Source organism: Alkalibacterium gilvum (assembly GCF_900109085.1).
In the GTDB taxonomy this organism is placed as follows: domain Bacteria; phylum Bacillota; class Bacilli; order Lactobacillales; family Carnobacteriaceae_A; genus Alkalibacterium; species Alkalibacterium gilvum.
The window spans coordinates 1-41,813 of the sequence record NZ_FNYW01000014.1 but is presented as its reverse complement, the minus strand read 5'-3'; the positions used below and the strand labels follow the sequence as shown (position 1 = coordinate 41,813).

The 41,813-nt window shown below is 36.6% G+C and carries 35 protein-coding genes, 1 other RNA gene and 2 pseudogenes; 34 read left to right on the top strand and 4 right to left on the bottom strand.

Features of this window, described 5'->3' with window-relative positions; all coding sequences use genetic code 11:
• Positions 1-25: 25 nt before the first annotated feature.
• The 28 genes and pseudogenes from BMX83_RS05175 to BMX83_RS11180 all read left to right on the top strand — a co-directional run bounded on the left by BMX83_RS05175 (position 26) and on the right by BMX83_RS11180 (position 33,326).
• Positions 26-1,366, top strand: a complete 1,341-nt coding sequence (locus tag BMX83_RS05175; protein ID WP_218141924.1) for a cryptochrome/photolyase family protein — start codon at positions 26-28, stop codon at positions 1,364-1,366.
• Between the two features lie 122 nt (positions 1,367-1,488).
• On the top strand, positions 1,489-2,085 hold the full coding sequence (gene clpP / locus BMX83_RS05170) for an ATP-dependent Clp endopeptidase proteolytic subunit ClpP (protein WP_091634291.1): 597 nt from the start codon (positions 1,489-1,491) through the stop codon (positions 2,083-2,085).
• A gap of 213 nt (positions 2,086-2,298) precedes the next feature.
• Entirely contained in the window at positions 2,299-2,826 is a 528-nt protein-coding gene (locus tag BMX83_RS05165; RefSeq protein WP_091634288.1) for a thioredoxin domain-containing protein, read from the top strand.
• Positions 2,827-3,006: 180 nt separating this feature from the next.
• The gene (locus BMX83_RS05160) at positions 3,007-4,026 is read left to right on the top strand and encodes a sugar-binding transcriptional regulator (protein WP_091634286.1); all 1,020 of its coding nucleotides are present in this window, start codon (positions 3,007-3,009) and stop codon (positions 4,024-4,026) included.
• A gap of 60 nt (positions 4,027-4,086) precedes the next feature.
• Positions 4,087-5,079 carry a type I glyceraldehyde-3-phosphate dehydrogenase gene (gene gap, locus BMX83_RS05155; RefSeq protein WP_091634283.1) on the top strand — a complete coding sequence of 331 codons (993 nt, stop codon included), beginning with the start codon at positions 4,087-4,089 and terminating at the stop codon, positions 5,077-5,079.
• A 78-nt stretch (positions 5,080-5,157) separates the two neighbouring features.
• Positions 5,158-6,150 carry a type I glyceraldehyde-3-phosphate dehydrogenase gene (gene gap / locus BMX83_RS05150; protein ID WP_091634281.1) on the top strand — a complete coding sequence of 331 codons (993 nt, stop codon included), beginning with the start codon at positions 5,158-5,160 and terminating at the stop codon, positions 6,148-6,150.
• A gap of 218 nt (positions 6,151-6,368) precedes the next feature.
• On the top strand, positions 6,369-7,556 hold the full coding sequence (locus tag BMX83_RS05145; protein ID WP_091634278.1) for a phosphoglycerate kinase: 1,188 nt from the start codon (positions 6,369-6,371) through the stop codon (positions 7,554-7,556).
• 302 nt (positions 7,557-7,858) lie between these two features.
• Complete coding sequence (tpiA, locus tag BMX83_RS05140; RefSeq protein WP_091634275.1) at positions 7,859-8,614, top strand: triose-phosphate isomerase; 756 nt, start codon at positions 7,859-7,861, stop codon at positions 8,612-8,614.
• The gene (gene gpmI / locus BMX83_RS05135) at positions 8,615-10,147 is read left to right on the top strand and encodes a 2,3-bisphosphoglycerate-independent phosphoglycerate mutase (protein WP_091634272.1); all 1,533 of its coding nucleotides are present in this window, start codon (positions 8,615-8,617) and stop codon (positions 10,145-10,147) included.
• Between the two features lie 107 nt (positions 10,148-10,254).
• Positions 10,255-11,562, top strand: a complete 1,308-nt coding sequence (eno, locus tag BMX83_RS05130) for a phosphopyruvate hydratase (protein ID WP_091634269.1) — start codon at positions 10,255-10,257, stop codon at positions 11,560-11,562.
• A 401-nt stretch (positions 11,563-11,963) separates the two neighbouring features.
• Positions 11,964-12,194, top strand: coding sequence for a preprotein translocase subunit SecG (secG, locus tag BMX83_RS05125; protein ID WP_091634266.1), 231 nt, complete (start codon positions 11,964-11,966; stop codon positions 12,192-12,194).
• Positions 12,195-12,811: 617 nt separating this feature from the next.
• Positions 12,812-13,564 (top strand): alpha/beta hydrolase, encoded by a 753-nt coding sequence (locus tag BMX83_RS05120; RefSeq protein WP_091634262.1) that lies wholly within the window; start codon positions 12,812-12,814, stop codon positions 13,562-13,564.
• A complete protein-coding gene (rnr, locus tag BMX83_RS05115; protein ID WP_245746634.1) occupies positions 13,561-15,939 on the top strand; it encodes a ribonuclease R in 2,379 nt (792 codons plus the stop codon). Before BMX83_RS05120 ends, rnr begins: the two co-directional genes overlap by 4 nt.
• Before the next feature lie 17 nt (positions 15,940-15,956).
• Positions 15,957-16,418, top strand: coding sequence for an SsrA-binding protein SmpB (smpB, locus tag BMX83_RS05110; protein WP_091634259.1), 462 nt, complete (start codon positions 15,957-15,959; stop codon positions 16,416-16,418).
• A 31-nt stretch (positions 16,419-16,449) separates the two neighbouring features.
• Positions 16,450-17,250 (top strand): TspO/MBR family protein, encoded by an 801-nt coding sequence (locus BMX83_RS05105; RefSeq protein ID WP_091634256.1) that lies wholly within the window; start codon positions 16,450-16,452, stop codon positions 17,248-17,250.
• Between the two features lie 165 nt (positions 17,251-17,415).
• Positions 17,416-18,096, top strand: coding sequence for a histidine phosphatase family protein (locus BMX83_RS05100; protein WP_091634253.1), 681 nt, complete (start codon positions 17,416-17,418; stop codon positions 18,094-18,096).
• Positions 18,097-18,363: 267 nt separating this feature from the next.
• Positions 18,364-19,410, top strand: a complete 1,047-nt coding sequence (locus BMX83_RS05095; RefSeq protein WP_091634250.1) for a PTS sugar transporter subunit IIC — start codon at positions 18,364-18,366, stop codon at positions 19,408-19,410.
• Positions 19,411-19,430: 20 nt separating this feature from the next.
• A complete protein-coding gene (locus BMX83_RS05090) occupies positions 19,431-20,372 on the top strand; it encodes a 2-dehydropantoate 2-reductase (protein ID WP_091634247.1) in 942 nt (313 codons plus the stop codon).
• Positions 20,373-20,620: 248 nt separating this feature from the next.
• Positions 20,621-20,989, top strand: a transfer-messenger RNA (tmRNA) gene (gene ssrA, locus BMX83_RS05085).
• Positions 20,990-21,349: 360 nt separating this feature from the next.
• A pseudogene (locus tag BMX83_RS11190) lies at positions 21,350-22,159 on the top strand (ATP-binding cassette domain-containing protein); the annotation flags it as partial.
• Positions 22,160-22,177: 18 nt separating this feature from the next.
• Positions 22,178-23,074 carry an ABC transporter ATP-binding protein gene (locus BMX83_RS11185; RefSeq protein WP_425425831.1) on the top strand — a complete coding sequence of 299 codons (897 nt, stop codon included), beginning with the start codon at positions 22,178-22,180 and terminating at the stop codon, positions 23,072-23,074.
• Between the two features lie 221 nt (positions 23,075-23,295).
• Entirely contained in the window at positions 23,296-24,735 is a 1,440-nt protein-coding gene (locus BMX83_RS05075; RefSeq protein ID WP_091634239.1) for an ABC transporter permease, read from the top strand.
• A gap of 21 nt (positions 24,736-24,756) precedes the next feature.
• Complete coding sequence (locus BMX83_RS05070) at positions 24,757-26,220, top strand: ABC transporter permease (RefSeq protein ID WP_091634237.1); 1,464 nt, start codon at positions 24,757-24,759, stop codon at positions 26,218-26,220.
• 25 nt (positions 26,221-26,245) lie between these two features.
• A complete protein-coding gene (locus BMX83_RS05065; protein WP_091634234.1) occupies positions 26,246-28,066 on the top strand; it encodes an ABC transporter substrate-binding protein in 1,821 nt (606 codons plus the stop codon).
• Positions 28,067-28,314: 248 nt separating this feature from the next.
• Complete coding sequence (locus BMX83_RS05060; RefSeq protein ID WP_091634232.1) at positions 28,315-29,340, top strand: LacI family DNA-binding transcriptional regulator; 1,026 nt, start codon at positions 28,315-28,317, stop codon at positions 29,338-29,340.
• Positions 29,341-29,390: 50 nt separating this feature from the next.
• Positions 29,391-29,591 (top strand): hypothetical protein, encoded by a 201-nt coding sequence (locus BMX83_RS10980; protein ID WP_218141923.1) that lies wholly within the window; start codon positions 29,391-29,393, stop codon positions 29,589-29,591.
• 15 nt (positions 29,592-29,606) lie between these two features.
• Positions 29,607-31,088, top strand: a complete 1,482-nt coding sequence (locus BMX83_RS05055) for a solute:sodium symporter family transporter (RefSeq protein ID WP_218141922.1) — start codon at positions 29,607-29,609, stop codon at positions 31,086-31,088.
• A gap of 1 nt (position 31,089) precedes the next feature.
• A pseudogene (locus BMX83_RS11180) lies at positions 31,090-33,326 on the top strand (alpha-galactosidase).
• A 174-nt stretch (positions 33,327-33,500) separates the two neighbouring features.
• On the opposite strand, the gene BMX83_RS05045 reads toward BMX83_RS11180, so the two are convergent.
• Positions 33,501-34,157 (bottom strand): alpha/beta hydrolase, encoded by a 657-nt coding sequence (locus BMX83_RS05045; RefSeq protein WP_091634229.1) that lies wholly within the window; start codon positions 34,155-34,157, stop codon positions 33,501-33,503.
• A 223-nt stretch (positions 34,158-34,380) separates the two neighbouring features.
• On the opposite strand from BMX83_RS05045, the gene BMX83_RS05040 reads away from it, so the two are divergent.
• The gene (locus BMX83_RS05040) at positions 34,381-34,749 is read left to right on the top strand and encodes an ACT domain-containing protein (RefSeq protein ID WP_091634300.1); all 369 of its coding nucleotides are present in this window, start codon (positions 34,381-34,383) and stop codon (positions 34,747-34,749) included.
• 179 nt (positions 34,750-34,928) lie between these two features.
• Here the strand turns inward: BMX83_RS05040 and BMX83_RS05035 are convergent, their stop codons facing one another.
• Entirely contained in the window at positions 34,929-35,831 is a 903-nt protein-coding gene (locus BMX83_RS05035) for a diacylglycerol/lipid kinase family protein (protein ID WP_091634225.1), read from the bottom strand.
• Positions 35,832-36,098: 267 nt separating this feature from the next.
• Between BMX83_RS05035 and BMX83_RS10735 the strand changes: the two genes are divergently transcribed.
• From BMX83_RS10735 to BMX83_RS05020, 4 genes are all read left to right on the top strand, one after another.
• Positions 36,099-36,644: a hypothetical protein gene (locus tag BMX83_RS10735; RefSeq protein WP_177170505.1), complete on the top strand. Its 546-nt coding sequence runs from the start codon at positions 36,099-36,101 to the stop codon at positions 36,642-36,644.
• Positions 36,551-37,105: a collagenase gene (locus BMX83_RS05030; protein WP_091634222.1), complete on the top strand. Its 555-nt coding sequence runs from the start codon at positions 36,551-36,553 to the stop codon at positions 37,103-37,105. The genes BMX83_RS10735 and BMX83_RS05030 overlap by 94 nt, the downstream gene beginning before the upstream one ends.
• On the top strand, positions 37,074-37,625 hold the full coding sequence (locus BMX83_RS05025) for a hypothetical protein (protein ID WP_091634220.1): 552 nt from the start codon (positions 37,074-37,076) through the stop codon (positions 37,623-37,625). Before BMX83_RS05030 ends, BMX83_RS05025 begins: the two co-directional genes overlap by 32 nt.
• A gap of 82 nt (positions 37,626-37,707) precedes the next feature.
• On the top strand, positions 37,708-38,487 hold the full coding sequence (locus BMX83_RS05020; RefSeq protein ID WP_091634218.1) for a Cof-type HAD-IIB family hydrolase: 780 nt from the start codon (positions 37,708-37,710) through the stop codon (positions 38,485-38,487).
• A gap of 381 nt (positions 38,488-38,868) precedes the next feature.
• On the opposite strand, the gene BMX83_RS05015 is transcribed toward BMX83_RS05020, so the two are convergent.
• A complete protein-coding gene (locus BMX83_RS05015; protein WP_091634216.1) occupies positions 38,869-39,108 on the bottom strand; it encodes a hypothetical protein in 240 nt (79 codons plus the stop codon).
• Between the two features lie 647 nt (positions 39,109-39,755).
• Between BMX83_RS05015 and BMX83_RS05010 the strand changes: the two genes are divergently transcribed.
• Complete coding sequence (locus BMX83_RS05010) at positions 39,756-41,450, top strand: Na/Pi cotransporter family protein (RefSeq protein ID WP_425425830.1); 1,695 nt, start codon at positions 39,756-39,758, stop codon at positions 41,448-41,450.
• 82 nt (positions 41,451-41,532) lie between these two features.
• Here the strand turns inward: BMX83_RS05010 and BMX83_RS05005 are convergent.
• The coding region (locus BMX83_RS05005; RefSeq protein WP_143059486.1) for an IS3 family transposase at positions 41,533-41,813 on the bottom strand (281 nt) is incomplete at its 5' end.

The window sequence follows — 41,813 nt, the reverse complement described above, 5'->3', positions numbered from 1 at the left end:
AAAGTACGATAAAAAATAAAAAGTAATTTTTTTATTATTTCACGTAAATCCGGAGCAATTTTTAAATACAGACGCCTTGAATATGTCTGCTTTTTTTAAAAGTGTGGAAACATTCCAAAAGGAAGTATCAAATGAAGGGGCTCGGTTACAAATAGCATATGGAGACCTACAAGATATTTTCAAAAAATTAAAAGACGAAGTCCCTGAATGGACAGATATTTATGTTAACAGAGATGAAAGTAGCTTTGGTCTAGAACGAGATAAAGAAGCTGGAAAGATTTTTCAGGAACTTGGTATTACCGCACACGGTTTCCATGACCACTATATGCATTCTGCTCAGGAAATCAAAACGAATGGAGGAACGGCTTATAAAGTCTTTACGCCTTACTATAATAAATGGATTGAGCGTCAAAAATCTGATCCTGTTCGAGTAGATTTCAGCAGCGACACTATTTTAAAAGAACAATTATTTCTAAAAGATAATGACAAATTTCAAAACTTTTTAAATGAGCTTGCGCCGATACCAGTTACTGAATTCGGAACAAAAGAAGCGCACAGGCTACTAGATAGTTTTATTGAAAACGACTTGAAAGCATATAAAGAAGCACGGGATTTTCCATTAAAGGATGCAACGAGCCGCCTATCTAAACATTTAAGAACGGGAGAAATATCTATCCGAACAGTCTTCAATAAAGTTATGAGCCAAGAAGAAACGAAGGGAAGAACTACCTTTATTCAAGAACTAGCCTGGCGAGATTTTTACAATATGATTTACGCCTCGCATCCTGACCAGAAAGATGCCCCTATTAAAAAGGCATTTACAAAAGTTGAATGGGACAATAACGAGGAAAATTTTAAAGCTTGGAAAGAGGGGGAAACCGGCTTTCCTATTGTTGATGCAGCTATGCGTCAGCTTAATGAAACAGGGTGGATGCATAATCGTCTCCGTATGATAACGGCCTCTTTTTTGACCAAAGACTTACTTATAGATTGGCGATGGGGAGAAAAATATTTTCAAGAAAAACTGATAGACTATGATCCCGCGAGTAACATTGGTGGTTGGCAATGGGCAGCTTCAACTGGAACGGATGGTGTCCCTTATTTCAGAATATTCAATCCCACAACTCAATCAGAAAGATTTGATAAACAGGGAGACTTTATCAGAAAATTTGTACCAGAATTAAATAAAGTCACAGATAAAAAAATACATCAACCTGAAAAACTTACTGAGAAAGAACAAAAAGAATACAAAGTAATCATTGGTAAAGATTACCCGGAACCAATCGTATCACATAAGAATAAAAGAAAGCTCGCTATAGCCGCTTATGAAAAAAGTAAAAAAGCAATGGAAGAGGAAAAAAGTTAGCATGTCATAAAGAATCTTAATTATTTGACCTATATTGACCAAAGGTGTATAATCATTTTAGATTCAATTGAAAGACTAATTATGCTACACTAATTTAGACATATATATTAGGAGGAAGTTACATGAATTTAGTACCAACAGTTATTGAACAATCTCCACGTGGTGAACGTGCTTATGATATCTATTCACGTTTGTTGAAAGACCGCATCATCATGTTAGGTGGACCTATTGATGATCAAGTAGCTAACTCGGTTATTGCCCAGTTGCTATTTTTAGACGCACAAGATCCGGAGAAAGATATTTATCTTTATATAAACTCTCCAGGTGGAAGTGTCACAGCAGGCTTGGCTATATTTGACACAATGAAATTTATTAAAGCAGATGTTCAAACGATTGCTATTGGACTAGCAGCTTCAATGGGAAGTTTCTTACTTGCCGCGGGTGTTAAAGGCAAACGTTTTGCTTTACCAAATTCAGAAATCATGATTCACCAACCATTAGGTGGCGCTCAAGGACAAGCGACAGAAATTGAAATTGCTGCTAAGCACATCTTAAGAACAAGAGATCGCTTGAACAGTATTTTGGTTGAACGTACCGGACAATCTAAAGAAGTTATTGAACGCGATACTGATCGTGATTTCTTTATGACAGCAGAAGAAGCAAAAGAATATGGGTTAGTGGATGAGATCATGGATACATCTGCAGACTTGAATAAATAAACGTAATAGATCAAAGATCTGTTATATTTAAATAGACACCTCTTGAGGTCGTTGCTAAAAAAGCACACGATATTAAGGGGTGTTTTTTTGTTCGCGCATTTAATTTTAAAGAAAATATAAAACACTGTATTATAAGGCGTTTTACTGGTCAAAGATTTGTGTCAGGGGTATACTTAGGAGAGTAGAGAAATAAAGAAAGGAGCTTGTTAAGAATTGGATACATCAGGAATTGAAAGTGAAAAAGTCACGACAAAAGGTGGAATAGCTATTGGAAGTGATACAGCACCTGTCAAAATTATTGAATTTATCAATCTGAGATGTCCATATTCCAAGCAATGGTTTGAGAAATCTCTTCCTATGTTAGATGCTTACGTAAAAGAGAATAAAGTACAGCGTATAATAAAACACTTTGATAAGGAAAAACCTGGCTTGAAAAAAGGGAATGTGCTTCATCGTTACTTGAATCACAGTAATCCAGAACAAGCAAAAGATGATATTGCCTTTTACTACGCTCATCTTGATGAATGGGGCGATTTATCTGAAGAGGAAATTGCTAATTATGCAAAAGAAAAAAGAAAGGCTACCTTGCATGATAACAAAGAACATGTAGAAGCCATCTTAGAAGAAACAAGAGAAGCTAATGTAACAACAGTTCCGACTGTGTTTATAAACGATGCTATTTTTGATCAGAAAATAGCAGAAAAAGAGTTAGAGGAATTAATAGAAGAAGGATTAGCTTAAGATATATACGATAAATAAAATGTTGGGCAACGCTGGACGTTGATGGTCCCGACAAATGAAGCTGGCGGGTTGAATAATGGCCCGTATCCTGTTATAATTTTAGTTGGATGCAAAACAGGTAAGAATGGGTTGCATTATTGAAGTATGACAAGTGTTTTCAAGAAAGGTGCGCATGTAAGTATGCTATCAGTAATAGAAAAAGTTGCGCCAGGAACACTGTATATTTTAAAGCAAAGATACTATATTTTGAATCAAATTCAAAAAGTAGGCCCCATAGGACGTCGGTCACTTGCTGATCGTCTTGGGTACACTGAACGACTTTTGAGAAAAGAAGTAGATGTCCTGCGAAATCAAGGGCTGATAAAATCTTCATCTCGAGGTATGGAGTGCACACCAATTGGTATAACAATTTTTCATCAACTAGATGAATTGATGGGACAGCATGTTCAGTCGCAAGAAAAAGAATCCAAACTAGCTAATAAGCTAGGGATTCATCATTGCACTATAGTTATTGGTAACACAGATACAGACACGTCAAGTGTTGATGATATGGCACGGGCGACGACTGAAGTATTAGACTTCCTTTTGCCTGATGGCGAGGCAACGATTGCCGTCATGGGGGGGGCCACGATGGTACGTGTAGCCGGAGCGATGGACCATAAAATTAGGTTAAATCGTAAGATGCTCTTTGTGCCAGCCCGAGGGGGATTAGGTGAATCGGTTGATATTCAGGCAAATGCCATTGCTGAAAAGATGGCAAAACGAACGGGTGGTAAAAGTCGAGCGCTTTATGCACCGGAACATGTTCGTACTGAAACCTATTCACTACTTTCTGAAGAGCCAGATATCAAAGAAACGCTTGATTTAGTAGAGAATGCGTCACTGGTTATTTACAGTATAGGTAATGCCATTAAAATGGCCGAACGTAGAGGGATGGATAAAGAAATACTCCAGCAGTTAAAAGAAAAAAATGCAGTTGCTGAAGCGTTCGGAGAATTTATTGATCCGCAAGGTGAAATCGTTTATAAGCTTTCACGGATAGGACTTAGATCGTCAAAGTTACCAAGTATTCCACATGTGGTTGCTGTTGCTGGAGGAAGAAATAAAGCCGAAGCAATTAAAGCACACATAAAAAATGTCCCTCCTCACACATGGTTAGTGACGGATGAGGCAGCCGCGAATGAGATTTTAAAAGAGTAAAACTCTTTAAAATGATTTAGTTATTAAATGAAAGAAATTTTCTAAGGAGGAAATTAACACATGGCAATAAAAGTAGCGATTAATGGTTTTGGACGTATTGGACGTCTAGCACTTCGACGTATCTTGGAATTAGATACAGATATGGAAGTAGTAGCAATAAATGATTTAACAGATAAGGACGACTTAGCTTATCTATTGAAATATGATACTGCACAAGGCCGTTTCCCTGAAGAAGTCGAAGTTAAAGGAGACTCTCTTTATGTAGCAGGCAAAGAAATTAAAGCCTACGCTGAAAAAGATGCTAGCAACCTACCTTGGGGCGAATTAGGTATTGATATCGTTCTTGAATCAACAGGATTCTACGTATCAAAAGAAGCTTCACAAGCTCACTTAGACGCAGGAGCAAAACGTGTTCTGATTTCAGCACCAGCTAAAGGCGATCTAAAAACAATCGTTTATGGTGTTAACCATGAAGATATCGAAGCAAACGATACAATCGTATCTGCTGCATCATGTACTACAAACTGCTTAGCACCAATGGTTAACGTATTGAATAAAGAATTCGGTATGAACAGTGGTTTAATGAGCACAATTCACGCTTACACGTCAACACAAGCTTTACAAGACTCACCAGGTGGACGTAAGAGCCGTGCAGCAGCACAAAACGCAATTCCAGCTTCAACAGGTGCAGCAAAAGCTGTGGGTAAAGTAATCCCAGAAGTAGATGGTAAAATCGACGGGACTGCTGTTCGTATACCAACAGTAACAGGTTCTATGACAGAACTATATTCTGTACTAGACAAAAAAGTTACAGAAGAAGAAGTTAACGAAATGATGAAAAAATACTCAAGCGACGCATTCGTATACAATGAAGACGAAATCGTATCTTCAGACATTATCGGTGTACCAGCTGGATCAGTATTTGATTCAACATTAACAAAAGTTATCGACGGAGAAAACGGTCAGTTAGTTAAGACAGTTTCTTGGTATGACAACGAATATGGCTTCACTGGTAACATGGTAAGAACTTTAACTCACATGGCAAATCTTTAAGATCTAGCCTGGCTTGAAGTTATTAAATTTAGTTGATAAAATAAAAAAAGATAATTTTCTTAAGGAGGAAATTAGATTATGTCAGTAAAAGTAGCAATTAACGGTTTTGGACGTATTGGACGTTTAGCACTACGTCGTATTTTAGAAAGTGGTTCAGATTTAGAGGTTGTAGCTGTTAATGATTTAACAGACAACGAAGACTTAGCTTATCTATTCAAGTATGATACAGCTCAAGGTACTTTCCCATATGACGTGAAAGCAAAAGGTGATTCACTTGTCATTAAAGGAAAAGAAATTAAAGCCTATGCAGAAAAAGATGCTAGCAAACTTCCGTGGAGCGACTTAGGTATTGATATCGTTCTTGAATCAACAGGATTCTACGTATCAAAAGAAGCTTCACAAGCTCACTTAGATGCAGGAGCAAAACGTGTTCTAATTTCAGCACCAGCTAAAGGCGATCTAAAAACAATCGTTTATGGTGTTAACCATGAAGATATCGAAGCAAACGATACAATAGTATCTGCTGCATCATGTACTACAAACTGTTTAGCACCAATGGTTAATGTACTAAACAAAGAATTCGGGATTGACAGTGGTTTAATGAGCACAATTCACGCTTATACGTCAACACAATCTTTACAAGACTCACCAGGTGGACGTAAGAGCCGTGCAGCAGCACAAAATGCAATTCCAGCTTCAACAGGTGCAGCTAAAGCAGTAGGGAAAGTAATCCCAGAAGTAGACGGTAAAATCGACGGGACTGCTGTTCGTATACCAACTGTTACGGGTTCTATGACAGAATTATATTCTGTATTAGACAAAAAAGTTACAGAAGAAGAAGTTAACGAAATGATGAAAAAATACTCAAGCGATGCATTCGTTTATAATGAAGATGAAATCGTATCTTCAGACATTATTGGTATGCCAGCTGGATCAGTATTTGATTCAACATTAACAAAAGTTATCGACGGAGAAAACGGTCAGTTAGTTAAGACAGTAGCTTGGTATGATAACGAATACGGCTTTACTGGTAACATGGTTCGTACATTAGAATACTTCGCTGGATTATAATCACCAGAAACTTCTAATTTTATAGAAAATAAAACCAAACAGAGTTTAATAAGCGGGGGAGCATATACTCTATAATGAAGAGAACAAAATGTTTAGTGCATCAGCAACTAAAACTTGAATGTTCAATTTAATATAGGGGATCGCGCTTCCCCCTTTTTTTGTGAAAATTATGGTTTTTACAAAAAAAGAGCTTATATAAGAGAGGAATGATTCGACTAATGGCAAAGAAAACTGTTAAAGATTTAGATCTTAAGGGTAAAAAAGTATTAGTTCGTGCTGACTTTAACGTTCCAATGAAAGATGGCGAAATAACTAACGATAACCGTATTCAAGCAGCATTACCAACCTTGGAATATGTGTTAAATCAGGGCGGAAAAGCTATCGTGTTTTCTCATTTAGGACGTATAAAATCAGATGAAGACAAAGCTGGCTTATCAATGCAGCCAATTTCTGAGCGTTTAAGTGAACTGCTTGGTAAAAAAGTAACTTTTGTTGCTGAAACACGTGGCGAAGCATTAGAAAATGCTGTAAGCGAACTAGACAATGGTGAAATACTAATGTTTGAAAACACACGTTTTGAAGATGCTGACGGTAAAAAAGAAAGCAAAAACGATACTGAATTAGGTAAGTATTGGGCTAGCTTAGGCGACGTCTTTGTAAATGATGCTTTTGGAACAGCACACCGTTCACACGCATCAAACGTAGGTATTGCTTCCAATGTTGAATCAGCAGCAGGCTTCTTAGTTGAAAAAGAAATCAACTTTATCGGTGGAGCAGTTGACGAACCTAAACATCCTTTCGTGGCTATTTTAGGTGGCGCAAAAGTTTCAGATAAAATCGGTGTTATAGAAAATCTTATATCAAAAGCTGACAAAGTAATTATTGGTGGCGGAATGACATATACGTTCTATAAAGCACTAGGAAAAGATATTGGTGACTCACTATTAGAAGAGGACAAAGTGGCTTTAGCTAAAGAACTAATGGATAAAGCAGGAGACAAACTTGTTTTACCAGTAGATTTCGTTGTTGCCTCTGAATTTTCTAATGACGTACCAACAGAAACAATCGAAGGGGAAATACCAGACGGAAAAATGGCGCTGGATATTGGTCCTAAATCAATAGAAAACTTTAAAAAAGAACTAAAAGGTGCAAAAACAGTCGTATGGAATGGCCCAATGGGTGTATTCGAAATGTCTAACTTTGCTAAAGGAACAGCAGCAGTATGTGAAATACTAGCTAACCTTGACGATGCCACAACCATTATCGGTGGCGGTGACTCAGCAACAGCAGCACAAGACCTAGGCTACGCTGACGACTTCAGCCACATCTCAACAGGCGGCGGAGCATCACTAGAATACCTTGAAGGAAAAGAACTACCCGGAATCGCAGTAATCTCAGACAAATAAGAAAAGCAATATAAGCCGCTATGATTCCTGTGAAAAAAAGGAACTATAGCCCGAATGAGCATACTGCGCAATGGCTATAGTTATCTTTTTTCACTGAGAATCAGGCTTAGATTGCTAGACAATAGAAAAGCAAGACAAGCCGTTCTGATTCCTGTGTGAAATTGCTGAGCCACTTGCATTTCAATGCTTAGTGGCTCAGTACCAGAGGAGCGGAAGCGACTGTGGTTTCAATTTAAAAAAGGGTTAAATAATTGATTTAAAACAATTCAAAGAAATAAAAACAACGAAAGAGGGATAAAAGAATGCGTAAACCTATTATTGCAGGAAACTGGAAAATGAACAAAACCTCTAAAGAAGCAGCATCATTTATTGAACAAGTACAAGGAAAAGTGCCTTCCAACGATAAAGTTGATGCTATTATTGGTGCACCAAGTATTTATCTTCAAAGTTTAGTGGATTTAACTGCAAATTCTGATTTGAAAATTGCAGCTCAAAATAGCTACTATGAAGACGAAGGTGCTTTCACAGGAGAAAACAGTCCTAAAGCACTTGCAGGTATAGGTGTCGAGTACGTTATTATTGGACACTCTGAGCGTCGTGAAATCTTCCACGAAACAGATGAAATGATCAACAAAAAAGCACATGCAGTGTTTAATAATGGTATGATCCCAATTATTTGTGTGGGAGAAACACTTGAACAAAAAGAAGCTGGACAAACGAATGATTTAGTAGCTGGACAAGTCAAAGCTGCTTTATCAGGCTTATCAGCTGAACAAGTAAAAGAAACAGTTATTGCTTATGAGCCTATCTGGGCTATTGGTACAGGTAAAACAGCAACAGCTGATGATGCTAATGCAACAATCTCTGTTGTACGTCAAACAGTTGCTAAGTTATACTCACAAGATGTAGCTGACGCTGTACGCATGCAATATGGTGGATCTGTTAAACCTGCTAACATTAAAGAACTTATGTCTCAACCAGATATTGATGGCGCACTCGTTGGAGGCGCAAGCTTAGAAGCAGATTCATTCTTGCAATTATTGGAGGCGGCTGAATAAATGAGTAAAGCTCCAGTAGCAATCATTATTCTAGATGGCTTTGGCTGGCGTAAAGAAGAATACGGTAATGCCGTTGTACAAGCTAATAAGCCAAACTTCGATCGCCTCTGGAATGAATACCCGCACAATACAATGCTCGCTTCTGGTTTAGCTGTTGGATTACCAGAAGGTCAAATGGGGAATTCTGAAGTTGGCCACACCAATATCGGTGCTGGACGCGTTGTTTATCAAAGCATTACACGAATTGATAAAGCAATCGAAGACAAAGAATTTGCCACAAATGATAAGTTAAACAATGCAATTAAGCATGTTAATGATAATGATTCTGCCTTACATCTGTTTGGACTCGTGTCAAACGGAGGCGTGCACAGTCATCAGCGACACTTAAATGCCATTGTTGAAGCAGCCAAAAATAAAGGTGTTAAAAATGTTTACATTCATGCATTTACTGATGGACGTGACGTAGCACCAGACTCAGGTATTAAGTTTATTAAAAAACTTCAAGAAGATATTAAAAAACTTGGTCTTGGAGAAATTGCTACGATTTCAGGTCGTTTCTACGCAATGGATAGAGATAATCGCTGGCCACGTATCAAACGTGCCTACGATGCAATCTTCCACGGCGAAGGGAATAAAGCAAGCGATCCTGTACAAGCAATGGAAGAAAGTTATAAAAATAAAAAAATGGATGAATTCGTTGAACCTGTTGTTATCGAAAAAGAGGGGCAACCTGTTGCAACAGTTAAAGACAATGATGCCGTTTTATTCTTCAACTTCCGTCCTGACCGTGCGATTGAACTATCTCGTGCGCTGACTGAAGATAACTTTGATGGGTTTGACAGAGGAACACGCCCTGAAAATGTTAAATTTGTTACATTTACTCAGTATACAGCTGACATGGATGCGGAAGTTATGTTCCCGCCTATCTTCCTTAAAAATGTGCTTGGACAAGTATTAGCTGATAATAACTTGACTCAACTTCGCATAGCTGAAACTGAAAAATATCCACACGTTACATTCTTTATGAACGGTGGAACAAATGACGAATTCCCTGGAGAAAATCGTATTCTTATCCCTTCACCTAAAGTAGAAACCTATGACTTGAAGCCTGAAATGAGTGCATACGAAGTTACAGATGCTTTACTTGAAGATGTTAAGAATGATAAACACGATGCAATTATCTTGAATTACGCAAATCCAGATATGGTTGGACACTCAGGGATGCTTGAGCCAACAATTAAAGCCATCGAAGCAGTAGACGAAAATCTAGGGCGTTTTGTAGATCTCGTTCATGAAAAAGGTGGATCAGCAATCATATTTGCGGACCATGGTAATGCTGATACAGAACTGACACCAGAAGGCGAGCCACATACAGCACATACAACAGTACCCGTGCCAGTTATAGTGACTAAAAAAGGTGTAACTTTACGCGGCGATGGTAAACTTGCTGACGTAGCACCTACAATGCTTGATTTATTGGGTGTTAAAAAGCCTGAAGAAATGACAGGCGAAAGTTTAATCAAGAAAGACTAATTTAACTGATTTTAATTTTATTCTTTCTAACCAAAGAATAAGTAAAATAAAACCAAACTGTTGTTAACTTTATGTTGATAACAAAAAACCAAAGGAGAGAATTATCAATGCCATTTATTTCAGATGTTATTGCACGCGAAGTACTAGATTCACGAGGAAACCCAACAATCGAAGTTGAAGTTTATACAGAAACAGGTGCTTTCGGGCGCGGAATGGTTCCTTCAGGAGCATCTACTGGTGAACACGAAGCAGTAGAATTACGTGACGGCGACAAAGACCGTTATTTAGGTAAAGGCGTAACTAAAGCAGTTGATAATGTTAACAACACAATTGCTGACGCTATTATTGGTATGGATGTTCGCGACCAAATGGGACTTGACCATGCATTAATCGACCTTGATGGTACACCAAACAAAGGTAAATTAGGTGCAAATGCAATCTTAGGCGTATCTATCGCTGTTGCACGTGCAGCTGCTGACTATCTAGACTTACCATTGTACCGTTACCTTGGTGGAACAAACACGAAAGTATTACCAACACCAATGATGAACATCGTTAATGGTGGATCACACTCAGATGCTCCAATTGCATTCCAAGAGTTCATGATCTTACCTGTTGGTGCACCAACATTTAAAGAAGCTTTACGCTGGGGTGCTGAAATCTTCCACGCACTTAAAGCAATCTTGAAAGACCGCGGACTAGAAACATCTGTTGGTGACGAAGGTGGATTTGCTCCACGTTTCAAAGGAACTGAAGATGGCGTAGAAACAATTCTAGAAGCAATCAAAAAAGTAGGTTTAGAACCGGGTAAAGATGTTTATCTTGGATTTGACTGTGCTGCTTCTGAATTCTACGATGCTGCTAACAGTGTTTATGACTACACTAAATTCGAAGGTGAAAACGGCGTTAAGCGTAATGCTAAAGAGCAAGTTGACTACCTTGAAGAATTAGTGAACAAGTACCCAATCATCTCTATTGAAGACGGTATGGACGAAAACGACTGGGATGGCTTCAAACTATTAACTGATCGCCTAGGCGACAAAGTTCAATTAGTAGGTGACGACTTATTCGTTACAAATACTGAAATGCTAAACCGTGGTATTAAAGAAGGAAACAGTAACTCAATCTTAATCAAAGTTAACCAAATCGGTACATTGACAGAAACATTTAATGCAATCGAAATGGCTAAAAAAGCTGGTTATACTGCAGTTGTTTCTCACCGTTCTGGTGAAACAGAAGATTCAACAATTTCTGATATCGCTGTTGCAACAAATGCAGGACAAATCAAAACAGGTTCATTAAGCCGTACTGACCGTATTGCTAAATACAACCAGTTACTAAGAATCGAACACCAATTAGGTGACTTAGCTGTTTATGAAGGTTTACAAGCTTTCTATAACTTAGCTAACAAATAATTCTTAAAAATCTTAGCTAAACTTGGAAGTTTTACAAACAGGTTAATAGTATAGAGCAAATAGCCCCTTATTCTACTTCACAGTAGGATAAAGGGGTTATTTGTATATTTAAAAAAGATTATAGCTTATATACTAGGTCAGCCAGCTAAGAAACAGCTAAAAAATTGTAGGCTTAGTATGTCAGAAAAAGGGGATGAGTGAGTCAATCACACCATTAGTAAAGATTAGATTGGTTACGAATAGCGTATGTAAAGGGGGCAATAAAAACATCAGATATACCCAAGATTTTCATCGCTATGTGAAGTGGAAATAGCTAAATGAAATGAATAATCAGTTGGAAACCCACTTGATTTTGTGCTATATTATAAAGTAGGAGACTTGTCAAAAGGAGGTCATGTTTTATGTACGATATTTTACTTACAATCATGCTTATTTTATCAGTATTCATTATTATAGTTATTGCTATGCAACCTACAAAAACTCAAAGTGCATCAAATGCATTTATGGGTGGCGCAAGCCAATTATTTGGAAAACAAAAAGCACGCGGATTTGAAGCCGTACTTATTAAAACAACGGTCGTGAGTTTAATCATCTTTTTCGGATTAGCATTCACTCTAAGTCAAATTCTTTAAATAGTAATCATTTGCACGATACTCTTGTGACTCCTTAACTTCTACGAGCGAAAGCTTTTAAAGTTAGAGAAACAAGAGTATTTTTTTATGGCTACGTAGGTATGACATTAGCTAACTCAAATGGAAAAGCCTACGGGTATGTTGAAGTAGGGCGTATATCGGCTAACTCAAACGAGAAAATATTTGAGTAGGTTGAAGTAGGGCGTATATCAGCTAACTCAAATGAGAAAATATTTGAGTAAGTTGAAGTAGGGCGTATATCAGCTAACTCAAAAAAGAAACTCATTGAGTATGTTGAAGTAGGGCGTATATCGGCTAACTCAAACGAGAAAATATTTGAGTAAGTTGAAGTAGGGCGTATATCAGCTAACTCAAACGAGAAAACATTTGAGTATGTTGAAGCAGGCCTCACATCGGTTAACTCAAAAAAGAAACTCATTGAGTAGGTTGAAGCGAAGCACACATCAGCTAGCTCATACGAAAAACAATATGAATAAACTGACGCCCCTCATAAAACAACGAGCAGAATAAGAAAGATTGAGATGACGATTGTATTTCGGTATAAAAATAGTACGATTTAAGGTAAAATGGAAGAGAGTCTGAAGGAGGATTTTTAAATGAATAATCAATCATTGTTTTATGAAAGTGGCGAACGCGCTGTACTATTGTTTCACGCCTTTACAAGCACACCAAGGGATGTAATTAGCTTAGCTAGAGCTTTAGAACGTGCTAATTACACCGTTTATGCCCCAGTCTTTTCTGGACATGGGACAAGTAATTTGGATGATCTTTTTAATTATTCCATTGAAGATTGGATAAAAGATGGAGAGGAAGCTCTCGCATTCTTGAAAGATAAAGGCTATGAGGAAATCGCAGTCTTTGGTTTATCACTTGGTGGAGTTGTCGCGACGCATCTCCTATTAAATGAAGAAGCAGCAATTGGCGGTGGGACATTTTCTGCTCCAGTCACAACCACGTACGATCATCACGTAACCGAAAACTTTCTTTCATGGTACAAAACGGTTAAACGTACAAAGGGGTACGAAAGAGATGAACTAGCAGGGTTAATGTCTAAAGCTGAAATCGAACTAAAAGAGATGTTTGCTAACCTTAAAACCTTTGTTTCTAAAATGGAAGAAGAATACCCAACACTTGATAAAAAGATATTTATTGGTCAAGGTGAAAAAGACGAACTTATCGAACCTGATACTGCAAGGATATTTAGAGAATCATTATCCCAAGCTGAAGTATCAATTAAATTATATGAAGATGGCGAGCACGTCATCACAACAGGAAGCGTAGGAAAAGAATTACAGACACACGTTTTAACTTTCTTATCAACGCTTAACTGGGACGGAGGAGACAATTGAGTAAAGAAAATAAACTATCGAATGAAGGAAAAGAACGTAAAGAATTAAAGAAAAATATCGTTGAATTTATGAAGGAAAAGAACGAAGAGGCACTGGAAGTTAACAAAATCAGTGAAGGACTTAACCGCTCAGGAGCAAATGATTTCAAGAAAATTGTGAAAGCAATTGCGGAACTTGAAAGAGAAAATAAAATCGTACTTTTACAAAATGGAAAATTCAAATTAAAAAATGGAACAACTGGAATGACAGGTCGATTCAGTGGAAATGACCGTGGATTTGGTTTCGTAACGATTGAAGAATACGAACAGGATATATTCATCCCACCCACTGAAACAAAATCAGCCCTGAACGGGGATCTGGTTAAAGTAAAAGTAACGCAAGAAGCTTTACCGCATAAGGATAAGGGGCCAGCGGGAGAAGTGGTTGAAATCATTGAACGTGGGATTGAACATGTTTTTGGAGAGTTTAATCCATACCCTGAAAATGAAGTTAAAAAGAACGGTCTCTACGGATATGTGAAGCCAAAAAATCAGAAGATGCCGGATTTAGTTGTAGAAATAGAAACAAAAGGTATTCGACCAGTGGATGGCAGTATCGTTCAAATTGAGGTAACAGACTTTGCTTTTAATGGTGAAACAAATCATTTAGCTGGTATTGTTACAAAAACACTTGGACATAAAGATGAGCCGGGAATCGAAATTTTAACTGTTGTTCATAAGCATGGAATCCCAAGTGAATTTCCAGAAGAAGTTATCGAAGAAGCTAAAAATGTTCCCGATAGTATCTCTGAGAAAGATCTCAAGGGGCGTAAAGATTTACGTGATGAAGTTATTATTACAATAGATGGTGCGGATGCCAAAGACTTAGACGATGCGATTCAAGTCAAACGTCTAGACAATGGCAACTACTATTTAGGTGTGCATATCGCAGATGTCAGTCATTACGTCACTGAGAATAGCGCAATGGATAGCGAAGCGTTTGAACGTGGAACAAGTGTCTATTTAACAGACCGTGTGATTCCAATGTTACCGCAACGTTTATCAAACGGAATATGTTCTCTTCATCCTCATGTTGACCGTTTAACACTTAGCTGTGAAATGGAAATCAATAAATCAGGACAAGTCGTAGACTATGATGTTTCAAAAAGTGTAATCAACAATCACCACCGTATGACATATCAGGCAGTAAACGAAATCTTGGAAGAAGACAATGCTGAGCGTAAAGCAGAGTATGAAGGTATTGTCGACATGTTAAAAGACATGGAGTCACTGCATAATATTCTTGAAGAAAAACGTGTTAACCGTGGTTCAATAGACTTTGATACGCATGAAGCAAAAATACAAGTTGACGAAACAGGCTTTCCTGTGGACATTATCCTTCGTGAACGAGGCGTTGGGGAACGGTTAATCGAGTCCTTTATGCTTTCAGCGAACGAAACTGTTTCTGAACACTTTGCAAAACAGGATTTACCCATTTTATACCGTATTCATGATAAGCCTGATGAAGGGAAAATGCAGCGTTTCATTGAATTTGTCAGTGGATTTGGGATTAATGTTAAAGGACTAAAAGAATCTATCAGTCCTAAGAAGCTTCAAAATATTCTAGACAAAGTAGCTGACACTCCAGAAGAAGGCGTTATTAAGATGCTCCTACTTCGTTCAATGCAGCAAGCAAAATACGATGTGGTACCCATCGGTCACTACGGTTTGGCAGCTGAATATTATTCTCACTTTACCTCGCCCATTAGACGTTACCCAGACTTAATTCTTCATCGCTTGATTCACTATTATGATGAAGTCGGGAAAGGACAAAAGGCTAAAAGCTATTGGAATGGTAAACTACCAGAAATTGCTGAGCACAGTTCCACGACAGAACGACGAGCCGTGGATGCAGAACGTGAAACAGATGAAATGAAAAAGGCAGAGTATATGTCCACCAAAATTGGCGAACAATTCGAGGGCGTTATCACATCTGTTACGAATTTTGGTTTATTTGTTCAACTACCCAACTCGGTTGAAGGACTTATTCACATTTCAAATATGAATGACGACTACTATGAGTTCAATGATCGCGAGCTTCTGCTCATTGGTCAGCAAACAGGAAATGTTTACCGAATTGGTCAATCCGTACAAGTAGAGGTAACTAAGGCAGATAAAGAATCACATGAAATCGACTTTGAACTAGTTGAGGATGAAGAAACAAAAGCCAAATGTATTAAAAATAAAAAAGCTGCAAGCAAAGGGAATAAAGGTAATAATCGTAAAAAAGGAAATAAAAAGAATCAGAATAGAAACCATACATCACAAAAGAATACGGATAAAACAGGTTCAAACAAGCGTAAACAAAGACGTAAAACAAAAAAACCTAAAAAATAAAGAAAAGGGGGACTCACATGCCGAAAGGACAAGGTAATTTAATAGCCCAAAATAGAAAAGCCCGGTATGAATATTCTATCCTAGATACAATAGAAGCAGGCATTGTGCTTCATGGAACCGAAATCAAGTCAATTCGTGCTGGGAGGATTAACCTTAAAGACGGCTATGCAAGTATTCGTAGAGGCGAAATTTGGCTATACAATGTGCATATCGCTCCATTTGAAAAAGGAAATCAATTCAATCACGATCCAGTTAGAACACGAAAACTGTTAATGAAAAAAAAGCAAATCGATAAATTAATTGGAGAAACGAAACAAGGTGGCGTGACACTCATTCCACTAAAAGTTTATATCAAGAACGGTGTTGCAAAAGTTTTAATTGGTTTAGCCAAAGGTAAGAGGCAGTATGATAAGCGAGAAACAATCAAGAGACGTGATCAAGATCGTCAGCTTAGACGAGCAGTGAAAGATAATTATTAAACAAATCTAAAGTAAAGGAGTATGATTAATAATGACACATAATCATGCTGTTAAAGCAAGAAACTGGTCGATAGCTAATTTAGTTGCTTACTTTCTAGTGCTAGGTATCAACTATTTAGGCTCTTCTGGCTTTTTTAACGACACCAGTCAGGTAGATGTATCAGATAAATATACAACGCTCATTACACCAGCGGGCTTCGCATTTTCCATTTGGGGAGTTATCTATATACTGCTATTAGCTACATTAGGTTATTTTTTAGTTAAACGGAAAGACAAAGCAATCAGTGATATCATTATAGATGTCTCACCGTTATTTATTATCAGTTCCTTATTTAATATAGCTTGGATTATTGCTTTCTCATACCTACGCATAGGGCTATCGACGTTATTTATTTTAGGTCTTCTTTTTAGTTTGCTTTTTATAGTAGAAAAACTTTATAAAAAGCGATCAAACTTTTCGTTTACTTTAGCGGGGACAGCTTTCTCACTTTATAGTGCATGGGTATTTATTGCGACCATCGTTAATGTATCAGTCTATCTGGTTCAATTGGGATGGAGTGGGTTCGGTATCTCAGAATCTATCTGGACGGTACTCATCTTGCTCGTTGCAATTGGCTTTGCTATCTTTTATTTGAGTCAATTTAAAAACGCAGTATTTCCATTACCGTTGGCCTGGGCCTTTATAGGCATTTATGGCTCGTATATGAGCGGAAGACTAACACCCGATATGGCCGGAATCATTCAAATTTTATTACTTGTTGGGATAGTAATTTTACTTTCCTTGAGTGGCGTGGTTTTCTTTAAAAACAACAAAGCAATTTTTCCAAAATAAAAAGATTTAAAATGATCCTATTTTGTCTCGATACGAATACCGTGTTGAGGTGATTTAGGGTCATTTTTTAATAGTGAGACTCAAAAAAAGAAATGACTCTCTTTTATCGCAATATTGAGAAGGTTTTGATAGAATAGAAATAGAGCTATAGAGGAGTGGAGAAGAATGACAAATAAAGGTGTTAAAATATATTTTGTCCGTCATGGAGAAACGTACTTCAATTACTATGGACGAATGCAGGGTTGGAGCAATATGCCTTTAACTGAAAAAGGTAAAAAAGACGTGAGAAGATGTGGACGAGGACTGGCTGATGAAAAGTTTAATGCAGTTTATACCAGTGATTTACAACGTACACAGGACACAGCCAAAATTATTTTAGAAGAAAATGGTCAGATTGAAACAATGAATATGATACAAATGCCTGAGTTTAGAGAAGTTTTCTTTGGCTCAATGGAAGGGATGTACGGTTCTGAAGCCTATGATAAAGTAAGAGAGCACCTTGGCTACGAAACACAAAAAGAGCTATTCAAAAATACAAGTGTCCCTGAAAGAATGGATGCATTTAGAGCCATAGATCCAGAAAAACATGCAGAAGATTTCAAAATGTTCTGGTCACGTGTAGAAAAAGGATTAATTAAACTTATGGATCGTCACAAATACACAGGTGAAAAAATCTTACTTGTTGCTCACGGAGGAACGATCCGTTATATTTTACAAAATATTATCCCAAATCTTAACGATACAGAAAGCTTATTAAACGCCAGTGTATCTGTTGTCAACTATGAAGATGGGCTATTTCATTTAGATCGTTATAATGATGTCTCACACTTTCAAGATGCTGAATAAAAAATAATTAAAACCTTGCATTCTATTGTCTTCAAACTCTTATTCATTTAAGACTGAAGCCATAGTGCAAGGTTTTTAACTTTATTAAGGTTTTTAAACAAAATAACGTTCGAAAAATGTTAGAAAATAATGAGTTCGAAACTTTTGATTATTAAATATCTTTTACTGAATTATCATAACACTTTCTGAAAGAATGAAAGGTATTGTGATAAAATGAACTTACATTATAAAAAAAGAAATAAAACATTATAGATAAGGGGTATTGGAATGTTAAAAGAAGAACAATTGACGTTTAAAAACTATACTAATAAAGTGTTAGCGGGGACTGCAAGTGGGATTGTTATTGGCTTAATTGCGAATGCTATTTTGGGAGGGATTTTTAAAGCACTCATTCCCTATGGAGCTATTTTTGAAACATTGGCAATGATTGTGTCTACTATGCAATTTCTAACACCAGCTTTGATAGGTGTGCTCGTTGGAATGCAATTCAAACTAAATCCTATGCAGAGTGTTATTATAGGTGCAGCAGCATTCTTAGGATCTGGCGCTTATGCTGTGACAGATGCAGGCATAGTTTTAGTTGGTATTGGGGACCTGGTCAATGTTATGATTATCTCAGGCCTAGCCGTTTTTGTTACACGCTTATTGGAAGGAAAGCTAGGGTCTCTGACTTTGATTTTACTTCCTATAATTGTTGGAGCAGGTGTGGGAACAATTGGTATACTGATGCTGCCTTATGTCAGTCTAGTAACGACAACGATTGGTAATGGAATAAATACATTCACACAACTCCAGCCACTCGCTATGGCCATTTTAATTTCCGTCGCCTTTTCTATTCTTATCATTTCACCAATTTCTACAGTAGCCATTGGTATAGCTATTGGGATATCAGGATTAGGTGCAGGTGCTGCAGCAGTTGGAATCACAGCATGTACTGCCATTTTAGTAATCGGTTCTCAAAGAGTTAACCAAAGTGGTACAACATTAGCTATACTATTAGGTGCGATGAAGATGATGATGCCAAACCTTGTGAAACATCCAAGAATTGTCATCCCTATTGTTGTAAATGCTGTTCTTTCAGGTGTTGGCGCTTATGTGTTTAGTATGCATGGTATCCCAGAAACAGCAGGATTTGGAATAGTAGGCTTAGTTGGTCCAATACAAGCCGTTAATATGGGATCAGAACTTTGGATGGTAATTATGGCATATTTCGTTATTCCATTTGGAGGCGCAGTAATTGTTGATATATTATTTAATAAAGTTCTAAAAATATATGAACATGAAATATTTAAATTTGTCCCCGCAACAAACTAATACTAAAGGAGAATGAATTTATGAAAATAGCAATTGCAGGATCGGGCGCACTTGGGTGTGGCTTTGGTTACCACTTACAAAAAGGTGGCGCTGACGTCACATTACTGGATAACTGGGAACAGCACATTAATACAATAAAAGAAGAAGGCCTAACCATTTCGGTTAATGGCGATAAAGATAACCAGAAAATGACTATATGTAAACCACATGAGTTGAAAGAGAAAATGGATGTTATCTTTGTATTCACTAAATCAATGGGACTCAATGCAATGATGGAAAGTATTGAACATATCATTGGCCCGAATACTAAGGTAGTCTGTTTACTGAATGGTTTAGGACACTTAAAAACACTGGAAAAATATATAGACAGAAAAAATATTATAATGGGGACAACCGTTTGGACAGCAGGCATCGATGCTCCTGGGCACACGCACTTTAATGGTCAAGGGCCTGTTGAAATACAAAATAGTGATCCAAGCGAAAAAGAAGCAACTCTGGAAATCGTTGAGATGCTTCAAAAGAGTGGACTAAATGGTGTTTACAGTGAAAATGTAAACTATACTACTTGGCGTAAAGCTTGTGTGAATGGGACAATGAATGCCTTATGTACCTTGTTGGACGCAAATATCGAGGAAGTTTTCCAAACATCTGAAATTGATTCTATGTTGACACGTATTATTAAAGAGTTTGCAATAGTAGCTAAGCATCAGGATAATGTGATATTGGATGTTGATGAAACCATTACGTACCTCAAAGGAGTCGCCGCTAAAGTGGGCGCCCATTACCCATCCATGCATCAAGATTTAAAAAATAATCGTCCCACTGAGATTGATTATTTAAATGGTGAAGTAGCTGAAGCTTCTAAAAAATTAGGACTTGAAGCACCCTATTGCCAGCAAATCACAGATTTAATCCATGCCAAAGAAACAATCTTAGGTATTACAACGGCAAAAGCTAAATAAGTCATAAACTAGTATTGAACCTGCATCAGTATAATCTGGTGCGGGTTTAATTCTTTTATGAGGCAGAAAAGGAAATAGTGCATTGCTGTCTAATACCATAGAATAAATGATTGAGGGCAAAAGTAAATGAATGGATAGAGAGAGAACGCATTTATTTAAACTTACTATTAATAAGCTATAAGCCTTTACTTTTCATACAGATATGCTATAATATGTATAGAGTCAATGAAGACTCAACCTATTATGTCGGGGTTGTTACGGATTCGACAGGCGTAGATTGAGCTTGGGTTGCGTTCCGCAGGTGACGAGACTGCGTATCAACGTCACAGTTAAATATAACTGCAAACAATAATAACAATAACTACGCTTTAGCTGCGTAATAACAGCTTAGCGTGATCCGACCGGCATCGCCCATGTGCTCGGTATCGGGTCCTATAATAAGTGGGATACGCTTAGTCTTTCCGTCTGTAAGACTAAGAAGAGATCATCAGACTAGCAACGCATGATGCCCGTTTTACGGCTGATGCTGAGCGAAACTTTAAATAGTAAAACTATGAACGTAGATACTTGAGTGTCGATATGTCTGGACAGGGGTTCAACTCCCCTCAACTCCATTATAGCTTTACTAAGGTTTCCTAACAGCTTCTAAACGCTGGTAGGAAGCCTTTTTTATTTCTAAAAATTATAATTTAAAATTATGGTAGTACAAGAATATCAACTTTAACAAGTGCTAACTAAAAATTGAAATTTCGAAAAAAAATTACATAAAATGATTTTATAAAGAAAAAACTATATATTGAAAAGAACTATATTTATATTGAAAAGTCATCACAAGATTAAACTCTGTGTTAAATGACGCTCTCAGATATCTTCGAAATTCGATAAACTTATTTTTTTGTAAGGAAGTTTACTTTCATTTCGTGTAAAAAAATGATATTCTTTGAAAGATAAAGTAAATTGTGAGAAAGGAAGAAACAATGGAGAATTTACTAACAGTCAATAATTTATCTGTCTCTTTTTCAACTGAATTAGATGAGCAACAAGTTGTATCTGACCTATCCTTTTCTATTAAAAAAGGTGAGACACTTGGACTGGTCGGGGAGTCAGGAAGTGGCAAGAGCGTAACGGCTCGCTCTATTATGCAACTCCTCTCTTCTAACGCCTATATTCATCCTGAATCTAGTATTACTTATGAAGGAACGGAATTACTCAACTTAACTCAAAAAGAATTACGTTCTATACGAGGAAAAGACATTTCTATGATTTTTCAAGATCCAATGACGTCACTAAATCCAACAATGTCTATCGGCAAACAAATTGTAGAAATTTTGCGCCTCCATGAAAAAATTTCAAAAAAGGATGCAGAAAGACGAACAAAAGAAATCATGACAGATGTTGGGATAAGCAATGTTGACTTCCGCTTTACCCAATATGCACATGAGTTTTCTGGTGGAATGCGTCAACGAATGATGATTGCGATGGCACTGGCCTGCAGTCCGTCTATTATTATTGCAGATGAACCAACCACTGCTTTAGATGTAACAATACAGGCACAAATCTTGGAATTACTTAAAGATATTCAAAAGAAATATGGCACGGCTATTATATTAATCACGCATGATTTTGGTGTTGTTGCTAATATGTGTGACCGTGTAATGGTGATGCGTCACGGGGAACTTGTCGAAAGCGGTGAGACAACAGAGATTTTTGAGAATCCTCAACATGACTACACCAAAATGCTTTTAAATGCCATACCAAACCTATATAAAGATAAAACAGAGAAAGAAAAAGAAAAATTAAAGGAAATTCATAGTGGAGAACGAGACGCTCTCGTCCGAGTATCGCAGCTAGAAAAAAAGTTCCCATATGGACGGGGTGAAACGATAAAAGCAGTTAATAATTTGAACTTTGATATTTATCGTGGGGAAACATTAGGACTTGTTGGTGAATCGGGTTCAGGAAAAACAACCACTGGTCGCACTCTCTTACGCTTACATGAAGCTTCTGCTGGAGAAATAGTCTATGAAGGGTTTGACTTAAATCATTTAAATAAAAATGAATTAAAATCCATGCGTAAACATATACAGATGATTTTTCAAGATCCTTATGCTTCGTTGAATCCGCGAATGAAAGTAATAGATCTCATTGGTGAAGCGCTGGATACCCATGGTTTAGTAAAAAATAAAAAAGAACGCACCGATCGTGTATTGGAGTTACTCGATTTAGTTGGCTTAGACGCCTCTTTCGTTGAGCGCTTCCCTCATGAATTTTCAGGTGGACAACGTCAGCGTATTGGTATCGCTCGTGCATTAGCAGTAAACCCAGAGTTTATTGTGTTAGATGAGCCGCTTTCATCTCTTGATGCTTCTATTCAAGCGCAAATAGTTGAGTTGCTAGAGTCTCTTCAAGAAAAACTGAAGTTAACTTATTTATTTATCGCTCATGACTTAGCTATGGTTAAGCAAATTTCCGACCGTGTTGCCGTGATGCACGAGGGTCGAATTGTTGAACTTGCTGATTCTGAAGAACTCTTTTCAAACCCAATTCATCCCTATACAAAGAAACTATTATCGGCTATTCCAATACCTGACCCATCAATAGAGGCCATGAAAAAGAATAAAAAAGATACCGAAGAAGAACTTCAAAACTATCAAGGAACAGAATTTAAAGAAGTAGAGCCTCACCATTGGGTTTCGTGTTAATTTTTAAGAGGGTATTCTTTTTACATTATTCTATGATGAGATCGCTCTTGTTTTTCTCATTTTGAAGAATTTATCATTCCCAGTACGGAAGTTTTGACTAGCTATATCACATTTGCTATATTAGGTTTTATCTAAAAGAGGAACAGATATTTACTATGACTTTTTTTAAGTAAAGAATCTTTCTGGTAGTAATATTTAAATTGCGTAAAGAGGTGATCAAAATGGTATCGAAGAAAAATTGGATCGATCGATGGACAGATAACATCCAATATCACTATAAAAAAGCATATCAGAATAAATCATGGCGAATGGGCCTGTTTATTTTTGGGATGTTATTCCAATTAATTATTTTCATATCATATTTAATTCGACAGAAAAAATCTGGAGAAAAAAATATAAGAGATAAAATGGAGAAACAATTCAATGAGAGTGGAAGGGCAGAGGCTCTAAGGAGTCAATTAGAAAATCAAGAAAAACAAAAGATAAAATTCTTGAACCTAAACGTCTCCTCGTCGCAGAACCAAAGACGAGTAGAGAAACTGTACAAAGAGGAATCAAATAGAGAAATAAGCGAAAGGGTAGAAGCTTACTATGAGAATGATGAAACGGGCGCTCAAAGTTACCTCCAGACAACGTTGGACTGGTTATCAACGACTGGCGGACTCGTCCTTTCTTTATTCCTAGCTTGGCCAATGTATTTATTTTTAATTGTTGTTTCCTTACCTAGTCTGCATTATTTGATACAACGTCTATTAATGATGTTCTTTGTTATTATTGGAGTAACCGTTATTGTCTTTACTCTATTATATTTTTCACCTTCTGATCCGGCGACAAATATCCTCGGAAACCAGGCCACACCGGAGCAAGTAGAGAATTTCCGTCAATTGCATGGTTTGAATGATTCTTATTTTGTTCAACTAGGAGAAACCATTAAAGGGATCTTTACCTTTGATTTAGGAAATGCTTATGCTGGGAATGAACGTGTTGTGACAACGATTTTACGTCGTTTCCCAATCACATTGAAGATAACCCTGTATGCATTGGGATTATCAGTAGCAGTAGCTCTGCCAGCCGGTATCTATGCAGCAGTTAAAACAAATACTACATTCGATCAGTTATTTATGTTAATTGCTTTACTTGGAATTTCTATTCCTAGCTTCTGGCAAGGCTTAATATTTATTTTAACTTTTTCAATTAATTTGGGCTGGCTACCAGCGACTTATAGTTCGACGAATGCAATGTCACTAATAATGCCGACCGTTGTTTTAGGAACGGGATTGATGGCTTCAGTTGCACGAATGACGCGTTCTTCTACCTTAGAAGTGATTAATGAAGATTACATTCTTACGGCAAGGGCGAAAGGACTTTCTGAAGCGAAAGTTATCTTGCGTCATGCAGTACCCAATGCATTAATTCCAATTATCACGATCATTGGTCTTCAGTTTGGTGGAATGCTGGGCGGTGCATCTGTAACGGAAAAAGTATTTTCAATTAACGGAATCGGTAGTTATATAGTAGATAAGCAATTTATTCCAGATATTCCAAGTGTAATGGCTGGTGTTATTTATATAGCGATTGTTTTATCTATTGTGAATGTTTTTGTCGATTTATTATATAGTTTTCTTGATCCACGAATTCGTTCTCGAGTCAAGAACGGTTGATGAGAGAGGTGAGGAGATAAAATGAAGAGTTATCAAACGAGGCAAACAGTTAATCAAGTTCGCTTTAACAATGGCTTAACATGGGCTTGGTCAGCATTGTTCTTGCTTTTAAGTATCCAATGGCAACCCGTTTCTTTAAAAATGCCTTTATTCTACATGTTTATAGCACAATTTGTTTTTAGTATTTTACATCAAACTTTATTGAAAAGTGTAAGTGTGAAAGGTTATCATTCCGAAAAAAAGAACAAGAAGGTTAAACTTCTTTCAATTATCCTTTTATTCGGGATTTTTTCGGGAAATATTTTTACCTTCATCTCTGGACTTGTTACATTGAAAAAATCAAAAAGCACAGCTTTTATTTATTCGATCTACATGGTTCTAGTTGATGTTTTGGTTATCAGTGTAACAGCAATGAACGTTTTTAAACCCTTTGTTGCAGAAAGTTTTTTAACAATAATGTATGTGTTAATTTCTTTGCTTTTATTCCATAGCTTTATCTTAGTTTTTGGAGATAAGTGGCATGGGTGGCATAATAATATAAAAAGAATAGTCTTGGTTTTATTGGCACTCTCTTCTTTAATTGGGAACGTTTTGACTTTATTTGTTGCGGTTTCTCTCTATAAAGAGGGTATTGCAGGTCAAAAAGGAAAGAGAAAGACGAGTATTCGAGAGAAGTTAGTTCGAAACCAAGCCGCACTGTTAGGTTTGTTATTCATTACGTTTTTAATTACAATTTCTGTTACGAGCAATTTTTCATTTAGTCAGTCATTTTCAGAAAGTAACAACTATAATATCATTTTACAAGAGCCGTCTTTGATATATCCTTTTGGAACAGATAATTTTGGAAGGGACGTATTTTCTAGAATTATTTTCGGAGCCCAGATCTCTTTATCTGTTGGTTTGTTATCAACTGTGATTCCTCTAATGATTGGAGGAACATTAGGAGCGATTTCAGCTTATTATGGTTCGCGTACAGATAATATTATTATGCGGTTGTTAGATGTTTTGTACGCCATCCCGGGTATGTTACTTGCTATCACGATAGTAGCTGCTTTTGGCGCTTCAACGACTAATTTGATCATTGCTTTGAGTTTAGGAGCCATTCCTTCCTATGCGAGAACGATGAGAGCGAATGTACTGCAAGTCGTAAACTATGAGTATGTAGAAGCTGCTCATGCACTGGGGCAGGGGAATTGGTGGATTATAAGAAAACATGTCGTGCCTAATGCCTTAGCGCCGATGATTGTCCGAGCAACATTAACTATTGGTATCGCAGTTATTTCTACTAGTAGCTTGAGTTATTTAGGTTTAGGAGTAGAGGCGCATGTTCCTGAATGGGGGAATATTCTCCGAATAGGTAGTAAGTATTTAGAAACCAATCCATATTTAGCTATTTACCCCGGACTTGCGATTATCTTACTCGTGTTGTCATTTAACTTTTTAGGTGATGGTATAAGAGATGCAAATGATCCACATGTTAATTGATTGATATAATTAGGAGGAGATTTAAATGAATAAAAAAATACTCAGCTTTATAATGGCTTCTTCAGCGCTTGTCTTAGGCGCATGTTCTGTACAGACAGAGGATGAAGTAAATGATTCAGGAACAGACACGAATCAAAATGTAGAAACGACTGAAAAAGTAAGTTTGGAAATATTAGGAATGGGTTCAAATGAAACAGATATGAATATTGTTCGAGATCAATTGATTAAACATGGGTTTGATGTCGAGTTAAATACACAACCAGATTATGCCAGCTATAATTCTCAAAAAGAAGCTGGAAATTATGACCTCGTGATGAATTCATGGACAACTGTTACAGGAAATCCTGATTATGCTGTTCGTTCTTTGTTTATTACGGACGGTGATTACAGTACGATTTCAAATGACGAGGTTGATCGTTTAATTAATGAAGCCGCACTGGAAACACCTGATAATTATGTGGACACATACACGGAATTAGAAGACACCTTGGTAACGGAAAATGCTTATATTGTTCCTTTATATAATTCATTAAAGGCACAAGCTTTTAACAATAATCTTCTCGATTCAGAGTCGATTCGTTTATCTAAATCTCGTGCTTTTGCATGGGAGCCCGTATCATTTGTTGATGAAGCAATGAATGAAACTGAAACGGTTATGTATACACAAACAATTAGTGATCTAACCTCCTTAGACCCTATCAAGGCAAACGATGGTTCTATAAACCAATTAAACACCAATATGTATGTTCGCTTAGTGAATCTTTCTGATGACGATCAAGTTGTCTCAGACGGCTCTCTTTCATACAATTACGCAATTGCAGAAGGAAATGAAGAGTATTACTTTGTTTTAAGAGATGATATCAATTTCGCAAAAGTGGAAAATGATGAAGCGGTCGATACAGGGGAAATGGTAAGTGGACAGGATGTTATTTACTCCTTGAACCGTGCAAAAAATCCGGATTCTGTTCCAGACCACCGTACATTTAGTCTTCATGAACATATTGATGAGGTTTCTTTAGTTGAAGATTTATCTGAACTGGAAGATATTAACTTATCTGATGGATCGGGTAATATGCTTGATGCACTTGGAAAGGATCTAGATAGTCCAATTGAAACACTGGTAGAAGAAGCGGATGACGTTGATAATGCCGCTGGGGATTATCAGGTTGTTAAATTGACAACGACAGAACCATTCCCGCAGGTTCTGAACTATTTAGGGCACCAATCAGCCGGTATTGTTTCTCAGAAGCAATTAGAAGCAGTAAATACCTACGATATCGATTCCTTTGACTTGAATGAAGATGTTCCATACGGTGACCAACGTGCTGTTACAGAAGGTGATAGCTATGATAATCATTTATATGCAAGTGGACCGTACATTATGTTGAAAAAGAATGATTATGAAGCGACCTTCCAAAGAAATCCTGGTTATATGACGAATAGCGATCATTCTGCTAATATTAAAAACGCAAGTGTTCGTTTTATTTCTGATGAAGATAGCGCACTGTCTGCTTTACGAGCAGAAGAAATTCATTTCTTATATGGATTAAACGAAACCAAGTATGACATTGTTGAAGAAGAAGATAATTTAGAACTTCAAAGTATGCCAAGTAACGGTGTAAGCTACATGGGATTCAATATGGATGACCGTGAAGTATCTGAGAGTAAAGATTTGCGTAAGTCAATACTCTATGCCATCAGTCAAGAAGAAATTAACTCAGCTTATGAAGGGAATAAGCTGAAAGCATACTCTACATTGAGTCCATTGATTGATACTGGGAATGAATTAACCGCTGACCCACAAAAAGTGGAAGATTTTTATGAAGCTTATTTAGAAAATCAGTAATTTAATTGACCCTATAATTTGAAGTGTTGCTGAATCAGTTTTGATTCAGCAACACTTTTTTTAATAGACCGATTGAAAAAAATAAATAATAAAATAGAGTGAAGAAGGTACTCAAGGTATGCTGGTAGGAACGTTAATAAACTAGGCTTTCGATTATTAATTAGTATAAACAATAATTTCTTTATTGACATTTTTATATATTGATGCTAAATTGACAGTAATGAAAGCGCGTTTATGGAGGTGGAAATGTGAATAGCGAGGAAATAGCAAAACTAGCAGAAGTTTCACGAAGTACCGTTTCAAGGGTCGTAAACGACTATGATAATGTTCCTGAGAAGACAAGAATTAAAGTACAAAGGATTATTGATAAATTTGGATATACACCGAATGCCTCTGCCAGAACGTTAGCTGGGAAAGCAAATGATATTATAGGTTTGTTTATTGCAGATATTGATATAACAGAAAGTTCTGATCAGTGGTTGGGCGCCAATTCTCCATATAATGCCGAACTCATTGCTAAAGTTATTCGAAGTTGTAAAAAAAGAGGTTATACAGTATTAGTCAATACGATATCTTCTATAGAGGAAATACCCAAAATGGAAACATTCTTTAGGAATCGATTACTTTATGGAGGAATATTCATAGGTTTTCCTTACAAAATGAAAGCGATTGCCGATATGGCTGAAAAAGATTTCAATATTAGTTTTGTTGATCAATTTACTGAAGAAGATGATTTATTTCATAAAGTTAAAACAGTTAATAATGATAATATTACCGGTGGCTATATGGCAACTAAACACTTAATTGATTTAGGTCATGAAAAAATTGCTCACTTCACTGGTGACAATCGTTTGTCCTCAATTGAACGAGAAAAAGGGTATAAAAAAGCTTTAATTGAAGCAGGGATAGACGTTGATCCATCACTCATTTTAAAAGGAGAATACCGTGAAGAAATTGCTTATAAAAAAGCAAAAAATTTACTTAAAAAAAAGGATGTAACGGCCATATTTTCTGGAAATGATATTATGGCATTAGGTATTATAAAAGCCGCCAATGATTTAGGAATGAGCATACCAAACGATCTTTCAATTGTCGGGTTTGACCACCTGAAATATACAAACTGGACAAATTTAGGGTTAACAACAGTGGAAATACCGATAGATGATGTATCAGAGAAAGGAGTCGATCAATTATTTAATGGAAAAACGAGCGATCATCGATTAAGTAAACCTCAATTAATAGAAAAGAAAAGTACGATAAAAAATAAAAAGTAATTTTTTTAAAGCAAAATAAACGCGCGTTTACAAAGCTAGGAGGAAAAATAATGGACTCAATGGTAATAATATTTTTTGTTTTATTTTCTGCATTTGTAGGAATTGTGACGTATATGAAAACCAGAGGCGGGGAGTTGGATACAAGTGATGGTTACTTTCTTGGAGGAAGAAATTTAACTTCAAAAGTAATTGCAGGATCCTTGCTTCTTACCAATTTAAGTGCTGTGAGTTTTGTAGGAATGTCTGCATAAGTTTATGAAGGCAATTTGAGTGTCATGGGATGGGAAGTTATCTCAGGTGTTGTTTTAGTTTTAGTAGCTACTTTACTACTGCCACGTTATTTACGCCAAGGAATTACAACGATTCCTGATTTTATAGAAGCTCGCTTTGATAAAGGAACGAAGCAATTCGTAACGTTACTTTTCTTAGTTAGTTATGTTGTTAATATGTTGCCGATAACATTATATTCTGGAGCCGTTGCAATGAGTCAAATATTTAGTATTGAAGAAATATTTGGTATTACATATGCTCAAGGTATATGGGTGATGGTATGGGTTATTGGTATAGTTGGAGCTATTTATGCCATCTTTGGTGGACTAAAGGCAGTAGCTGTATCGGATAGTATTAATGGTGTTGCTCTTGTCGTTGGAGGTTTACTCGTTCCGCTGTTTTCAATTTTATATATTGGAAGCGGTAACTTCATGGAAGGCCTGTCAACCTTTGTCGCCGCAACGCCTGAGAAGTTCAATGCGATTGGATCCAGTACGGATGACCTACCATTTACGACGTTATTCACAGGTTTACTATTGGTCAACCTCTATTACTGGGGAACCGATCAATCAATTATCCAACGTGGACTTGGAGCGAAAAGTTTAGAAGAAGGGCAAAAAGGAATTATTTATGCTGGTTTCTTGAAAGTGGGTACTCCATTCTTAGTCATTATTCCAGGAATTATGGGTTACCAAATTTTAGGTGGAGATATTTCGAATGCAGACATGATTTATCCAGAGCTTGTAAGTACCGTTCTTCCAGGGCCTTTAGTAGGCTTCTTTGCAGCAGCGATGATGGGAGCAATATTGAGTACCTTTAACAGTGTACTAAATAGTGCATCAACCTTGTTTGCATTAAATGTTTACAAACCCATATCAAGTAAAGATTTACCCGATTCTGAATTAGTTAAAAAAGGAAAAATCTTTGGGACTATTGTTGCAGTTCTTTCAATGATAGGTGCACGTTTCATTATGTATGCGCCACAAGGATTATTTGATTATTTACAAACAATTAACGGTTTCTTTAATGTTCCTATATTCACCATTGTATTCATGGGTTACTTAACTAAACGCGTACCACCATTTGCTGCTAAAATCGGCATTACATTTTTTGTAACGACATATGAGATAACACAATTATTCTGGGATACAGGCTTACACTTCTTACACATCTCAGCTATTTTATTTGTCATAACGTCCCTCGGTATGTATATTATTGGAAAAATAAAACCAATGGAAGAACCATTTATAATAGAGGATAAAGAACTTGTCGACATTAAACCGTGGAAAAATTTATATCGTGGCGGTGGATTTGTTATATTCGTAATGATTAGTATGTACGTCGTCTTTTCACCACTAGGGTTGGCCAAAGAAGGCGGGATGAATAGCGTTACTTTAATTTCTATTATTCTGGTTGGTGTAGTTTGTGCGATTGGACCCTTATTACTAGAAAAATTTAATTTAGAGAGGACAAAATAAAATGGCAATCAATTATAATGAAAAAACACAGGAGTTTCACTTATATAATGATGAAATAAGTTACGTTTTTACAATTTTAAAAAATAACCAATTAGGGCAATTATATTTTGGCAAAAGAATCAGACACCGAGAGTCATTTTCTCATATGCTGCAATTAAGAGGATGTGTTTTAGCGCCTCATACATTTAAAGATGACTTGAACTTTTCGCTTGAAGTAATAAAGCAAGAATATCCAGCTTATGGTACAGGAGATTACCGCAGCCCAGCGTATCAATTAACCATGGAAAACGGCAGTCGAATCACTAATTATGAATACAAGAGTCATGAAATATATAAAGGAAAAAAAGAACTTCAAGGACTTCCAGCAACGTATGGAGAAAAATCAGATGTAACGACACTTTCAATTAGAATGTTTGATGACCAGATTCATTCAGATATGATTATTTCCTATCATATCTTTGAAGAACATCCGGTCATTACACGAGATATTAAATTTGTGAACAAAGGCTCTGAGAAATTAGTGATTGAGCGCGCAATGTCAACAAGCATGGATTTTTATGATTCTGATTTTGAAATGGTACAATTGGATGGTGCTTGGAGCCGAGAAAGACATGTAAATAAAAGAAAGTTACAAAATGGCATACAGAGTGTAGGCAGCAGACGTGGGGAAGTAGTGCCTCACACAATCCATTTATCGCATTAAAAAGAGAAGAAACAACCGAGAACCAAGGAGAAGTGTACGGATTTAGTTTAGTTTATAGTGGAAACTTTCTTGCACAAGCTGAGGTGGATGATTATGATGTGACCCGCGTACTTCTAGGGATACACCCCTTTGAATTTGAGTGGACCCTTTTAGAAGGTCAAAGTTTTCAAACACCAGAAGCAGTGATGGTTTATAGTGACAAAGGCCTGAATGGCATGAGTCAAGCCTTCCATAATTTATTTAAAGAACATTTAATAAGAGGTTACTGGAAAGACAAAGTTCGACCTGTTTTAATCAATAATTGGGAGGCAACCTATTTTGATTTCACAGAGGATAGTATTCTAGAAATAGCTGAAAAATCAAAAGATTTAGGTATTGAACTTTTTGTGCTTGATGATGGCTGGTTTGGAAAGAGAAATAATGACCACACATCTCTCGGGGATTGGCATGTCGATTATGCTAAATTACCCAATGGAATTGAAGGAATAGCTCAAAAAATTACAGATAAGGGACTAAGGTTTGGACTATGGTTTGAGCCTGAAATGATTAATGAAATCAGTGATTTATATAAAGAGCATGAAGACTGGATTATTGGAGATCCTGGAAGAAAAAGAACGTACGGTAGAAATCAATTTGTTTTAGACTTTTCAAACAAAGACGTTGTCGATTATTTATTTGAAAAAATGTCTGACATTCTAAAGTCATCCAATATTAGTTACATTAAATGGGATATGAATCGTAATATTACTGAAGCATTCTCTGCCAAATTACCAGCTAATCGACAGAAAGAATTTTTCCACCGCTATATTTTAGGTGTTTATGACTTATATGATCGACTAAATGCAGCATTCCCTTATATATTATTTGAATCATGTGCCAGCGGGGGGGCTAGGTTTGACCCGGGGATGTTATACTATGCGCCACAAACGTGGACGAGTGATGATACTGATGCTGTTGAGCGACTGAAAATTCAATATGGAACGAGTATGGTCTATCCATTAAGTTCTATCGGTTCTCATGTATCTGCTATACCCAACCATCAGGTGAGTAGAGAAACGCCCCTTAAAATGCGGGCAGATGTCGCTTATTTCGGTACCTTTGGGTATGAATTGGATGTGACCAAATTAACGCCTGAAGAAGAGCACATTGTTTCAGAACAAATTAAATTCTTTAAAAAAAATCGAGAATTAATCCAACAAGGTAATTTTTACCGCTTAGAAAATAGTGAAGATGGACGTTACAGTTGGATGGTCACTTCAAAGGATCAAAAAACAGCTATTTTAGCTAGTTATAAAGTTTGGGCAACGCCAAATCCACCATTGAAAAAAGTTCTTTTGCAAGGATTGAATTCGGAATTAAACTATCATTGTGAACAAAGGGGCTTGAATTTTTATGGAGATGAATTAATGCATTTTGGTTTTTTAAATGAAGTAGAATTTACTGGTCTTTTGCAAGATAATTTTGAAGGAGAGTATAATCCAGGCACAGACAAAGGGGATTTCAGCTCGTATGTGTATACATTTGAGGCCAAGTAACACACTAAGTCCTGTTGCAATTAAAAAAGAGTGATAAACAAGCGACCTGGGAAAATCAGGTCGCTTTTTCTGTTTATCATTAAAATGAATGCCTAGTGTTGCCAAAAAAATAAAGACGCCTAAAAGTATCGCCTATACATTTTGTTTGGCTCTGTTTCGACAAGAGCGAGATCATTACTCTTCTTTCTCAAAAAAATCAAATAATGCTTCCATAATTTTTTTTGACTTTTCTTTATCATTAAATAATTCCTGTGCATGATCACGACCGGGGAACTCTAACAAACGCAGATTACTGCCGTCTGCTTCCTCTAAAGTCTCATAGCCTTCTTCTTCGCTATATATAACGAATACGGGCATGTTTTTTACAGTCGTAGCATCACCACCGGGGGACAGCAAGGCTAGCTTATCAAATATCTCTTCATCATCATTGACTGCTCGAATAGCTGATGAACCTCCAGCGCTTGCCCCGAGGAGAAAGACCTTGTCAAGACTTAACTCATCCTTCATTCGTTTACCAGCAGAGAGTAATTCGTTTTGGCTAGTATCTTCCACCGCGAAAGCAGTTATCCCCTTTTCAGCTAGTTCACTTCCTTGCGCTTCCCAACTTGCTGCATCGTAAATTGCACCGTGGGATAATACGACGCCTATATCACTGTCGGCTTCCCATAATATACCTTCCAAGTCACTAAACTTATCCAAATTATTACTTGTATCCGAACGCATATCATCCGTGTCACTTTCAGTTTGATTATTTCTATCTGTTGAATCGCTTGAACAAGCCCCTAAAACTAAGCTTGATATAATAAGTGCTGAAAATAAAAAATGTCGCATGATTGTTTCATCCTTTCTAAATTTAGAGGGAAAAATTCACTATTATAAACCGAACTAATCTACCTGTCTATAATAGTGTAACAAATATATAATTAAAATAGTTTGCATTTTATCATTGAGAGTAGCTAAAATTCTAGATATGCAATACTAAATATGTCATAATATAAAGGAGATAACATAGAAAGAAGATTGTTTACATACTAGTAAGTAGGAGGATAAAGCTATAGATTTAAAAGTAATAGATCAAGCATTTTCAGTATGTAAAGTAAAGGATTTATCACAAGTAAATTACTCAGATGACTTCTGTTTTATAAGCAAAACGGATGAGGAATTATCAGTAGTATGTAATACCGAACACGTTCCTAATAATACAACAGAACGCGATGACGGGTGGAAAGCTTTTAGGATAGAAGGCCAGCTAGATTTTTCGCTTATAGGTATATTATCTAAAATAGCCACTTTATTAGCTGAGAATAAAGTTGGAATATTTGCAGTTTCCACTTTTAATACTGACTATATTTTAACAAAAAATGAAAATTTTGAAAAAGCAATTAATATACTTGAACATAATGGATATAAAATACAGGCATAAAGTATAGAAAAATATTGTCTGAATTTAAATTAAGAATGAGAAATGGCATTAAAAATAATTGAAGAAGGTTAGCCGAACCCTATAATCGTCATACACAAAAGGACAGAAACACTTGAAATAATGTTTCTGTCCTTTTGTGTACGATTGAAGATTATTATCAAAGATTTGCGAATGCTCTTTTAAATCCAAAAAGGGAGTTGTTTAGTCTGAAAGTGATAATCATATTCATCTTGATGAAAAACTTCGCCATCTTTTTGTGCGTACTGGCCTGAATTAATATGTATCGTCATTTCTTTAGATTTAAACGAATGAATTTTAGGGTGAGACTTGTGTGTTTGATTAATTAGTAATTTTCTAAGGATAGATAGCAAATTTTTTGGTGAAACATTGTCAGCAATCACTACTTCGAGTTGATCATCCTTTCCAGAAGCATCCGGTGCGATATAAATCCCACCACCGAAAGATGGATGATTCGCAACCAGGGCTAGTTGGACCGAATTAAATTCATAACTATGAGTGCCAATGGTTAAAGTAAGTGAGAATTTTTCCTGCTTAGCAAAGCCTGAAAAGATACTAAGCATGTAAGAAGGGGCACCCATTTTTTCCTTTTTACCCTTACTTTCAAGTAACTGCCCAATTAAACCATCTATACCAAAACCAATGCTATTTACGGCAAAATGTGTCGTGTTGTTTTGAGTCGCTATTATAATTGAGCGTTCTTCTTTTTCTTTGATAGAAAACAAATGCAATAGAGCCTCTTCTGTATCAAAAGGAATCGTATTTGCACGCGCGAAATCATTCCCAGAACCAGCTGGGATATAGCCGATAGGGTTTTTAAACCCGTGCTTTGTATAAAAAGTAATAAACTGATTCAAGCTCCCGTCGCCTCCCACAACAACAAAAATATCTGTCTTGGGCATAGTGCTTCTTAATTGTTCAAGGAGGGTGTCAAGTTGCTCAATACTTTCTGTAATTAAAAATTTATACTCAACTTTGTGCTTTGGTAATAATACAAGCAATTTTTTCAAAACTTTTTGACTATTACGAGAGTGCTTATTAATAATAAAATGATAGGAATGCATAATTAGAATCTCCCAACTTATTTCTATAGAATTGAGTATAGCGTATATAAACACATCATGAAAGCTTATATTGAACCGTCTAGAAAATTAAAACTCAGGATGAACAAGGTAGTCATTGGTTAGAAGATAATGAACTTGATTAATATTGTTAATTTCAGACTTTTTAGTAACTTCATACTCATAAGCCATTTTTACCTCCTATCTCCGCTCGTCACTATGGTATACTTTACGTAATTATATTTCTGGATTATGTGGGGAGTGGACTATTTGAAAAAACTCAAGCTTGTGCTGGCTTCAATAATCCGGCTGGTAGCGATCACTGGAATCATATTATTTACATATTTAGTTGCCGACATCAGCGTGGGAACAGTACTTTTTATTGTGGGATCCATACTTTTACTAACTGTTTTTATCATGGCTTTAATAGGCTTGGCGAAGGGGAAGTCACGGGTATTTAAAAAGAGTGGTCGTTTTAACTTTGTGCTGCTTCTTACAGAGACTGTTTTAGCCATGCTGATTTTGTTAGTTACTTTTTCGGTAACAACGTTAGTACAAGAAGAGGTGGGGCTATTGTCAGCTCAAGATAAAATAGGGATTGTACGGAATGTTTTTTCTTTAAGTGAAAAGGAAGTTACGGACTTTACTCAGGAATACCCCGTACTTGAAAAAGACAATGTTACCTTTCGTTATCATCCAAACACCGAAGAGTCTGTAAAAAAATGGCAAATAGTCTCGAAGCTATTGAAGATCTGGAAAAAGACATCTATGGAAAAGTCGTTGATAAAAGTAAACCACTCGAGGTTATCGTCCTAAAAGATGCGGATGATTATTTTACATTGAATCCAAACACCGATACAATGGAAGGTGGACATTATAGATCTAACGTTAAACGTGCAATGGTCTATGAAGACGGAGCCACAGGAGACCAGGAAGACTATTATATTCTTGAAGTATTTACACACGAATACAGTCATTATCTGATGGATATGTATTTTGAACAGGAAGACTTGGATTGGCGCGATATTCCTGTCTGGTTCGATGAAGGCGTAGCGGAATTAATGAGTTGTCGTATGATTCCTACGCATATGCTGCCAGAAGGGAAAACATTAGATACATCTTTTCTTGACTTGCACACACATACTGAGTGGGATAAATCCAAAGCAGAACCGAATACTAAGGTCTATGACCAGGCATACCTTGCCGTTCTATATCTGTTAGGGAGTCAGAGTGGGGACCTTTTCCTTGATTTCGGATTTATTGAGACAACAAAGTGAAACGGCAGATTTTGAACAGGTATTCAATAAAACGACTGGAACAGAGCTGTCCAAACTTCATGAGTCGCTTTCTTCGGTAGAAAATAAGCGCAGTCTAGCATGGGATATGTGGACAATGGAAAGTAATTATAAGGAGGCCGATGTTCTTTATAAAGAAATATTAAAAGAGCTCCCCGCTCATAGTGATACCTGGCAGAATTACGCCATGATGCTTGAACAAAGTCAGAATTGGGATGCCGCGATAAAAGCGCGTAAAGAACACACTAGAGTAAATCCGACGGCAGATAGTTTAGTGAGTTTATCCTATATGCTGATTTTTACTGACTCAAAAGAAGCCTTGACTCAAGCCAGTTTAGCAGTAGAGGCCGCGGAAAAAGAGCCATATGGCTACCTGAACTTCTACAAACAGTGGGAAGAGGATGCCAGACATTACCATCAGTTGATGAAAGAAAATAGGTCGCAAGAAGCATATGACTTTATTATGGAAAGTGAACATGCCGATTATTTTAGACATTTATAAAATAATCATGCGAATCGAGTTGAGATTTTACAATGAAGGTTTAATTAAAATATAATTATTTAAAGAAAAAGGAGCAAATAAAGTGAAACCAAACGCACTCGTGTTTTTTGATTTAGATGGCACACTATTGAACGAAGAATCATTAGTGGATGAAGAGGTAAAAGAGGCCCTCGTCCAGCTTAAAGAAAAAGGAGCGATTCCATTTATCGCTACTGGGCGTAGTCCGTTAGAGATCCAACATGTTTTAAAAGATACAGTCATTGATTCATTTTTAACTCTCAATGGTCAATATATTCAGTATGAAGGCAAAGAAGTGTATAGAAATACGATACCTAAAACACTTGTTGAGGGATTAAAACAAATGACGGGTGAAAATGAAATGGCACTTTCTTTATACACCTCAGACAAGATAAGAGCGACTAGAAATAATCCTACCCTGAAAAAAGCCTATAACTTCATTCATGAAAATCCTCCTGAAATTGATGCTACTCTTGGAGAAGAAGAGGATGTTCTAATGATGCTCATAATTAATGAAGATGCAACTTTGGACCAGCCGTATTTAGATGCCTTTCCTGAATTATCCTTTTATCGAAACACGCCTTACAGCATGGATACAGTCATTAAAGGACATTCAAAAGCAACAGGTATCGATGCCTTAATTGAAGCGATAGATATGAAAGACCTTCCCTTGTATGCATTTGGAGACGGTTCAAATGATAAAGAAATGATAGAACGCGTTGACTATGGCGTCGCTATGGCTAATGGAATAGAAGAAGTGAAAAACGTTGCTGACTACATTACTTCTTCAAATACAGAAGGCGGTTTAATAGAAGGACTAAAACATTACAACCTCATTGATTGATTACTTCTGATTAGCAAGCAAAGGAACCATGGAGCCGCTTATCTTCATAAGTTTTAAGAAAAAATACTTAAACTTCTTAAGCTAATGCTTTTACGTGAGAAGTTTACTGAAAATTTAGGGCTATTTGTGAAGAAAAGACGCTATCTCAAGGAGTTTCCCTAGAAACAAGCCAAACTGCGTGAGCAAAACGAATATCTGCTAGAATAAATAAAGAACCGCCTCACCAACATAGTTTTGGTAAGGCGGTTTATGTATTTTAATTTATAGATTTATTTAATGCTTCGATTTTACCCTCAATACCGTCAGGGAAATGCTGGTATAACTGAGCAAGTAATTTTGGATCCTGACTTGTAGTCGAGAGCAGTTCGGTTACTTGTTTTATCAGCTGCGAATGCTCATACGATCCTTTTTAGCTTCTGTCTCTTTATAATGTGTCAAATTGTCCAAGAGATTGTGGAATTCACGAACAAATAATTCAAACTTAGATTCGCTCTTCAAAAAGACAGACTTAATGGCCTGATTTTTTTCATGAAGACTGAGCGCATATTCCTCTGGAGTCATGCTGAGTGATTCGGCGTATGATTGGAAATGCGTTAAACGTTTATTAATTGAATCTGTCATTTGATCACCTCGACTACTTTGAACCTCCGAATAAAATGAGGAAGTAAGTTATTTACTGAATTATAAGTATATGGTTTGCGCTAGTTAAAGTAAACATGAAAACGATAACTGTTATAAAGATGAAATCAACTGTTCACACCTTTGACACGACTTGTTTGTGTAGTGTAAAAAATAATAATCTACATAAGTAAAGAAAAATGGATGGTAGAGATAGTAGCAGAGTAAAAGTGTACTAATTTGTTACGATTGTGTGAACAATTATTAAATTTCATAGAGAATTAGGTAGAGGATAGTGAACAAAAACACATTAAATAAAAGCGCATTATTAAATGTAAAAATGATTAAATGCGAATGTTGTAAAAGGTTATTACGTGTTATGTTCGTGAATGGCTAGAAGATGACATAAATGTTAAATGTGAGGCTTTCTTATTTAACATTATTATTGGTTTATATTAAAGGCTGAAAAGTTAAAATGTTCTCATAAAATAAAAAATCATTCAATTTAGAGTCAATTACATTTATCATAGGAGTAGAATGTGTGAGGTTGACTAAGTAAGAACTACTTTCTTCAGGTAGTTGTCTCAACATTTTAAATATATAGAAATTACAATGGAGGGTTACGTGTGGACGTACAACAAATGATATTTATGTTCGCTGGTGGATTAGGTATTTTCCTATTCGGGCTAAAATATATGGGAGATGGCTTACAAAAATCTGCTGGGGAAAGTTTACGCAGTATCTTGAACCAAATGACTTCAACGCCGGTTCGTGCTATTATTGCCGGAATCGTTGTAACTGTATTGATTCAAAGTAGTTCTGGAACGACGGTTTTGGCTGTTGGACTGGTAAGTGCAGGCTTTATGAAAATCAAGCAGGCTATTGGGGTTATTATGGGGGCTAATATAGGAACTACAATTACTGCTTTTATTATCGGTATTGATATTGGTGCATATGCACTGCCTATAATGGCTGTCGGAGCATTCTTGCTTTTCTTCTTTAAAAATATGACGGTCAATAGTATTGGTCAAATTATTTTTGGATTCGGTGCACTGTTCTACGGACTTGAACTAATGGGAGAGGGAATGTATCCCTTACGTGAGTTCCAGGCCTTTAAAGATTTAATGATCAATATGGGAGATAATCCTATCCTGGGTGTTGGAGTAGGAACAATATTTACATGGCTCGTACAGAGTTCTAGTGGGAGTATCGGTATCTTGCAAGAGCTGTATTCTCAAGGTCAAATTTCCATTGAAGGAGCACTACCGGTCTTATTTGGGAATAATATTGGGACAACAATCACAGCTGTATTAGCAGCAATTGGAGCAAGTGTTCCCGCAAAACGAACAGCAGCATCTCATATCATTTTCAACTTAGTTGGAACGTTTGTGGTCATTATGGCTATTCGTCCATTTACGTCAATGATTGTTGCGATAACACCAATTTTTAATCTAAATCCAGCGATGCAGATTGCGGTCGCTCATGGATTGTTTAACGTCACTAACGTACTTATTCAAATGTGGTTTATCGGCTACCTAGCAAAACTCGTCACTAAACTTATACCAGGTGATGACGCTATTATTGAATACGATTCTTCTCATCTGGACTTTTCAATTATCACAACAGTACCCTCTGTTGCCCTGAACCAGGCAAAGCTTGAAATTAAGCAAATGGGTGATTTTGTACTTGAAGAGTATAAAGAAATGTTCAAATATTATAAAAAACAGGATGATCTCAGTTTATCTAACGCCTTGCAACTAGAGGAAGTTGTTAATGATATCGACATGCGTCTGACTGAATATCTAATGCATATCTCGGTAGAGGACTTGCCTGTGAAGAGTTCGACTGAACATACGCAAATGATGGATATTACAAAATATCTTGAACGTATTGGTGATCATAGTGAGAATATCTTGAATAATATCAAGGAAGCGGCTAGAGCGCAGAAGAAACTTGCTAAGAAAACAAACAAGGAACCTGAAAAGATTTTCCATGATGATGATTTGATGGCTTTATTTAATCTCGTTGAACAAAATATTACTGATGCGATAACTTCCTTTACCCAAGACAGTTATGTATTGGCAGGGCAAGTAATTAAGCGTGAGAAAGAAGTTAACCGTTTAGAAGAACACATTCGTAAGAAGTATATCCAACGTTTAAATAGTGGAGCTGGACTTCCTTCAGACGGTATTTTGTTTGTTGATATTGTTTCCAACCTGGAAAGAATGTCTGACCACTCAGCCAAAATTGCTAAACACTCATTGGGTATAAGATACCCATTCCAACACGATTCGAAACGTCCGCGTTACGCACGAGAAGTTGAGGGCGCAACTGAAACGAAATAATTAAAGAAAGAGGCTGGGACAAAATATAGTGACCCCAAAAAGTTAGACTTTTTAACAGAGTAGATAATCCTACTCTGTTTTTTTATGCGCTTTGTTTTAAATAAGGTGGTGATAAACGGTATTCAATCGGACTTAACCAATTAAGTTTTTCTTTCATTCGATAGTTGTTGTAATAATAAATATAGTTGCCTATTGCTTTTTCTAATTCCTCATAACTTTTATAAATACGTCCGTGATACATTTCTTGTTTCAAGATACTAAAGAAGTTTTCCATTGGACTGTTATCGAGACAATTTCCCTTACGGGACATGCTCTGGAAAATCTTATTATCATTTAATTCTTCTCCATAAGCTCGCATTTGAT

Bases quoted from the DNA above. Each gene is read 5' to 3' on its own strand.
- gap (WP_091634281.1), top strand. From the start codon at position 5,158: ATGTCAGTAAAAGTAGCAATTAACGGTTTTGGACGTATTGGACGTTTA.
- gap (WP_091634283.1), top strand. From the start codon at position 4,087: ATGGCAATAAAAGTAGCGATTAATGGTTTTGGACGTATTGGACGTCTA.
- BMX83_RS05035 (WP_091634225.1), bottom strand. From the start codon at position 35,831: ATGCATTCCTATCATTTTATTATTAATAAGCACTCTCGTAATAGTCAA.
- BMX83_RS05120 (WP_091634262.1), top strand. From the start codon at position 12,812: ATGAATAATCAATCATTGTTTTATGAAAGTGGCGAACGCGCTGTACTA.
- BMX83_RS05145 (WP_091634278.1), top strand. From the start codon at position 6,369: ATGGCAAAGAAAACTGTTAAAGATTTAGATCTTAAGGGTAAAAAAGTA.
- BMX83_RS05075 (WP_091634239.1), top strand. From the start codon at position 23,296: ATGGTATCGAAGAAAAATTGGATCGATCGATGGACAGATAACATCCAA.
- BMX83_RS05095 (WP_091634250.1), top strand. From the start codon at position 18,364: ATGTTAAAAGAAGAACAATTGACGTTTAAAAACTATACTAATAAAGTG.
- secG (WP_091634266.1), top strand. From the start codon at position 11,964: ATGTACGATATTTTACTTACAATCATGCTTATTTTATCAGTATTCATT.
- BMX83_RS05045 (WP_091634229.1), bottom strand. From the start codon at position 34,157: ATGCGACATTTTTTATTTTCAGCACTTATTATATCAAGCTTAGTTTTA.
- BMX83_RS05065 (WP_091634234.1), top strand. From the start codon at position 26,246: ATGAATAAAAAAATACTCAGCTTTATAATGGCTTCTTCAGCGCTTGTC.
- BMX83_RS10980 (WP_218141923.1), top strand. From the start codon at position 29,391: ATGGACTCAATGGTAATAATATTTTTTGTTTTATTTTCTGCATTTGTA.
- BMX83_RS05105 (WP_091634256.1), top strand. From the start codon at position 16,450: ATGACACATAATCATGCTGTTAAAGCAAGAAACTGGTCGATAGCTAAT.
- BMX83_RS05070 (WP_091634237.1), top strand. From the start codon at position 24,757: ATGAAGAGTTATCAAACGAGGCAAACAGTTAATCAAGTTCGCTTTAAC.
- tpiA (WP_091634275.1), top strand. From the start codon at position 7,859: ATGCGTAAACCTATTATTGCAGGAAACTGGAAAATGAACAAAACCTCT.
- BMX83_RS05090 (WP_091634247.1), top strand. From the start codon at position 19,431: ATGAAAATAGCAATTGCAGGATCGGGCGCACTTGGGTGTGGCTTTGGT.
- clpP (WP_091634291.1), top strand. From the start codon at position 1,489: ATGAATTTAGTACCAACAGTTATTGAACAATCTCCACGTGGTGAACGT.
- eno (WP_091634269.1), top strand. From the start codon at position 10,255: ATGCCATTTATTTCAGATGTTATTGCACGCGAAGTACTAGATTCACGA.
- smpB (WP_091634259.1), top strand. From the start codon at position 15,957: ATGCCGAAAGGACAAGGTAATTTAATAGCCCAAAATAGAAAAGCCCGG.
- BMX83_RS05160 (WP_091634286.1), top strand. From the start codon at position 3,007: ATGCTATCAGTAATAGAAAAAGTTGCGCCAGGAACACTGTATATTTTA.
- BMX83_RS05100 (WP_091634253.1), top strand. From the start codon at position 17,416: ATGACAAATAAAGGTGTTAAAATATATTTTGTCCGTCATGGAGAAACG.
- BMX83_RS05030 (WP_091634222.1), top strand. From the start codon at position 36,551: ATGGCAAATAGTCTCGAAGCTATTGAAGATCTGGAAAAAGACATCTAT.
- gpmI (WP_091634272.1), top strand. From the start codon at position 8,615: ATGAGTAAAGCTCCAGTAGCAATCATTATTCTAGATGGCTTTGGCTGG.
- BMX83_RS05015 (WP_091634216.1), bottom strand. From the start codon at position 39,108: ATGACAGATTCAATTAATAAACGTTTAACGCATTTCCAATCATACGCC.
- BMX83_RS05010 (WP_425425830.1), top strand. From the start codon at position 39,756: ATGTTCGCTGGTGGATTAGGTATTTTCCTATTCGGGCTAAAATATATG.